Annotated in this window: 54 protein-coding genes (2 of these 54 only partly in view); 24 read left to right on the top strand and 30 right to left on the bottom strand. The window is 71.6% G+C overall.

Annotated features, from left to right (window positions below; all coding sequences use genetic code 11):
- Positions 1-774: the 5' portion of an LLM class F420-dependent oxidoreductase gene (locus BGO15_RS05110; RefSeq protein WP_056519335.1), read on the bottom strand. It extends 18 nt beyond the left edge of the window; 774 of the gene's 792 nt are visible here — the first part of the coding sequence; the start codon lies at positions 772-774; the stop codon falls past the left edge of the window.
- Positions 775-846: 72 nt separating this feature from the next.
- On the bottom strand, positions 847-1,767 hold the full coding sequence (locus BGO15_RS05105; RefSeq protein WP_056207726.1) for an undecaprenyl-diphosphate phosphatase: 921 nt from the start codon (positions 1,765-1,767) through the stop codon (positions 847-849).
- A gap of 54 nt (positions 1,768-1,821) precedes the next feature.
- On the opposite strand from BGO15_RS05105, the gene BGO15_RS05100 reads away from it, so the two are divergent.
- Complete coding sequence (locus BGO15_RS05100; protein WP_056207728.1) at positions 1,822-2,808, top strand: o-succinylbenzoate synthase; 987 nt, start codon at positions 1,822-1,824, stop codon at positions 2,806-2,808.
- 12 nt (positions 2,809-2,820) lie between these two features.
- Here the strand turns inward: BGO15_RS05100 and BGO15_RS05095 are convergent, their stop codons facing one another.
- Together BGO15_RS05095 and BGO15_RS05090 are read right to left on the bottom strand one after the other, a co-directional pair.
- The gene (locus BGO15_RS05095; RefSeq protein WP_048808996.1) at positions 2,821-3,438 is read right to left on the bottom strand and encodes a vitamin K epoxide reductase family protein; all 618 of its coding nucleotides are present in this window, start codon (positions 3,436-3,438) and stop codon (positions 2,821-2,823) included.
- A gap of 84 nt (positions 3,439-3,522) precedes the next feature.
- Complete coding sequence (locus tag BGO15_RS05090; protein WP_286747462.1) at positions 3,523-4,170, bottom strand: TetR family transcriptional regulator; 648 nt, start codon at positions 4,168-4,170, stop codon at positions 3,523-3,525.
- Positions 4,171-4,269: 99 nt separating this feature from the next.
- On the opposite strand from BGO15_RS05090, the gene BGO15_RS05085 reads away from it, so the two are divergent.
- Together BGO15_RS05085 and BGO15_RS05080 are read left to right on the top strand one after the other, a co-directional pair.
- A complete protein-coding gene (locus BGO15_RS05085; protein ID WP_056519332.1) occupies positions 4,270-7,044 on the top strand; it encodes an MMPL family transporter in 2,775 nt (924 codons plus the stop codon).
- On the top strand, positions 7,041-8,957 hold the full coding sequence (locus BGO15_RS05080; protein WP_056207734.1) for a YhgE/Pip domain-containing protein: 1,917 nt from the start codon (positions 7,041-7,043) through the stop codon (positions 8,955-8,957). Before BGO15_RS05085 ends, BGO15_RS05080 begins: the two co-directional genes overlap by 4 nt.
- Positions 8,958-9,027: 70 nt before the next feature.
- Here BGO15_RS05080 and ccsB read toward each other — a convergent pair whose 3' ends face one another.
- The 7 genes from ccsB to BGO15_RS05045 form a co-directional block, all read right to left on the bottom strand.
- Positions 9,028-10,116: a c-type cytochrome biogenesis protein CcsB gene (gene ccsB, locus BGO15_RS05075; RefSeq protein ID WP_056207820.1), complete on the bottom strand. Its 1,089-nt coding sequence runs from the start codon at positions 10,114-10,116 to the stop codon at positions 9,028-9,030.
- 10 nt (positions 10,117-10,126) lie between these two features.
- Positions 10,127-11,995, bottom strand: coding sequence for a cytochrome c biogenesis protein ResB (gene resB / locus BGO15_RS05070; protein ID WP_056519329.1), 1,869 nt, complete (start codon positions 11,993-11,995; stop codon positions 10,127-10,129).
- Entirely contained in the window at positions 11,976-12,716 is a 741-nt protein-coding gene (locus tag BGO15_RS05065; protein WP_056207738.1) for a cytochrome c biogenesis CcdA family protein, read from the bottom strand. The genes resB and BGO15_RS05065 overlap by 20 nt, the downstream gene beginning before the upstream one ends.
- Before the next feature lie 28 nt (positions 12,717-12,744).
- Complete coding sequence (locus BGO15_RS05060) at positions 12,745-13,353, bottom strand: TlpA family protein disulfide reductase (protein ID WP_045247745.1); 609 nt, start codon at positions 13,351-13,353, stop codon at positions 12,745-12,747.
- 2 nt (positions 13,354-13,355) lie between these two features.
- The gene (locus BGO15_RS05055; RefSeq protein WP_056207741.1) at positions 13,356-13,985 is read right to left on the bottom strand and encodes a histidine phosphatase family protein; all 630 of its coding nucleotides are present in this window, start codon (positions 13,983-13,985) and stop codon (positions 13,356-13,358) included.
- 50 nt (positions 13,986-14,035) lie between these two features.
- The gene (locus tag BGO15_RS05050) at positions 14,036-14,755 is read right to left on the bottom strand and encodes a DedA family protein (RefSeq protein WP_056207743.1); all 720 of its coding nucleotides are present in this window, start codon (positions 14,753-14,755) and stop codon (positions 14,036-14,038) included.
- A gap of 120 nt (positions 14,756-14,875) precedes the next feature.
- Positions 14,876-15,298, bottom strand: coding sequence for a DUF6264 family protein (locus BGO15_RS05045; RefSeq protein ID WP_156454786.1), 423 nt, complete (start codon positions 15,296-15,298; stop codon positions 14,876-14,878).
- 41 nt (positions 15,299-15,339) lie between these two features.
- On the opposite strand from BGO15_RS05045, the gene aspS reads away from it, so the two are divergent.
- The 5 genes from aspS (at position 15,340) to BGO15_RS05020 (ending at position 20,792) form a co-directional block, all read left to right on the top strand.
- On the top strand, positions 15,340-16,683 hold the full coding sequence (aspS, locus tag BGO15_RS05040; protein WP_056519327.1) for an aspartate--tRNA(Asn) ligase: 1,344 nt from the start codon (positions 15,340-15,342) through the stop codon (positions 16,681-16,683).
- Positions 16,684-16,850: 167 nt separating this feature from the next.
- A complete protein-coding gene (locus tag BGO15_RS05035; RefSeq protein ID WP_056207748.1) occupies positions 16,851-17,990 on the top strand; it encodes an ABC transporter substrate-binding protein in 1,140 nt (379 codons plus the stop codon).
- Complete coding sequence (locus tag BGO15_RS05030; protein WP_082486344.1) at positions 17,987-18,898, top strand: ABC transporter permease; 912 nt, start codon at positions 17,987-17,989, stop codon at positions 18,896-18,898. The genes BGO15_RS05035 and BGO15_RS05030 overlap by 4 nt, the downstream gene beginning before the upstream one ends.
- A complete protein-coding gene (locus tag BGO15_RS05025) occupies positions 18,895-19,689 on the top strand; it encodes an ABC transporter permease (RefSeq protein WP_045247739.1) in 795 nt (264 codons plus the stop codon). The genes BGO15_RS05030 and BGO15_RS05025 overlap by 4 nt, the downstream gene beginning before the upstream one ends.
- Entirely contained in the window at positions 19,686-20,792 is a 1,107-nt protein-coding gene (locus BGO15_RS05020) for an ABC transporter ATP-binding protein (RefSeq protein WP_045247738.1), read from the top strand. The genes BGO15_RS05025 and BGO15_RS05020 overlap by 4 nt, the downstream gene beginning before the upstream one ends.
- Before the next feature lie 58 nt (positions 20,793-20,850).
- On the opposite strand, the gene BGO15_RS05015 is transcribed toward BGO15_RS05020, so the two are convergent.
- The 5 genes from BGO15_RS05015 to BGO15_RS04995 form a co-directional block, all read right to left on the bottom strand.
- Positions 20,851-21,153: a Dabb family protein gene (locus tag BGO15_RS05015; protein WP_045247737.1), complete on the bottom strand. Its 303-nt coding sequence runs from the start codon at positions 21,151-21,153 to the stop codon at positions 20,851-20,853.
- Positions 21,150-21,428, bottom strand: coding sequence for a glutaredoxin family protein (locus BGO15_RS05010; RefSeq protein WP_045247736.1), 279 nt, complete (start codon positions 21,426-21,428; stop codon positions 21,150-21,152). Before BGO15_RS05010 ends, BGO15_RS05015 begins: the two co-directional genes overlap by 4 nt.
- A 36-nt stretch (positions 21,429-21,464) precedes the next feature.
- Entirely contained in the window at positions 21,465-21,758 is a 294-nt protein-coding gene (locus BGO15_RS05005) for a rhodanese-like domain-containing protein (RefSeq protein ID WP_045247735.1), read from the bottom strand.
- Positions 21,759-21,868: 110 nt separating this feature from the next.
- The gene (locus tag BGO15_RS05000) at positions 21,869-21,967 is read right to left on the bottom strand and encodes a 30S ribosomal protein bS22 (RefSeq protein ID WP_003792170.1); all 99 of its coding nucleotides are present in this window, start codon (positions 21,965-21,967) and stop codon (positions 21,869-21,871) included.
- Positions 21,968-22,048: 81 nt separating this feature from the next.
- Positions 22,049-22,240 carry a helix-turn-helix domain-containing protein gene (locus BGO15_RS04995; RefSeq protein WP_056519320.1) on the bottom strand — a complete coding sequence of 64 codons (192 nt, stop codon included), beginning with the start codon at positions 22,238-22,240 and terminating at the stop codon, positions 22,049-22,051.
- A 153-nt stretch (positions 22,241-22,393) separates the two neighbouring features.
- On the opposite strand from BGO15_RS04995, the gene BGO15_RS04990 reads away from it, so the two are divergent.
- A complete protein-coding gene (locus BGO15_RS04990; RefSeq protein WP_056207754.1) occupies positions 22,394-22,855 on the top strand; it encodes a hypothetical protein in 462 nt (153 codons plus the stop codon).
- Positions 22,856-22,865: 10 nt separating this feature from the next.
- Here the strand turns inward: BGO15_RS04990 and BGO15_RS04985 are convergent, their stop codons facing one another.
- Complete coding sequence (locus BGO15_RS04985; RefSeq protein WP_056519317.1) at positions 22,866-23,267, bottom strand: ArsR/SmtB family transcription factor; 402 nt, start codon at positions 23,265-23,267, stop codon at positions 22,866-22,868.
- A gap of 115 nt (positions 23,268-23,382) precedes the next feature.
- Between BGO15_RS04985 and BGO15_RS04980 the strand changes: the two genes are divergently transcribed.
- Positions 23,383-24,774 carry a TrkH family potassium uptake protein gene (locus tag BGO15_RS04980; protein ID WP_045247841.1) on the top strand — a complete coding sequence of 464 codons (1,392 nt, stop codon included), beginning with the start codon at positions 23,383-23,385 and terminating at the stop codon, positions 24,772-24,774.
- Positions 24,767-25,438, top strand: coding sequence for a potassium channel family protein (locus tag BGO15_RS04975; RefSeq protein WP_045247731.1), 672 nt, complete (start codon positions 24,767-24,769; stop codon positions 25,436-25,438). The genes BGO15_RS04980 and BGO15_RS04975 overlap by 8 nt, the downstream gene beginning before the upstream one ends.
- Before the next feature lie 23 nt (positions 25,439-25,461).
- Here the strand turns inward: BGO15_RS04975 and proC are convergent, their stop codons facing one another.
- A complete protein-coding gene (gene proC, locus BGO15_RS04970; protein WP_056519314.1) occupies positions 25,462-26,298 on the bottom strand; it encodes a pyrroline-5-carboxylate reductase in 837 nt (278 codons plus the stop codon).
- A gap of 131 nt (positions 26,299-26,429) precedes the next feature.
- Between proC and BGO15_RS04965 the strand changes: the two genes are divergently transcribed.
- The 3 genes from BGO15_RS04965 (at position 26,430) to BGO15_RS04955 (ending at position 29,585) form a co-directional block, all read left to right on the top strand.
- A complete protein-coding gene (locus BGO15_RS04965) occupies positions 26,430-27,554 on the top strand; it encodes an alpha/beta hydrolase (protein ID WP_045247729.1) in 1,125 nt (374 codons plus the stop codon).
- 70 nt (positions 27,555-27,624) lie between these two features.
- Complete coding sequence (locus BGO15_RS04960; RefSeq protein ID WP_056207762.1) at positions 27,625-28,620, top strand: cation diffusion facilitator family transporter; 996 nt, start codon at positions 27,625-27,627, stop codon at positions 28,618-28,620.
- A 41-nt stretch (positions 28,621-28,661) separates the two neighbouring features.
- The gene (locus BGO15_RS04955) at positions 28,662-29,585 is read left to right on the top strand and encodes an LLM class F420-dependent oxidoreductase (RefSeq protein ID WP_056519312.1); all 924 of its coding nucleotides are present in this window, start codon (positions 28,662-28,664) and stop codon (positions 29,583-29,585) included.
- Positions 29,586-29,690: 105 nt separating this feature from the next.
- Here BGO15_RS04955 and tadA read toward each other — a convergent pair whose 3' ends face one another.
- Positions 29,691-30,134 (bottom strand): tRNA adenosine(34) deaminase TadA, encoded by a 444-nt coding sequence (tadA, locus tag BGO15_RS04950; protein ID WP_056207830.1) that lies wholly within the window; start codon positions 30,132-30,134, stop codon positions 29,691-29,693.
- Between the two features lie 61 nt (positions 30,135-30,195).
- Here tadA and upp point away from each other — a divergent pair, with 61 nt between their 5' ends.
- Positions 30,196-30,828 (top strand): uracil phosphoribosyltransferase, encoded by a 633-nt coding sequence (gene upp / locus BGO15_RS04945; RefSeq protein ID WP_045247839.1) that lies wholly within the window; start codon positions 30,196-30,198, stop codon positions 30,826-30,828.
- A gap of 88 nt (positions 30,829-30,916) precedes the next feature.
- Here the strand turns inward: upp and corA are convergent, their stop codons facing one another.
- Complete coding sequence (gene corA / locus BGO15_RS04940; protein WP_045247726.1) at positions 30,917-31,918, bottom strand: magnesium/cobalt transporter CorA; 1,002 nt, start codon at positions 31,916-31,918, stop codon at positions 30,917-30,919.
- A gap of 222 nt (positions 31,919-32,140) precedes the next feature.
- Positions 32,141-35,674, bottom strand: a complete 3,534-nt coding sequence (locus BGO15_RS04935; RefSeq protein WP_056207765.1) for a TM0106 family RecB-like putative nuclease — start codon at positions 35,672-35,674, stop codon at positions 32,141-32,143.
- Positions 35,675-35,793: 119 nt separating this feature from the next.
- On the opposite strand from BGO15_RS04935, the gene BGO15_RS04930 reads away from it, so the two are divergent.
- Positions 35,794-37,866, top strand: coding sequence for an NAD(+) synthase (locus BGO15_RS04930; protein WP_056207768.1), 2,073 nt, complete (start codon positions 35,794-35,796; stop codon positions 37,864-37,866).
- A gap of 1 nt (position 37,867) precedes the next feature.
- Positions 37,868-38,425, top strand: a complete 558-nt coding sequence (locus tag BGO15_RS04925) for a phosphorylase family protein (RefSeq protein ID WP_045247723.1) — start codon at positions 37,868-37,870, stop codon at positions 38,423-38,425.
- Positions 38,426-38,908: 483 nt separating this feature from the next.
- Here BGO15_RS04925 and BGO15_RS04920 read toward each other — a convergent pair whose 3' ends face one another.
- Both BGO15_RS04920 and BGO15_RS04915 read right to left on the bottom strand, forming a co-directional pair.
- A complete protein-coding gene (locus BGO15_RS04920; protein WP_056208159.1) occupies positions 38,909-41,887 on the bottom strand; it encodes an AAA family ATPase in 2,979 nt (992 codons plus the stop codon).
- Positions 41,884-43,038 carry an exonuclease SbcCD subunit D gene (locus tag BGO15_RS04915; RefSeq protein WP_273189409.1) on the bottom strand — a complete coding sequence of 385 codons (1,155 nt, stop codon included), beginning with the start codon at positions 43,036-43,038 and terminating at the stop codon, positions 41,884-41,886. The genes BGO15_RS04920 and BGO15_RS04915 overlap by 4 nt, the downstream gene beginning before the upstream one ends.
- A gap of 383 nt (positions 43,039-43,421) precedes the next feature.
- On the opposite strand from BGO15_RS04915, the gene BGO15_RS04910 reads away from it, so the two are divergent.
- The 3 genes from BGO15_RS04910 to BGO15_RS04900 all read left to right on the top strand — a co-directional run bounded on the left by BGO15_RS04910 (position 43,422) and on the right by BGO15_RS04900 (position 46,508).
- Positions 43,422-45,092 carry a helix-turn-helix transcriptional regulator gene (locus BGO15_RS04910; RefSeq protein WP_056208157.1) on the top strand — a complete coding sequence of 557 codons (1,671 nt, stop codon included), beginning with the start codon at positions 43,422-43,424 and terminating at the stop codon, positions 45,090-45,092.
- A gap of 88 nt (positions 45,093-45,180) precedes the next feature.
- Positions 45,181-45,669 (top strand): 8-oxo-dGTP diphosphatase, encoded by a 489-nt coding sequence (locus tag BGO15_RS04905; RefSeq protein WP_056208154.1) that lies wholly within the window; start codon positions 45,181-45,183, stop codon positions 45,667-45,669.
- A gap of 59 nt (positions 45,670-45,728) precedes the next feature.
- Positions 45,729-46,508 carry an alpha/beta fold hydrolase gene (locus BGO15_RS04900; protein ID WP_056208150.1) on the top strand — a complete coding sequence of 260 codons (780 nt, stop codon included), beginning with the start codon at positions 45,729-45,731 and terminating at the stop codon, positions 46,506-46,508.
- Positions 46,509-46,559: 51 nt separating this feature from the next.
- On the opposite strand, the gene BGO15_RS04895 is transcribed toward BGO15_RS04900, so the two are convergent.
- Together BGO15_RS04895 and BGO15_RS04890 are read right to left on the bottom strand one after the other, a co-directional pair.
- A complete protein-coding gene (locus BGO15_RS04895) occupies positions 46,560-47,957 on the bottom strand; it encodes a sensor histidine kinase (RefSeq protein WP_056518997.1) in 1,398 nt (465 codons plus the stop codon).
- Positions 47,954-48,643 carry a response regulator transcription factor gene (locus BGO15_RS04890; protein ID WP_045245816.1) on the bottom strand — a complete coding sequence of 230 codons (690 nt, stop codon included), beginning with the start codon at positions 48,641-48,643 and terminating at the stop codon, positions 47,954-47,956. The genes BGO15_RS04895 and BGO15_RS04890 overlap by 4 nt, the downstream gene beginning before the upstream one ends.
- Before the next feature lie 154 nt (positions 48,644-48,797).
- Between BGO15_RS04890 and BGO15_RS04885 the strand changes: the two genes are divergently transcribed.
- A complete protein-coding gene (locus tag BGO15_RS04885) occupies positions 48,798-49,343 on the top strand; it encodes a hypothetical protein (protein WP_056518999.1) in 546 nt (181 codons plus the stop codon).
- A gap of 75 nt (positions 49,344-49,418) precedes the next feature.
- Here the strand turns inward: BGO15_RS04885 and BGO15_RS04880 are convergent, their stop codons facing one another.
- From BGO15_RS04880 to BGO15_RS04870, 3 genes are read right to left on the bottom strand one after another with little or no spacing between them, the layout of a single operon-like run.
- Positions 49,419-49,733, bottom strand: coding sequence for a GNAT family N-acetyltransferase (locus BGO15_RS04880; RefSeq protein ID WP_327037319.1), 315 nt, complete (start codon positions 49,731-49,733; stop codon positions 49,419-49,421).
- Positions 49,734-49,759: 26 nt separating this feature from the next.
- Positions 49,760-50,185: an organic hydroperoxide resistance protein gene (locus tag BGO15_RS04875; RefSeq protein WP_056208141.1), complete on the bottom strand. Its 426-nt coding sequence runs from the start codon at positions 50,183-50,185 to the stop codon at positions 49,760-49,762.
- A gap of 58 nt (positions 50,186-50,243) precedes the next feature.
- Positions 50,244-50,693: a MarR family winged helix-turn-helix transcriptional regulator gene (locus BGO15_RS04870; protein ID WP_235557396.1), complete on the bottom strand. Its 450-nt coding sequence runs from the start codon at positions 50,691-50,693 to the stop codon at positions 50,244-50,246.
- A gap of 451 nt (positions 50,694-51,144) precedes the next feature.
- Here BGO15_RS04870 and BGO15_RS04865 point away from each other — a divergent pair, with 451 nt between their 5' ends.
- From BGO15_RS04865 to BGO15_RS04855, 3 genes are all read left to right on the top strand, one after another.
- The gene (locus BGO15_RS04865; protein WP_056208138.1) at positions 51,145-51,870 is read left to right on the top strand and encodes a winged helix-turn-helix domain-containing protein; all 726 of its coding nucleotides are present in this window, start codon (positions 51,145-51,147) and stop codon (positions 51,868-51,870) included.
- A gap of 74 nt (positions 51,871-51,944) precedes the next feature.
- Positions 51,945-52,910 (top strand): DNA-3-methyladenine glycosylase family protein, encoded by a 966-nt coding sequence (locus BGO15_RS04860; protein ID WP_056208134.1) that lies wholly within the window; start codon positions 51,945-51,947, stop codon positions 52,908-52,910.
- Between the two features lie 65 nt (positions 52,911-52,975).
- The gene (locus tag BGO15_RS04855; protein ID WP_045245826.1) at positions 52,976-53,881 is read left to right on the top strand and encodes a DMT family transporter; all 906 of its coding nucleotides are present in this window, start codon (positions 52,976-52,978) and stop codon (positions 53,879-53,881) included.
- A gap of 36 nt (positions 53,882-53,917) precedes the next feature.
- Here the strand turns inward: BGO15_RS04855 and BGO15_RS04850 are convergent, their stop codons facing one another.
- A complete protein-coding gene (locus BGO15_RS04850; protein ID WP_056208131.1) occupies positions 53,918-54,778 on the bottom strand; it encodes a Cof-type HAD-IIB family hydrolase in 861 nt (286 codons plus the stop codon).
- An 18-nt stretch (positions 54,779-54,796) separates the two neighbouring features.
- Positions 54,797-56,013 carry the 3' portion of an MFS transporter gene (locus BGO15_RS04845; RefSeq protein ID WP_082483141.1) on the bottom strand. The gene runs 199 nt beyond the window's last position, so only the last 1,217 of its 1,416 coding nucleotides appear in the window; its start codon lies off the right edge, out of view; its stop codon occupies positions 54,797-54,799.

Here is a 56,013-nt window from a genome sequence, read left to right as displayed (position 1 = left end):
CCACTGCAGCCAGCAGCGCACGACGTCGAAGTCCCAGTCGGGTCCGTCGAAGCCGAGCGTGAACAGGCGCACGCCGGCGTCATAGAGCGCGTCGGCGTCGTCGGTCGTGCGGCGCTGCAGCTCGTTCGAGACGACCAGGTTCGACACGTCCGTGCCGTCCTTCGCCGCCCACTCGTCGATGACCGAGATCTTGTGCGCGAGCTCCTCGGGGGTGACGAAGCTGTGCCAGATGTCGGCGTGACGGGCGACGATGCGCAGTGTCTTCTGCTCGCCCTTGCCGCCGATGAGCACCGGGATCTTTCGGGTCGGCACCGGCACCAGCTTCTCCCAGCGCGCCTCGATGCGCGGCAGAGCCTCGGCGAGCGCGGTGAGGCGGGTGCCGGGGGTGCCGAACTCGTAGCCGTACTCGTCGTAGTCGCGCTCGAACCAGCCCGAGCCCGTGCCGAAGATGAATCGCCCCTCGCCGCCCTTGGCCGAGATGTGGTCGACCGTGCGGGCCATGTCGGCCTGCAGGTCGGCGTTGCGGTAGCTGTTGCAGTTCACGAGGGCGCCGAATTCGACCTTCTCCGTCTGCTCGGCCCACGCCGCGAGCATCGTCCACGACTCGAAGTGGCGGCCCTCGGGGTCGCCCGAGAGCGGGTAGAAGTGGTCCCAGTTGAAGAGGATGTCGACGCCGAGGTCTTCAAGGGTGAGGACCGCACGACGGATGTCTTCGTACGAGACGTGCTGGGGACGGATCTGGATGCCGAGACGGACCGGGGTGTCGAGGAGCATGGCATCCAGCCTATTCCTGCCCCGCCCGACGCCGCCGCCCTCGCGGCCGGCCTGGGCGGCGGCGGGCGGTGCTCAGCCGAAGAAGCCGAAGCGGATGATGCTGGCGACCCCGACCACGACGCAGTAGATCACGAACGGGTACAGCGTGCGCGTGTGGAAGTAGCGCGACAGGAACGCCACCGCGGCGAAGGCCGCGACGAATGCGCAGATCGAGCCGACTATGACCTGGCCCATGATGCCGCGGGCGTCGGGCTGCAGCAGGTCGGGGACCTTCAGAACCCCGGCGGCGAGGATGACGGGCGTGGCGAGCATGAACGCGAACCGTGCGGCGCTCTCGTGGTCGAGGCGGCGCAGGAGTCCGGCCGAGATCGTCACACCCGAGCGGGAGATGCCGGGCAGCAGGGCGAGCGCCTGGGTGGTGCCGATCAGGGCTCCCTCGCCGAGGGACAGGTCGTCGATGCGGCGGGCGGCGACGCCGCGGGCCTCCGCACGCGACCCGGCGGCACGGGCGGCCCGCCCGGCGAGGATCGTCTGACGGCGACGCAGCAGCTCGGCCGTCAGCAGCACGAGGCCGTTCAGGGTCAGGAAGACGGCGGCCACGAGCGGGGTCGAGAAGAGCACACGCAGCGGCTTCTCGAGCAGCAGGCCGATGACGCCCACCGGGATCGTTCCGATGATGAGCAGCCACGCCAGACGCGCCTCGCTGCGGCCGAGACTGCGGTGGCGCAGCGACCAGAAGAACCCGCGGATCACCGCGACCCAGTCCCGCCAGTAGAAGACGATGAGCGCGAGCGCCGTCGCAACGTGCAACGCCACGACGAACGCGAGGAACGGGGTGTGCCCCGACGAGTCGCCCTGGGTGACGAGGGACTGCCACTCGCCGCCGATCCACGCGGGGACGAGAATGGAATGCCCGAGGCTGGAGATCGGGAAGAGTTCGGTCACTCCCTGGAGGAGTCCGATGACGACGGCCTGCAAATAGGTCAGATCCACGCGGGCATGATCGCACACCCGCTCATGGATGACGCTAAGGAAACGGAACGCCCGATGCCAGACACCCCGTCGCTCGCCGACATCGCCGCCACCGCGCGGGTCGTCGCACTGCCGATGGCGACCCGCTTCCGGGGCGTGACCGTGCGCGAGGCGCTGCTGTTCGAGGGGCCGCAGGGCTGGTCGGAGTTCGCCCCCTTCGCCGAGTACGACGACGACGAGGCATCCGTCTGGCTGCGTGCGGCGATCGATTTCGCGTGGATGCCGCAGCCCGCCGCCCGCCGCGACGAGATCCCGGTGAACGCGACCGTGCCGGCGGTCGCGGCGGACGAGGTGCCCGTGGTGCTGGCCCGCTTCGACGGCTGCCGCACCGCGAAGGTGAAGGTCGCCGAGCGCGGGAAGTCTCTCGCCGACGACGTCGCCCGCGTCGCGGCGGTGCGACGGGCGCTCGGCCCGGAGGGACGCGTGCGCCTCGACGCGAACGGCGGATGGAACGTCGACGAGGCAGAGCACGCCATCCGCGCGCTGGAGCCGTACGACCTCGAATACGTCGAGCAGCCGTGCGCGCGGGTCGACGAGCTCGCCGACATCCGCGCCCGCATGCACGACCTCGACGTGCCGATCGCCGCCGACGAGAGCGTGCGCAAGGCCGAGGATCCCCTCGCCGTGGCCCGCGCGGGGGCGGCCGACATCCTCGTCGTCAAGGCGGCGCCGCTCGGCGGTCTCTCCCGGGCACTGGAGGTCGTGGCCGCGGCGGGGCTGCCGGCGGTGGTCTCGAGCGCGCTCGACACCTCGGTCGGGCTCGGCATGGGACTCGCCCTCGCTGCCGCGCTCCCCGAGCTCGACTACGACTGCGGGCTCGGCACCTCGTCGCTCTTCCTCGCCGACGTCACAGCGCAGCCGCTGCGCCCCGAAGGCGGTGTCATCGCCGTGCGCCGCGTGCAGCCCGACGCGGCGCTGCTGGCGCGGCACGAGGCATCCGACGACCGACGCGACTGGTGGATGTCACGCCTCGCCCGCTGCCACGCGCTGATCGCCGGCTGAGCGAGGCGCGGCTCAGAGCAGCGACTGCAGCAGACCGAGCTGCAGCTGGGCGGTGCCGAAGATGGCGAGGTACACGAGGATCGTGAGAAGCGGGATCCACGGGGTCAGCACGCGGCCGACCTTCGCGAGCGCCGTGCCCGCATAGCCCTCGCGGAACACATGCAGCACGGTGGCGAACCACATGGGAGTCACCGCGAGGTAGACCAGGGCGCACCACGGGCACAGCGTGTGCAGCGAGAAGATGCTCTCGGACGCGAGCCAGAGCACGAAGCCCATCGCGAAGGTCATGCCGGCCAGGAACAGCCACCAGAACCAGGCGGCGAAGCGCGCCCGGGCCAGAAGCCCCACCCCGACCGCGATCGGTGCGGGGAACATCATGAGACCGAGGATCGGGTTCGGGAACCCGAACACGTTGCCCTGCGGCGACTGGATGTTCTTGCCGCACTGGATGAACGCGTTGACCGAGCACGAGAGCGCCGCGTCGGGGTTCTTCAGCAGCGCCAGATCGTCGAGCGTCAGGTTGAACGCCGCGATGAGACCCGCCAGGCCCCCGACGATCAACAGGATCGGGAGGGCGAGCGGGATGCGGGATGCGGGGGCTGCGGCGGCGGTCGGCGTCGGCGAGGTCACCTCGCGAGGCTATCGCGACCGGCGCACGACGGGGTCGCACCGGCGCGGATCCACAGGGATCCGACGGCTCGACACGGCGGCGGCTCAGCCTGCGGGCGACTCGACCAGCAACGACGCCAGAGCCGCGATGCGCTCGGCGCACTGCTGCTCGGCCCGCTTCGGCGACAGGCGCGCGATCGCCGCGTGCACCGCGGCATCCTCCCACGTGTTCACGAGCATCCGGGCGGCCTCGTCGTCGGGGACGCGTAGCGCGAGACGCGACGTGCGCCGGATCTCGGCGATGATCTGCGCGACCCGGGCGGCCATCGCGCCGTCCCAGGCGAGATAGGCACGGGCCAGGCGCTCGTCGCGCATCGCGTTCGTGCGGATCTCACTCATGAGCAGCACGCCGAGACGGTCGTCGGTGGCGATGTCGAGCACGAAGCGCACGATCTCCGCAGTGCTGCGGGGCACCTCGGCGGCGGCCATCTCGGACACGCGGTCCGCGACGCGGGCGAGCTTGGTGTCGGAGACCTGCCGGGCGAGTTCGAAGAAGAGATCCTCCTTCGACTCGAAGTTGGAGTAGAAGGCTCCGCGGGTGAAACCCGCGCGCTCGCAGATCGCCTCGACGGATGCCCCGTCGAAGCCGACTTCTGCGAACACCTCGGAGGCCGCCTCGACCAGGCGGGCTCGGGTGTTCTCGCGACTGCGCGTCGTCGGCATCAGCGACGCACCACCTCTCCGTGCGCTCATCCGCCGTTCAGGTTGCGGGGGATGGCGGACTCTACGATACACACCTGTATCGGATACAGTCATGTATCGAACCCCGAACCTCGATTTCGCGGAGGCGTCGTGTCCACACTGCTCTACTCGCTCGGCCGTTGGTCGTTCCGCCACCCGTGGCGGGTGCTGCTGACCTGGGTGCTGCTGCTGGTCATCGCCGGCGGCGCCGCCGCGGTGTTCGGCAAGGGCACCGACAACGCGTTCTCGATCCCCGGCACGGAGTCCCAGGCCGGCCTCGAGCAGCTCAGCCGCACCTTCCCGCAGGCGGCCGGCACGAGCGCGCAGATCATCGTGGTCGCCGCCCCCGGGCAGACGGTCGACGAGAGCGCCTACACGAGCGAGATCGCGAACACCGTCACCGAGATCGGAGCGCTCGACGGCGTGCTGGGAGCGACCGATCCGTTCGGGAAGACCGTCAACGGCCTCGTCTCCGACGACAAGAGCGCCGCCATCATCAGCATGCAGTTCAACGGCCAGGTCACCGACGTTCCGGCGAGCACGAAGACCGACCTGCAGTCGATCACGACCTCGCTGCAGCACGCCCTCCCCCAGGGCGCCACCGCCCAGCTCGGCGGCGACCTGTTCGCCGTCTCGGTGCCGGGCATCAGCATCACCGAAGCGGTCGGGCTCGTGATCGCCCTGCTGGTGCTGCTCGTCACCTTCCGGTCGTTCCTCATGGCCGGCATGCCCCTCGGGAGCGCCCTCATCGGCGTCGCGATCTCCATGTCGCTCATCCTCGGGGCGACGGCGTTCGCCTCGGTGTCCTCCACGACCCCTCTGCTCGCGCTGATGCTCGGGCTCGCCGTCGGCATCGACTACGCGCTGTTCATCGCCGCGCGACATCAGGACCAGGTGCGCGCCGGCGTCCCTCCGGAAGAGTCCGCCGCCCGCGCGACCGGCACCGCCGGCTCCGCCGTCGTCTTCGCGGGCATCACCGTGCTCATCGCGCTCATCGGCCTCGGCTTCGCGAACATCCCGTTCCTGACGACGATGGGCATCGCGGCCGCGCTCGCCGTCGCGATCGCGGTGATCGTCGCGATCACCCTCACCCCCGCCTTCCTCGGCTTCGCGAAGGGCCGGGTCGTCGGCTGGTCGCGCCGTCCGAAGGCCGCCGCGAAGAAATCGGATGCTGCACCCCGCCGGTCGTTCTCCACCCGCTGGGCGGGCGTGGTGACGAGGCATCCGCTCGTCACGACCATCGCGGTCATCGTGACGCTCGGCGTGCTGGCCATCCCGGCGGCGAGCCTGCAACTGGCCCTTCCGAACGCGGGCGTACTGCCGAAGGACAGCGAGGCGCGCAAGACCTACGACCTGATCTCCGAGCACTTCGGACCCGGCTTCAACGGCCCGCTCATCATGACCGGCACGATCGTCACCTCGACCGATCCGCTGAACCTCATGAAGAACATCGGCGACGACGTCGCCACCCTGCCGGGGGTCAAGACCGTCGCCCTCGCGACCCCGAACGAGACCGCCGACACGGGCATCGTGCAGATCATCCCCACGACGGCGCCCGACTCACCCGAGACGGCCGCACTCGTGCGGGAGCTGCGCGCGCAGCACGACCACATCCTCGACACCTACGGCGTCGACATGAAGGTCACCGGCTTCACCGCGGTCGGCATCGACATCTCCGATCGCCTCGGCGGCGCGCTGCTGCCGTTCGGCATCTTCGTCGTCGGGCTCTCGCTCGTGCTGCTCATGGTCGTGTTCCGCTCGATCTGGGTGCCGATCAAGGCTGCGCTGGGCTACCTGCTGTCGGTGGGCGCCGCGTTCGGCGTCGTGTCGGCCGTGTTCGTGTGGGGCTGGGGCGCCGACCTCATCCACGTCGCGAAGGTCGGCCCCATCATCAGCTTCATGCCGATCGTGCTCATGGGCGTGCTGTTCGGCCTGGCGATGGACTACCAGGTCTTCCTCGTCTCGCGCATGCGCGAGGACTTCGTGCACGCGAAGGCCGACGGCCGCACCCGCCGCGAGGTCGCGATCGACGCCGTGCGCAGCGGCTACACCGGCTCCGCCCGCGTCGTCACGGCGGCGGCGACCATCATGTTCGCCGTGTTCGCCGCGTTCATCCCCGAGGGGGACTCGAGCCTCAAGCCCATCGCACTGGGGCTCGCCAGCGGCATCCTGTTCGACGCGTTCCTGGTGCGCATGACGCTCGTGCCGGCCGTGATGGCACTGCTCGGCGCGCACGCCTGGTGGATGCCGCGCTGGCTCGGCAAGCGCCTGCCCCACTTCGACATCGAGGGCGAGGCCGTCGAGCGCGAGATCGCGCTGGCCGACTGGCCCGACGACGCCGACCGCTACGCCGTGGCCGCCGACGCGCTCGAGCTCGACGACGAACGGCGTCGCGTCTACACCGGCGTCGACGTGAGGCTCGCGACCGGCGACGGCCTGCTCGTCACCGCGGAGGACCCGCGGGCGACCCGCGCCCTGCTGCTCACGATCGCCGGACGCCTCGAGTCGACCGGCGGGCGCCTGCGTGTGGCGGGCCACCTTCTCCCCGGACGCAACGCCTGGGCCCGTCGACACAGCGCGTTCGTCTCGCTCGGCACCAGCGAGGCGCCGCTCACCGACCTGCGCCGCGGCCTGCGCCGCGCCAGCATCGTCGTGATCGACGGCATCGACCGGCTCGAACGCCTCACCCCCGCCGACCGCGACCAGGCGCTCGCCCTGCTGCGCGAGGGCGCCGGCGACGGCCGCGTGACGCTCGTCGCGTCGGCGCCACCGACCTCCGTCGACGATCTCGGCGCCCTGCTGCGGGGCGCTCGCATCTCCATCGCGCCCGCACTGCGCATCCGCACGACGCTCTCCGCGTCCGACGTCGCCGAGGTGACCGCATGACTCTGCTCGAACGCTCCCGCACCCTGCGCCCGGTGACCTGGCTCGCCGTCATCGGCGTGATCCTGCTGCCCGTGCTCGTCGGCGCCGTGCTGGTCGTGTCGCTGTACAACCCGACCGACCGGCTCGGCAACATGACCGCGGCCATCGTCAACAACGACAAGCCGGTCACCCTCAACGGCCAGACGGTGCCGCTCGGACGTCAGTTGACCGCCGGCCTCGTCGAGGGTTCGAAGGACCTGCCCTCGAACCTCGACTGGGTGATCTCCAACACGGATGACGCGGCCTCCGGTCTCGCCGACGGCACGTACGCCGCGGTCATCACCATCCCCGACAACTTCTCCGCCGCCGCCACCTCCACCGCCCCGGGCGGCACACCTGAGAAGGCGACGATCTCGATCGCGACGGCCAACGACGCGAAGGTCGTCGACTCGGCGATCACCGCGCAGATCGCGCAGACCGCGACATCCGTCATGGGACAGCAGCTGTCGCAGAACTACGTCAAGAACGTGCTGCTCGGCTTCACGACGCTCAACACGCAGCTCGGACAGGCCTCGAGCGGTGCCGAGCAGCTCGCCACGGGCGCCGCCACCGCCGCGAGCGGTGCGGCCGCCCTCCCCTCCGGCATCGGCCAACTCGCCTCCGGGGCGAACCAGCTAACCTCCGGCGCGAACCAGCTGTCATCGGGCGCCGGCCAGCTCGCGAGCGGACTGGAGACCGCTGCCGCGCAAGTCGCGAGCCCGTCGTTGAACTCGGCCGCCGCCACCACGTCCCAGTACGCGGCCAGCGCGGCCAGCCAGACGACAGCGGTCGCGACGACGCTCGGCGCCCTCGCCCAGGAGTGCGCGCAGCTACTGCCGCCGCACGCGCTGCCGAACACGAACACGGCCGCCATCGCGACGCTGTGCGAGAAGCTCGGCACACTCGTCGGCTCCCCGACCGACCCCGCGAACGACACGGCGATCGGGGCGGCGACGGCCGCCGGCTACGCGGCGGGCTACGCGTCCGGCACCCAGACCGGCGTGTCCCAGCTGACGTCGCAGACCTCGGCCGGTCTCACGCAGTCGGCCGCCGCGGCGCACCAGCTGCAGTCCGGAGCATCCGGCATCGCCGCCGGCTCGGCCGCGCTCGCGTCGGGCGCCACCCAGGCGTCGTCCGGGGCGACCCAGCTCGTCGCCGGCGTGGACCAGCTCGCCACCGGCGCCTCGTCGCTCTCCGACGGCCTGAAGACGGCCGTCTCATCGATCCCCACCTACAGCGACACGCAGGCGGCGACCCTCGCCGACGTCGTCGCGAACCCGGTGACCGCCAGCGGGGTCTCCACGAACCTGTTCGGCGGCTCCGCCATCCCGCTGCTGTCGACCCTCGTGCTCTGGTTCGGATCGCTGGCGACCTTCGTGGTGCTGCAGGCGGTCTCGCGTCGTGCGCTCGCGAGCCGTCTGCCCTCGGTCGTGCTGGCGCTGCGCTCCTTCGCCCCCGCCGCCGTCATCGGTGCCCTGCAGGGCGTGCTCGTCGCCATCGTCGTGCAGATCGCGGCGAACTACGACACCGGATCGTGGCTCGCGTACGCCGGGCTGAGCGTCGTCGCCGGCATCGCGTTCGCCGCGGTCAACCAGGCGCTCGTCGCGCTCTTCCGCGGCACCGGCCGCCTCATCGCCGCGATCGCCGGAACACTCGCCATCGCCACGTCGGTCGTCTCGACGACGCCGTCGGGGCTGACCTGGCTCGCCGGTCTCATGCCGACCGCGCCGGCCTACAACGCCGCCCTCGGGGTGCTCGCGAGTGCCGGTGGCGTCGGATCCGCCGTCGTCGGCATGGTCGTATGGACGGTGCTGGGTCTGCTCGCCACCACCTTCGCGGTGTGGCGCCACCGCACGTCCTCGGTGCGGGCGGTGGTCGCCGGCACGACGGCCTGACCCGCGTCCGCGCGACATGACGAGGGGGTGGATGCCGCGGCATCCACCCCCTCGTCGTGTGCCGGTCGGCTCAGCTGCCGCCGGTGGTGAGCCCGCTGTAGGCGTGCAGACCCTTGAAGAACATGTTGACGATCGTGAAGTTGAACATCACCGCGGCGAAGCCGACGATCGACAGCCACGCCGACCGCGTGCCGCGCCAACCGCGCGTCGCACGCGCGTGGATGTAGCCCGCGTACAGGACCCAGATGACGAAGGTCCAGACTTCCTTCGTGTCGAAGCCCCAGTAGCGTCCCCAGGCGTCGTTCGCCCAGATGGAGCCTGCGATGAGGGTGAACGTCCAGAAGATGAAGCCGATGATCGCGAATCGGTAGGCGAGGGACTCGAGGTTCTCGGCCGACGGCAGCAGCCGCAGGAATCCGGGACCGGTCTTCGCACCGGCGGTGCCCGCCTCGGCGGCGGCGAGCGCGCGGCGCTCGCGGCGGATCTGCATGAGCTGCAGCACCGAGAGCGCGAACGCGAGGGCGAACAGCGCCGTTGCGAGAGAGGCGACGAACACGTGCACCACGAGCCACACGCTCTTCAGCGGATCGGCGAGGGGCGTGATCTCGCGGTAGAACGCGACTGCAGAGCCACCCATGAGCAGCACGATGAGGCCCGTGATGAAGGAGCCGAGGAAGCGAAGGTCGTAACGGAACAGCACCGCGAGGTACACCGCGACGATCAGCAGGGTTCCGGTGAGGGCGAACTCGTACATGTTCGACCAGGGCACCCGGCCCGAGGCGATTCCGCGCGTGACGTCGGCCGCGAGGTGGAAGAGGAAGCCGAGCCAGGTCAGCGTCGTGCCGATGCGCGCCCACACGGGGCGGTCGCGACGCGATCCGCGGGCCGTCAGTGCCTCGGCGGCGCGCTCCTGTCGCGCACGCACCTGATCGATGGTCTCGACCGAGCCGCGGGAAGAGGCCGACGACGAGGCCGTCGCCGCCCCTACGCCGACGAGCTCGCGCACATCCTCGGTGGCGGCATCCTTCGCGTCGATGGCGGCCACCGAGCGTCGGGAGAGGTCGATCGTGTAGGCGATGAACGCGAGCGCGTAGATGGCGATCGCCGTCCACACGAGCATGACCGAGGCGGAGTCGAGCGAGAAACCGGTGGAGGGCATGGCGGTGATTCTACGCGCGGCCGTTGTGGGCTTCGCCGGGAGTCGCGTCGTCGCCCGCGGGGGCATCGGAGGCGTCCGTCGACGCCTGCGGCGCCGTCTTCGCCGCCTTTGCGACCGACTTCGCGTGGCGCTCGGCGAGCTGGGTCACCGCGACGGCGATCGCCGGGTCCTCGCCGCGCGCGAGCCCCGCGTACTCCAGGCGCAGCGCGCCGTCCTTCGGAGTGACCCGCACCCACATGCGGCGGCGCGGAACGAACAGCGCGGCCAGAAGCCCGGCCACGGCGAGCCCGGCGAACACCAGCACCCACACCGACGAGGCGTCGTGGTGGATCGACAGCGACACGAAGCGCTTCACCGACGCGGAGTAGTCGGTGCCGACCGCCTGCATCGTCTTCGAGGCGTCCAGGCTCCCGGTCACCAGGGTGGATGCCGACGGGTCGGCCTCGTTCACGAAGGTCACCGTGCCCCAGTCGTTCGGGAGCTTCGCGGTCTGCCCCGGCATGAGCTCGAGCGAGTTCACCCCGGTGGTGCCGCCGGTGAGCTGGGTCATGCCGGTCGGGTCGAGGGTGTACACCGAACGCGGGGTTCCGTCGTTGATGCCGAGGTCGCCGGCGTAGACGTTGAGGGTCAGCACCGGGTAGATCAGGTCGGGGTAGACCGAGCTGAACGCTCCCGTGGTCAGCGGCTGCATCGTCGGGTAGAAGAATCCGACGAGACCGAGCTGCTGCGGCAGCCCGTCGGGGATCTTCACGACGCCCAGCGAGGTCATGTTGTTGTCCTGCGGCAGGAACGGCACCGACTCGTTGTAGATCACCTTGCCGGCGGAGTCGCGCACGATGATCGTCGGCGCGTACCCGTTGCCCATCAGATAGACCCGGTCCCCGGCGACCTCGAGCGGATGGTTCACCCGCACCTCGTCCTGCTGGGCGGACCCGCCCTCGGTCTTGGTGGTCAGGTGGGCGACGAAGTCGCCGGCCTGGCCCGCGCCCGTGTCGCTGGCGGGCGTATAGGTCACGTCGAACTTGTCGAGGGTGAGCGAGAACGGGTCGAGCGCGTTGCCGTCGACGAAGCGTCCCGGATTGAACGACGAGTAGTCCTGCAGCTGGTTGACGAAGGTCGTGCCCTGCACGATGACCCGCTGCCCGGTGTAGGTGAACGCCCCGCCGACGCCGACCGCGATCAGCACTCCCACCAACGCGATGTGGAAGAGGAGGTTGCCCGTCTCGCGCAGATAGCCGCGCTCGGCCGACACGGAGTACGAGCCGCGGCCGTCGTAGCGGTGCACCCGGTAGCGGGCGCCACGCAGCATCCGCTCTGCGGCGTCGATCGCGTCCGCCGCGGCGGTCGTCGCATCGACGCCGTCGGCGAGCGTGAGGGTGGCGGCGCGGTGGTCGTCGAGGCGGGAGAGCCGAGCCGGCGTGCGCGGGGGGAGCGCCCGCATGGCCTTCCAGTGGTGCTTCAGACGCGGGATCACGCAGCCGATCAGCGAGATGAACAGCAGCAGGTAGATCGCCGAGAACCACGCCGACGAGTAGACGTCGAACAGCTGCAGCTTGTCGAGGATCGGGAACAGATCGGGGTGGTCGGTCTGGTACTGCGTGACGCCGTTCGGGTCCGCCGTGCGCTGCGGCACGATCGATCCGGGCACCGCGGCGATCGCCAGCAGCAGCAGCAGGATCAGGGCCGTGCGCATGCTCGTGAGCTGACGCCACGCCCACCGCGCCCAGCCGAGCGGACCGAGTCGCGGCGAAGTGACGGCGGATGCGGCATCCTTCTCGTCGACGGAGCCGACGGCATCGGCCTCGTCGGCGCCGTCGATGTGGTCGGACGGACGCAACGGGTCGGCGTCGCGACCGGACTCAGAGCGGGAGCGGGACACTCGAGAACACCCCCTGGAGGTGGGACATGAGGTCGGTCCACAGACCCGTGACCATGGCGAGGCCGACGAGGATGAGGAGCACGCCTCCGATGATGTTGACGACGCGGATGTGGCGGCGGATGAACGCGACGGCGCCGGCCGCCCAGCCGAAGCCGAGGGCGATGAGCAGGAACGGGATGCCGAGCCCGAGCGAGTAGGCGAGGCCGAGCACGGCCCCCCGCCCCGCGGAGGCCTGCGTGAACGACATGCCGAGGATGATCGCGAGGGTCGGGCCGATGCAGGGCGCCCAGCCGATGCCGAGGGCCAGCCCCAGCAGCGGCGCCCCGATGAGGCCGAGGTTGCCGCGCACCACCGGCTTCAACGTGCGCTGCGCGAACCCGAACATCCCGATGAACACGAGGCCGAGCAGGATGATCGCGACTCCCAGCACCCGCGTGATGATCGCGTTGTACGAGATGAGGAACGCGCCGAACGTGCCGCCGAGGACGTTCATCGCCATGAAGATCACGGTGAACCCGGCGATGAAGAGCACGACACCCAGCACGAGGCGTCCGCGCGTGGCCTGCCCGCCACCGCGGCGCGGAGCGACGGCGCCGCCGATGAATCCGAGATAGCCCGGCACCAGCGGCAGCACGCACGGCGAGAGGAAGGAGACGAGCCCTGCCAGCATCGCGATCGGGATCGCGAGCCAGAGGGCGCCGCCGGCGACGATGTCGCTCATGCGTGCCCCCGGGTCCGGCGGGCGCGGGTCACGACGTCTGCCCCGCCGTGGTGATCAACGAGGTGAGGATCGAGGCGTCCGAGAGCTGACTCACGATGCGCGAGGACACGCGACCCTGCTTGTCGAGAACGACCGTGACCGGCACGGCACTCAGCGGCACGTACTTCGCGAACGACATCTTGATGTCGCCGTTGTTGATCGCGATCACGCTCGGGTAACTCACCCCGTAGGTCTGCGCGAACGAGCGCGACGTCTCGGCCTGGTCGTAGATGTTGACGCCGAGGAACTCGACGTCCTGCCCCTTCACGTCGGTGAACGCCTTCTCGAGCACGGGCGCCTCGGCGCGGCACGGGCCGCACGCGGCGTACCAGAAGTTCACGACGACGACCTTGCCGAGGTACTGGCTGCTCGTGACGTCGGTGCCCTGATCGGTCGTTCCCGAGAAGGTCACCGCGTCGCCGCGCTGGTCGGCGGGGATCTCCTGCACCTGGAAGTCGCCCGAGATGAAGCCCTTGTTGTCGCCGGCGCGGTACTGCGCAGCGAGCGAATCGTTGCTGCAGCCGGCCAGCACGAGGGCTGCGGCCGCGACGACGGCGGCGGCGATGACGCGGATGCCGCGGCGGTTGGGTCTGGTCATCGTCACACTGCTCCCACATCCACGGCGCCCGACAGCGACGCCGGCTCGACGTAATCGATCTCGACCCAGCGCTCGCCCCGTCGCTCGAAGCTGGTCACGCTGGAGAGCCCGCAGCGGCGCGACCGGGGGTCGTGCCGGAACGGGAGGCCCGCGACGGCGAGGTGCGTCACCCAGATCGGAAGCTGGTGCGAGACGACGACCACGTCGCCGGCGGCGGTCAGGTTCCACGCCTCGGTCATCGCGTCATCCATGCGCGCGGCGACCTGGGCGTAGGGCTCGCCCCAGCTCGGCACCGAGGGTCGCAGGAGATGGCGCCAGTTCAGCGGGTTGCGCAGGGCGCGCGACATCCGCCGGCCCTCGAACACGTTCGTCGGCTCGATCACGCGCTCATCGACGCGCGGCTCGATGCCGAACAGCTCGGTGAACGGCTCGGCCGACTCCCGGGTGCGCTGCAGCGGCGAGCACACGAGCGCCCCGACCGGGCGCCCCAGCCCGTGCACGTATTCGGCGGCGCGGCGGGCCATGACCCGACCGTCGACGCTCAGCCGGAAATTCGGCAGACGTCCGTACAGGACGTGATCGGGGTTATGGACCTCACCGTGGCGCACGAGATGCAGTCGGTCGGCGGACACCCGCACAGTTTACGGGCGCTGCTTCTGTGTCTGGCCTGAGCGGCGGGCGCTCAGGCCTCGTCGACCGACCCGCGTCGGGTGCGCAGCAGCTGGCGCACCCGCACCCACCCGAACCAGGCGACCCCGATCACGACGGCGGCGATCACGACGTACTGCAGGATGTCGGCGTACTGCTCGATGACCGGCCACGACTCGCCGAGGAAGAATCCGGCGAGAACGAACGCGGTGTTCCAGATCGCGCTGCCCGCGGTCGTGAGCAGCGTGAACCGCCACAACGGCATGCGGGTGACACCGGCCGGGATGGAGATGAGGCTGCGGAAGATCGGGATCATCCGCCCGAAGAACACCGCCTTCGCCCCGTGGCGGCCGAACCACTCCACGGTGCGGTCGACGTCCTCGACGTGCAGCAGCGGCACCTTCGCCGCGACGCGGCGGAGCCGATCCAGCCCGAGCCATGCTCCGATGCCGTAGAGGATGAGCGCACCGACGACCGAACCGAGCGTCGTCCAGACGAGCGCCTCGACGAGCGTGAACATGCCGCGGTTGGCGGCGAACCCCGCGAGCGGAAGGATCGCCTCGCTCGGCAGCGGCGGGAAGAGGTTCTCGAGCGCGATCGCGATGCCCGCACCGACCGGGCCGATGACGTCCATGAGTGAGACGACCCACTCGACGAGGGCGCCGAGCCACGAGTCATCCGGTTCATCGGATGCCGCGGCCCGCAGTGTCGCGGCGGGACGGAAGGGGGGAGCGGCCAGGGCGGCGTCGGTCATCGGACATCCTCGGGGTCGGCAGTGTCGGCCATGCGGAACGGTGATCGGCGCGCCGCGAGGCGCACTCGTCCGACCCTATGAAGCCGACATCCCAAAGGGCTGGGAGCCCCTGCGGCGCGGTCAGCGCAGGTTCGCCGACCCGAACACGATCGCCGCGCCGCCACACCACGCGAGCGCCATCAGCACGAGCGCGACGAGCGGAACCCAGAACGCCAGCCGCCGCCGCACGAGCAGCACGATCGCGACCACGCCCGCCACGACCAGCACGGCCCACGGTGCGATCATCGCGACGAAGAAACCGACGGTGCCGAGGCCGTCATTGCAGGTGTCGCTCGAGCACGCGTCGAACGCGAACACGAGGAACACCGCCATGTATGAGGCGATGAGCGCCGGCACGATCAGCAAGACCAGCAGCACGATCGTCAGCACCAGGTCCCAGGTGCGGCGCACCCCCGGCGCGGTCACCGCGACCGGGGCGGGCGGCAGCGGCGACCCGACGGGCGGTTGCGGAGGCCCCGCGGGCGGCACCGGCGGCTGGCTCATGCCGTCATGCTAGAGGCGGGCCGCACGTAGACTGAAGGTTTGTGAGCGAACGCGTCCTCGTCAAGCAGCTGAAGTCCCTCCCCGAAGGACCGGTCCGGGTGTCCGGCTGGGTCGAGACGGTGCGCGATCAGAAGAAGGTGCAGTTCGTCATCCTGCGCGATGAGACCGGCGCCGTGCAGCTGGTGAACCCCGCAACCCGCGAGGTGACCGACGATGCGGATGCCGCGGCATCCGTCGCCCTCGCCCTCACCGAGGAGATCTCGGCGCTCGCGAGCGGCACGTTCCTCACGGTCACGGGAGAGCTGAAGCACGACGAGCGGGTGAAGCTCGGCGGCGTCGAGATCAAGATCGCGACGCTCGAGGTCGCGGCGGCGGCCAACCCCGAGACCCCGATCGCCGCCGACAGCGGCCTCGACAAGCGCATGGACTGGCGCTTCCTCGACCTGCGCCAGGCCCGCAACAACCTCATCTTCCGCGTGCAGACGACCTTCGAGCATGCACTGCGCACCTACTGGGTGGAGCGCGACTACATCGAGATCCACTCCCCCAAGCTCATGGCGAGCCCGTCGGAGTCGAACGCGGAGCTCTTCTCCCTCGACTACTTCGAGGACAAGACCGCCTACCTCGCCCAGAGCCCGCAGTTCTTCAAGCAGATGGCGCAGTCGGCCGGCTTCGGCAAGATCTTCGAGATCGCGCCGGCATTCCGCGCCGACCCCAGCTTCACCAGCCGCCACGCCACCGAGTTCACCTCGGTCGACGCGGAGATCAGCTGGATCGACTCCCACGAGGACGTCGCCCACATGCAGGAGGAGCTGCTGCAGACCGCGTTCCAGGCGGTCAAGGACACGCACGGCGCCGAGATCGAAGAGCTGTTCGGCATCGAGGTGCAGGTGCCCGCGGTGCCGTTCCCGCGCATCCCCCTCGCCGAGGCCCGCCAGATCGTCGCCGACCGGGGCTACGAGATCCCCCGCACCGACGGCGACCTCGACCCCGAGGGCGAGCGCCAGATCTCCGCCTACGTGCAGGAGACCTACGGCCACCAGTTCGTCTTCATCACCGACTACCACCCCGAGATCCGTGCGTTCTACCACATGCGCGACGCCGAAACGGGACTCACCAAGTCGTACGACCTGCTGTTCAAGGGCGTCGAGATCACGACCGGCGCGCAGCGCGAGCACCGCGTCGACGTGCTCATCGAGCAGGCGAAGGAGAAGGGGCTCGACCCCGCCCACCTCGACTTCTACCTCGACTTCTTCCGCTACGGCGCCCCGCCGCACGGCGGCTTCGGCATGGGCCTCGCCCGCGTGCTCATGCTGCTGCTGGGCGAGGCGTCGATCCGCGAGGTCACCTACCTCTTCCGCGGTCCCACGCGCCTCGCGCCGTGATCACGGCGCGGTGAGCGCCGACACCGGATGCCGCGGCATCCGGTGTCACCGACCCGTCACCTGACGGACACCTGACGCTCTCACCGGCGCCACTCGCCGCACGTACGTTCCTCTCGTCCCGGTGCGGGGTTCCCGAACCCCCGCCACACCATCCGAGAGGAACTGACATGACCCACACGCGCGCACTCCTGCGCCGTGCCGGCGCCGGCATCGCCGTCGCCGCAGCCGCTTCCGTCGTGCTCGCCGGCTGCGCCGGCGGCAGCTCGTCGACGAGCTCTTCGGGCGGCGTCGACGCGAAGACGGCGACCAGCATCTCCGACTTCGGTTCGCTCGCCGCCCTCGAGGCCGCAGCCAAGGCCGAGGGCCAGCTCAACGTCATCGCACTCCCCCACGACTGGGCCAACTACGGCGCCGTCATCGACGCGTTCAAGAAGAAGTACCCCGAGATCACCGTCAACGAGGCCTCGCCCGACGCGTCGAGCGCCGAGGAGATCCAGGCCGCGACCTCGAACCAGGGCCTGGACACCGCGCCCGACGTGTTCGACCTCGGCCTCACTGTCACGCTGCAGAACACGGACAAGTTCGCCCCCTACAAGGTGCAGACCTGGGCGGACATCCCCGACACCCTCAAGGAGTCGTCGGGTCTCTACTACGGCGACTACGGCGGGTACATGGCCATCGGCTACGACTCGTCGAAGTACCCCGCCCCGACCTCGCTGAACGACCTGCTCGGCTCGGCGTACAAGGGCGCGGTCGCCCTCAACGGCGACCCGACCCAGGCGGGCGCGGCCTTCGCCGCGGTGGGTCTTGCCACCGTGCAGTCGGGCGGCACGCTGGATGACTACCAGGCGGGCATCGACTTCTTCCAGAAGCTCAACAAGGCCGGCAACCTGCTCAAGGTCGACGTGACCAGCTCCACGGTCGCCAGCGGCGAGACCCCCGTCGTCTTCGACTGGGACTACCTGAACCTCGCCCACAAGAAGGACAACGCGAACTGGAAGGTCGCGATCCTTCCCGGCACCGGCTACGCCGGCTACTACAACCAGGCGATCAACAAGGATGCCCCGCACCCGGCGGCTGCGCGCCTGTGGGAGGAGTTCCTCTACAGCGACGAGGCGCAGAACCTGTGGCTCGCCGGCGGCGCCCGCCCGGCCCGCATGGCGGCCATGACCACGGCCGGCACGATCGACGCGACCCTCGCGGCGGAGCTGCCGACCGCGCCCACCCAGAGCGTCGTGCCGACCGCGGCCCAGAGCACGGCTGCGGGCACCCTGCTCGGCGCCAAGTGGGCGGCGGCCGTTCAGTGACGTCAGTCGCTTCGGCGACACGGACCGCCGGGCCTGGCGCACTCGCGCTGGCCCGGCGGCCCCGTCGGGACTGGGCCTGGATCGGCCTGGTCCCGTTCGCCGCATATGTGCTGATCTTCCTCGCGCTGCCGACGGTGCTCGCCATCGGCTCCGGCTTCTTCACGAAGAAGGGCGCGTTCACCCTCGACAACATCGCCGCACTCGGCGACCCGGTCATCCTCGCGACGTTCTGGAACTCCACGTGGGTCTCGGTGCTCACCGCGCTGGTCGGAGCGATCGTCGGCGCACTCGCCTGCTACGCGATGCTCGGCCTGTCGGAGTCGGGTGTGGTCCGCACCTCCGTGAACGCGGTGTCGGGCACGTTCGCACAGTTCGGCGGCGTCACGCTCGCGTTCGCGATGATCGCGACGATCGGTCTGCAGGGAGTCGTCACGAAGTTCCTCGCGACGACCTTCGGCATCGATCTCTACGCCGGCGGCGCCTGGATCTACGGCCTGCCCGGCCTCATCCCCGCCTACCTCTACTTCCAGATCCCGCTCATGGTCATCACGTTTATGCCCGCCCTGTCGGCACTGCGGCCGCAGTGGGTCGAGGCGAACCTCACCCTCGGGGGCACCCGTGCCGGTTTCTGGCTGCACGTGGGCTTCCCGGTGCTGGCCCCGAGCTTCCTCGCCAGCCTCCTGCTCCTGTTCGCGAACGCGTTCTCGTCGTATGCGACGGCCGCGGCCCTCGCCAGCCAGGGCTCGCAGATCGTGCCGCTGCAGATCCGCGCGGCGCTCACGAGCGAGACCGTGCTCGGCCGCGAGAACCTCGCGGGTGCGCTCGCGCTCGGCATGATCGTCGTCGTGGGCGTCGCGATGGCCGTCTACAACGCGGTGCAGCGGCGGGCAGCGAGGTGGCAGCGATGAAGGGCCTCGCTCCGCACCCCGTCACCCGCTGGGTCATCGGCATCCTCGTGGGGCTGTTCTTCGCCATCCCCATGGTCGCGACTCTGCTCTACACGCTGCGCGACGGCGACGGCTATTCACTCGTGCACTGGGCGACCCTCTTCGATCCCGCGAGCGCATACCTGCTGCGCCCGTTGTGGCTCGCGATCGGCAACTCGCTCATCATCGCGGTCGTCACGGTGGTGATCGTGCTCGTGTTGCTCGCACCCACGATCGTGCTCGTGAACCTGAAGTTCCCCCGCCTGCGCCGGGTGTTCGAGTTCGTCGCGCTGCTGCCGATCTCGATCCCCGCGATCGTGCTCGTGGTGGGGCTCGTGCCGGTCTACCTGCAGATCGGACGCACCATCGGCACGGCCCCGTGGACGCTCGCGTTCGCCTACGGCATCACGGCGCTGCCTTTCGCGTTCCGCTCGATCCAGGCGTCGGTCGACGCGATCGACCTGCGCACCCTGACCGAGGCCGCGCGCACGCTCGGGTCGGGGTGGCTCACCGTGCTCCTTCGCGTGCTCGCGCCGAACCTGCGTCCGGGGCTGCTCGCGGCATCCCTTCTCACCGTCGCCGTCGTGCTGGGCGAGTTCACGATCGCGTCGATCCTGAACCGCCAGGTGCTCCAGACCGCGCTCCTCGTGGTCGGAAAGACCGACGCCTATCTGCCGGCGATCTTCACCCTGCTCTCGCTCGCAGCCGTGTTCGTGCTGCTGCTCGTCATCGGCCGCGTCGGACGCGACCGTTCCGAAAGGACCCGCTCATGACCTCCGATCTGCGAGCACTGCCGCGCACCGGCGACAATCTGCTCCTCGCCGCTCAGGGCGATGGCACCCGCGTCGAGTTCCGCGGCGTCACGAAGGACTACGGCACGACGCGCGTACTGCACGGGGTCGACCTCGACATCGCGCCGGGCGAGTTCGTCTCCCTGCTGGGTCCCTCGGGATGCGGCAAGACGACGGCCCTGCGAGTGCTCGCCGGCCTCGAGCGTGAGACCTCGGGGGCGGTTCTGCTGGGCGAGAAGGATGTCTCGTCGGTGCCGACCAACAAGCGCGACATCGGCATGGTGTTCCAGGCCTACAGTCTCTTCCCGCACCTGCGGGTCGTCGAGAACACGGCCTTCGGCCTGCGCCGCCGCGGCGTGGGCAAGGCCGAGGCGACGCGACGCGCGACCGACGCGCTCGCGCTCGTCGGGCTCGACCACCTCGCCGATCGCTTCCCGCACCAGCTGTCGGGCGGTCAGCAGCAGCGCGTCGCGCTCGCCCGCGCGCTGGTCACCGAGCCGCGCGTGCTCCTGCTTGACGAGCCGCTGTCGGCGCTCGATGCGAAGGTGCGCGTGCAACTGCGCGACGAGATCCGCCGCATCCAGTTGCGCCTGGGCATCACGACGCTGTTCGTGACGCACGATCAGGAGGAGGCGCTCGCCGTCTCCGATCGCATCGCCGTGATGAACGCGGGTCGCATCGAGCAGGTGGGCACGCCTGAGGAGCTCTATCTGCGCCCGGCGAGCGCGTATGTCGCCGGCTTCGTCGGCCTGTCGAGCGCCGTTCCGGGCCGCGCGACCGGCACGAGCGTCGATGTGTGGGGCATCCAGCTTCCGGTACAGGGCGAGCCCGTCGTCGGCGAGGTCGACGTGTTCGTGCGCCCCGAGAACGTGCGGCTCGTCGCCCCCGGCGACCATGCGGTGCCGGCGATCGTGCAGGAGAGCACGTTCCTCGGGAGCTTCCGCCGCACCCTCGTGCGCACCGCCGACGGCTCCCTCGTGCGCCTGCAGCATTCCGCCGGCGACCGCGTGGAGTTCGACGAAGCAGTGCATCTGACGATCGACGCCGTCCCGGTGTCGGTGCGTCCGGCGGCCCCCGACGCGTGAGACGCCGTCCGTCGCCGCGTCGGGTGCACGGCGCGGCGGCGGGCGCGGTACGCGCGGGTCAGACCTCGAAGTCGACCGAGAGCCGGGACGCCACGACGCTGCGGATGTAGCCCGCGGCCTCCTGGTGGGCGGGGTGCGTCTGATACGCCTCGAGTCCGGCGAGATCGTCGACGTCGATGACGACGGCGACATCGGCGTTCACATCGGCGTAGGCCACGTTCGGTCCGGCAGAGATCGCCCGGATCGAGGGAACCACCCCGTCGAGGGCGAGCAGGCGACGCGCGACCTCGGCGGCCTGCTCCGCACGCTCGGCGGGATCTGTCGCCGCGAGCGTCCAGGCGACGACATGCCGCAGGGTCACGAGGCGCTCACCGCGTGGAGCGACTCGGTCACCGCGTCGCGCAGCCGCTCCGGCGCGACCCGCCAATGGGCGTGCACGCGGCCGTCGATCAGCACGACCGGGATCTTCTCCCACCAGAGGTCGAACAGCTCGGGATTCTCGAGAATGGATGCCTCGGCCACCACGACACGGTCGGCGTCGGCGTCAGGCAAGTCGGCGACGACCTGCTCGATGACGCCGCGAGCGACGTCGCAGAGGTGGCATCCGTCTTTGCCGATGAGGGTGATCTCGGTCACGGGGTCATCCTAGGAAGAGGGGCGGACAGTGCCCGGTCACTGCTCCACGGCGAAGCCGGCCGAGACCCACTCGCCCGTGCCGCCCTCGACGTTGGTGGCGTCGTAGCCGCGTGCCTCGAGGGCCTGCACCGCGCGGGCGGATCGGCCGCCGAGCTGGCAGATGACGTTGAACGCACCGTCGGGCAGCGCGTCGAGGTTGTCGCCGAGCGTGGACAGGGGGATGTTCACGGCGCCGGGCACGTGGCCGGCGGTGAACTCGTCGACCTCACGCACGTCGACGAGGGGCACGTCGGACTGCTCGTGGAGCTGCTGCACGGTGATGGACTTCATGCTCTGAAGCGTACTGGGCGCGTGCGCCCGGGAAGACCGCCCGGAGCAAACACGAAGCGCCCATCCTCACGGACAGGCGCTTGTGTCAGTACCGCTGGTGCGGCGGCCGCTCACTTCTTGTTGCGGCGCTGGTGGCGAGTCTTGCGAAGCAGCTTGCGGTGCTTCTTCTTCGCCATGCGCTTGCGGCGCTTCTTGATGACAGAACCCACGGAAAACCTCACTGGTCGGCGGTTTGGGTGCGCCCGATGCGCACCCGGGAACGGGCAATCGAAAAAATGCCTCGGATCAGTCTAGCCGACGTCGGCCGCGGGACGCGTCACGACCTCGTCGACGGCGCTCGCGGGCACGCGGAAGCTGCGCCCGAAGCGCACCGCGGGAAGCTCCCCGGAGTGCACGAGGCGATAGACCGTCATCTTCGAGACCCGCATCACGTCGGCGACCTCGGCGACCGTCAAGAACTGCACTTCGGGCAGCCCCGTCATGGTTTTCCCTTCCCCCCAGCAACACGCGTCACACGCGTAACGCACATCGTAGGGGTCGCGCGACTTCCGTGTAAACACGGGAGACGGCGGATCCCCAGCGACTTCATCGACGCATGATGAGCGGCATCCACCTCCGGCGCGCATCATGCCGCCATGTCCGACTCGACGACCCCCGATCAGCCCACCGTGCCGCTGCCCGCGAACCACCACGCCGGCGGTGCCGCCGGCGAGCTCACCCCCTCGTATGCAGCGGATGCCGCGGCATCCGCACCGCCCGCACCGCCCGCGGCGACGGGCGCGGCGACGGGTTCGGCGGCCACGCCGCCACCCGCCCGCAGCCGCCGCGGGTGGATCATCGGAGGCTCGATCGCGGGCGGCCTGATCCTGCTCGCCCTGACCTTCGGCGGCGGCGTCGCGGTCGGATGGGTCGGAGCACACATCCAGGTCGCCGTGTCGAACTCGATGCACACGCGCGGCGGTCAAGGCGGGATGATGCCCGGCCACGGCAACGGCTACGGCAACGGGAGCGGCGGCCAGGGCGGCTACGGCCCGTTCGGCCACCAGCGCGGCAACGGGTCCAACTCGAGCAACGGCAACGGCTCGAGCAACGGCTGAGCCGAGCGGCTCAGCGGCCGGGGAGCTTCTTCAGCGCCGTGGTCACGACGTGACCGACGGATGCCGCGGCGCGCCCCACGACCTCCGCCGCGTGCGCGGCAGGCTCGGGCAGCACGGCGCTCAACGCCTCACCCTCGGGCAGATCGAAGAACGGCAGCAGCCAGTCGTCGACCTCGTCGAGGGGTGACGCCGACAGGCTGTAGTAGCGGTGCTGGCCGTCTTCACGCACCGAGACGAGCTCGGCCTCGCGCAGCACCTTCAGGTGCTTGGACACCGTCGGCTGGCTCACCCCGAGCTCCTGCACGATCAGCGAGACACTCGTTCCGGCCTCGGCGGTGCGCGACCGCTCGAGCAGGAACGAGAGGATGTCGCGCCGGGTCGCGTCCGCGATCACGCCGAAGATGTCCGCCATGTGCCTAGGTTAGCCGGGGCTCGTGGCCGCTACCATGACAGGCGCGGCGACGAGAGGGGCAGCGGTGGCAGGCGAGGTGTCCACACCCGGCCCCGCACGCGCCCTCGGCACCTGGATCGCCCGGTTCGCCCGCGACATCCGCGATCTGTCGACCGCCTCTCCCGCCCGTTTCGCGGTGCTGGTGTTCACCGCCCTGATCCTCGTGTTCACGGGTCTGCTGTCGCTCCCGGCCGCAGCGGCCGACGGACGCGCGACCCCGTTCGTCGACGCGCTGTTCACCGCCGTCTCGACAGTGTGCGTCACGGGGCTCGCCACCGTCGACATGGCCGCGCACTGGTCGGCGTTCGGCCACGTCATCATCTACGTCGGCGTCAACGTCGGCGGGATGGGTGTGCTGACTCTCGCCTCGATCATGGGGCTCGTGATCTCGAAGCGCCTGGGGCTGCGAGCCAAGCTCATCGCCGCGAGCGACACCAATCCGCTCCGGGCTCACGCCGGCCCCGTCAACGAGGGCCAGACCGTGCGGCTGGGCGAGGTGGGCCAGCTGCTGCGCACCGTCGCACTGTCGACGCTGGTGATCGAGGCGGTCATCTCGGTGCTGCTCTATCCGTCGATCCTGCTCGCGGGCATCGACCCGCTCACCGCGTTGTGGCAGGCGCCCTACTACGCGGCCATGTCGTTCACGAACACCGGCTTCACCCCGAACCCGGGCGGACTCGCCCCCTTCGCACACGACTACGTCTTCCTCACGACCCTCATGGTGAGCGTGTTCCTCGGCAGCATCGGCTTCCCCGTGATCTACACGCTCGCCCGGCACCGCTGGCACGTGCGCCGATGGTCGCTCCACGCGAAGCTCACCCTCATCACGACAGTGGTGCTCTTCCTCGCCGGCGCGGTGGTCTTCCTCACGCTCGAGTACGCCAACCCGAAGACGTTCGGCAGCATGGACGCCTTCGACACCACCTTCCAGTCGTTCTTCCTCTCCGCCATGACCCGCTCCGGCGGCTTCTCCGTGGTGAACATCGGGGATCTCAACGGGTCGTCCCTCGTGGTCGGGTCGATGCTGATGTTCGTGGGCGGCGGCTCGGCCTCGACCGCCGGCGGCATCAAGGTCACGACGCTCGCCGTGCTCGCCCTCGCGGTGTGGTCGGAGGCACGCGGACGCCCGTCAGTGAACGCGTTCGGCCGCCGTATCCCGAGCGACGTGCAGCGGGTCGCGCTCTCGGTCGTCGCCTGGGGCGCGACGATCGTCGCCGCCTCGACGATCACGATCGCGCAGATCACGCAGGCCCCGATCGCCGATGTGCTCTTCGACGTGATCTCCGCATTCGGCACCGTGGGGCTCTCGACGGGGCTCACCGCCGAGCTCCCCGACCCGGCCGCCTACGTGATGGCGGTCACGATCTTCATGGGCCGCATTGGTACAGTCACACTGGCCGCGGCCGTGGCGGCGTCGTCGCGCTCGCAGCTCTACACGTTCCCCACCGAGAGGCCGATCGTTGGTTGAAAAGGTGCGCAGCGATGCCCCGGTGCTCGTCATCGGGCTGGGCCGGTTCGGGGCCGCGTGCGCGGGTGAGCTCGACCGTCTCGACCGCGAGGTGCTCGCGATCGACGACAGCGCGGAACTCGTGCAGAAGTGGTCGGACCGGGTCACCCACACCGTGCAGGCCGACGCCCGCAACATCGACGCCCTGCGGCAGATCGGGGCGCAGGACTTCCAGGTGGCCGTCGTCGCCGTCGGTTCTCTCATCGAGGCGTCCGTGCTCATCACCGCGAACCTGGTCGATCTGAAGGTGCCGCAGATCTGGGCGAAGGCGGTGAGCCAGTCCCACGGCAAGATCCTCGCCCGCGTCGGGGCGAACCACGTCATCTACCCCGAGCGAGAGGCCGGCGAGCGCGTCGCGCACCTCGTCAGCGGCCGCATGCTCGACTTCATCCGCTTCGACGACGACTTCGTGCTCGCCAAGCTCTACCCGCCGAAGTTCCTGCGGGGAGTCGCCCTGAGCGCCTCGGGCGTGCGCACGAAGTTCAACGTCACCGTCGTGGGCGTGAAGTCGCCCGGCAAGCCGTTCCGCTACGCCGAGGCCGACACCGTCGTCACCGCGCACGACCTGGTGATCGTGTCGGGCACGAACGGCGACGTCGAGAGGTTCGCGGCGCTCGAGCGTTGACGGATGCCGCGGCATCCGCTCTCTCAGGCGCCGGCGGCGAGCTCCCGGGCACGGGCGAGGGCGGCATCGGTCGCGCGACCGAGCAGCTCGTCGAGATGGGCGTCCTGCAGCACCGCGATCGCCCGCTCGGTCGTGCCCTTCGGGCTCGTCACCTGGCGGCGCAGCTCGGCCGGATCCTCGCCGGTCGCCGCGAGGAGCGCCGCAGCACCGATCACCGTCTGCTCGGCCATGAGCCGCGCATCCGCGGGCGAGAATCCCTTGGCGAGCGCGGCCCTGGTGAGCTCCTCGATGAAGAGGAAGAGGTAGGCGGGCCCTGAGCCCGAGATCGTCGACAGGGCGTCGATCTTGTCCTCGGGCACCTCGACGACGGCCCCGACGGTCTCGAAGAGCCGTCGCACGAGCGCGACGTGCGCGGCATCCGCCGTCGTGCCCGCGGCGAGTCCGGTCACCGCCCGTCCGACGGTCGCCGGGGTGTTCGGCATCGAGCGCAGCACCACGACGCCGTCACCGAGGATGCGCTCGAACGTGGCCACAGTCACGCCCGCCGCGAGGCTCACGACGATCGTGCCGGGGCGCAGCACGGGGGCGACGGCCTCGAGCAGGTCGGGCACCATCGCGGGCTTCACGCCGATCAGCACGATGTCGGCGCCGGCGGCCGCGGTGAGGTTGGCGTCGGGATGCGCCTCGAGGGCGATCGATGCGAGACCCGCGATGCCGTCGAGCGTCGCGGCCTTCGCCGCCGAGCGGTTCGTGACGACGATGCCACGGGAGGATCCGGATGCCGCGACTCCGCGGGCGATCGCACCCCCCATCGAGCCTGCTCCGAGGATGGCGATGGGGGGAAGCTGCGCGTCGACCATGTCGCCATCCTAAAGTTCACGCGGCAGGACCGATGATCGACCTGAAAGTTCATTCACATGGCGGCACGGCGCGACTATCATCGGCAGTGCCGGGGCGGTGCCGCCTCGGCTGAGCCGCGGAGGGACGCCCGATGACCACCCAGCCCGATCTGTTCGACGGAATCGTCGCCCGCACCGTCGCGACCGACCGCCTCGCGGTCAACGTGCTCCTGCGCGAGGACGACGACCCGACCACTCCCGCCGATCGCACCGTCGTGCTGGTGCACGGCAACGTGTCGTCCGCGCTGTTCTGGCAGGAGATCATGCAGGACCTCCCCGGGGACGTGCGGGTGATCGCCGTCGACCTGCGCGGGTTCGGCGGGAGCGAGAGCCTGCCCATCGACGCGACCCGCGGGGTGCGCGATTTCAGCGACGACGTGCATGCGACGCTCGAGGCCCTCGGGGTCGCCGCGCCCCACCTCGTCGGCTGGTCGATGGGAGGCGGCGTCGTGATGCAGTACGCGATCGACCACCCCGTGGCATCCCTCACTCTGCAGGCACCGGTCTCTCCCTACGGCTTCGGCGGCACCCGCCGCGACGGCAGCCGCCTGACCGACGACGACGCCGGCACCGGCGGCGGCGGAGCGAACCCGGACTTCGTGCAGCGCCTCACCGACCACGACACCAGCGCCGACGCCCAGACGTCGCCGCGCAGCGTCTTCCGATCCGGATACGTCGCCCCGGGCTTCGAGAGCGAGCACGAGGACGCCTGGGTCGCCTCGATGCTCACGACCTCCACCGCCACGGGCAACTACCCCGGCGATGCCGTGGCGAGCGAGAACTGGCCCGGATTCGGGGCCGGCCGCATCGGCGTGCTGAACACCATGGCGCCGGGCTACTTCAACACGTCCGGCATCGTCGGTCTCGCCGTCAAGCCCCCGGTGCTGTGGGTGCACGGCGACGCCGACGCCATCGTGTCCGACGCGTCGTTCTTCGACCTCAACCACCTCGGGGCGCTCGGCATCATCCCCGGCTGGCCCGGGGCGGACGCCGCGCCCGCCCAGGAGATGGTCTCCCAGACCCGTGACGTGCTCGAGGCCTACGCCGCCGGCGGCGGCGAGGTCACCGAGCTGCTGCTGCCCGGCGTCGGCCACTCGCCGCACCTCGAGCGCCCCGCCGAGGTGCGGCGCGCACTCCTCAGTCACATCGGCTACGTGGGCCGACCCGTCGACCCGGCGCCGCCCACCGAGACGATCGTGCTGCGCTCGGCCGACTGACCGGGCCCGGGGCGCCCGGAACGGCGAGGGATGCCTCCGGCCCGGGACGGGGCATCCCTAGACTGACGCCATGAGCGCATCCGGCGGCAACAGGGCGGTCATCGCGGCACTTCTCGCGAACCTCGGCATCGCCCTCACCAAGTTCCTCGCGTGGGCCTTCTCGGGGTCGGCGTCGATGCTCGCCGAGGCGATCCACTCGCTCGCCGACTCGGGAAATCAGCTGCTGCTGCTCTTCGGCGGCCGTCAGGCCCGGCGCCGCGCCGACGCTGAGCATCCGTTCGGCTACGGCCGTGAACGGTACGTCTACGCGTTCGTCGTCGCGATCATCCTGTTCTCGATCGGTGGGTTGTTCTCGGTCATCGAGGGCATCGACAAGTTGCAGCATCCGCACGAGCTCGAGAACCTGTGGCTGCCGCTCGTCGTGCTGCTGCTCGCCATCGGTCTGGAGTCCTTCTCGCTGCGCACCGCCATCCGCGAGTCGAACCACCACCGCGCCGCCGGGGAATCGTGGTTCGGGTTCATCCGGCACGCGAAGGCGCCCGAGCTGCCCGTCGTGCTGCTCGAGGATGTCGCAGCCCTCACCGGTCTCGTGTTCGCACTGTTCGGCGTCGGGCTGTCGGGACTCACCGGCAACCCGGTGTTCGACGCCCTCGGCACCCTGTTGATCGGCCTGCTGCTGATCGCGGTCGCGATCGTGCTCGGCATCGAGACGAAGAGCTTGCTGGTCGGCGAGGGCGCGCGCCCCGCCGACCAGCGGGCGATCGAAGCGGCGATCACCGGCGGCGGCGAGATCTCGCACCTCATCCACATCAAGACCCTCTATCTCGGACCCGACGAGCTGCTGGTTGCGGCGAAACTCGGCTTCGCCGCCGACCTGCCGCTCGCCCGCGTCGCCAGCGACATCGACGCGATCGAGGCGCGCATCCGCGCCGCCGTGCCGATCGCGCGGGTCATCTACCTCGAGCCCGACCTCTACCGGGCGCACGGCGAGCCCGAGGCATCCGCTCGACGGCAGATCACCCCGCCACCGCCGACCGCCGAGGTCATCGTCGCCTCGTCCGACTGACCGCTCTCGCCCACCGCGGGCCGGAGCGGCAGACTGGGGACATGGAGTACTGCCTGTTCACCGAGCCCCAGCAGGGGGCGTCGTACGCCGACCAGCTCGAATTCGCCCAGGCCGGTGAGCGGCTCGGGTTCGACGGGTTCTTCCGCTCGGACCACTACCTGCGCATGGGCGAGGGCGACCCGCTGCCCGGTCCGACCGACGCGTGGACGACCCTCGCCGGCCTCGCCCGCGAGACCTCGCGCATCCGGCTCGGCACCCTGGTCTCCTCGGTGACCTACCGGGTTCCCGCGATCCTCGCCATGCAGGTCGCGCAGGTCGACGCGATGAGCGGCGGCCGGGTCGAGCTCGGGCTCGGCACGGGCTGGTTCGAGGCCGAGCACACCGCCTACGGCATCCCGTTCCCGCCCCGCCGCTTCGACCTGCTCGAGGAGCAGCTCGCCGTGATCACCGGGCTGTGGGAGGCATCCGGATCATTCTCGTTCGACGGCGCCCACTACCGCCTCGAGGACGCGCCCGCCCTGCCGAAGCCCGTGCAAGGCCGAGTGCCGGTGATCGTCGGCGGCGGCGGACCTCAGCGCACCCCCGCGATCGCGGCGCGGTTCGCGACCGAGTTCAACATCGGGTTCCAGCCCGAGCACGTCATCGCCGAGAAGTTCGCGGGCGTGCGCGGCGCGTGCGCCGAGATCGGCCGCGACCCGAGCACGCTCAAGCTGTCGGTGGCACTCCCGACACTCGCCGCCCCCACCGAGGCGCAGCTCGAGCGCCGTGCGGCGGCCATCGGCCGCGACCTCGACAGCGTGCGCGGCGACACCAACATCGTCGGCGGGCTGGATGAGATCGTGGCGAAGGTCGAGCGCCTGCAGGCCCTCGGCGCCACGCGCGTGTATTTCCAGCTCATGGACCTGCGCGACATCGAGCAGGTCGAGTACCTCGGCTCGACGGTGCTCCCCCGCCTGCCCCGCTGAGGCTCTCGTCGCGGCGGCGGGCGCTGCGGCCCGGCGTCCGGGCGGCGCGCCCGCCGCCCGGACGCCGGGCCGCGCAACGTCGGAGCCCTTTCCCGACACGCCGTGTCAGAGGGCGTCGGGTCGGCGCGCCTCGAAGAAGCTCCGAAGCTGCGCCTGCGCCTCGGCGGCGAGCACCCCGCCCACGACCTCTGCGCGGTAGGGCAGACGGCGGTCGCGCACCACGTCGTACATCGACCCCGCTGCACCCGCCTTGTCGTCCCACGCGCCGAACACGACCCGCGACACACGCGCTTGCAGCAGCGCCCCCGCGCACATCAGGCAGGGCTCCAGGGTGACGACGAGCGTGCACCCCTCGAGGTTCCACGACCCGATGGATGCCGCGGCCTGCCGCAGGGCGACGACCTCGGCGTGCGCCGTGGGATCCCCCGTCGCCTCGCGCAGATTGCGCCCTTCGCCGATCGGGGTGCCCGCGGCATCCACCACGACCGCACCCACGGGAACATCGCCCTCCGTGCCCGCCACCTCGGCGAGCGCAAGCGCCCGGCGCATGGCTGCGAGGTCGGCGGGGGTCGTCACGGTGACAGCGTAGGCGGTGCTCTAGCCTGTGATCATGCGCTTGCACGTCGCCGACCACCCGCTCGTCACCCACAAGCTCACGGTTCTGCGCGACCAGCGCACGCCGTCGCCGATCTTCCGCCAGCTCACCTCCGAGCTCGTGACGCTGCTCGCCTACGAGGCGACCCGCAACGTGCGGGTGAAGGACATCGAGATCTCCACGCCCGTGACCACCACGACCGGCGTCGCGATCAGCGACCCGCGGCCGCTCGTGGTGCCGATCCTGCGCGCCGGTCTCGGCATGCTCGAGGGCATGGTGACGCTGCTGCCGACCGCCGAGGTGGGATTCCTCGGAATGGTGCGCAACGAGGAGACGCTGGAGCCATCGACGTACGCCGAGCGCCTCCCCGACGATCTGAGCGACCGTCAGTGCTTCGTGCTCGACCCGATGCTCGCCACCGGCGGGTCACTGGGCGCCGCGATCGAGTTCCTCTTCACGCGGGGCGCACAGGATGTCACGGCGATCTGCCTGCTCGGCGCCCCGGAAGGCGTCGCGGCGATCGAGAAGCAGGTCGCGGGACGCGACGTGACCCTGGTGCTGGGCGCGCTCGATGAGCGGCTCAACGAGCACGGCTACATCGTGCCCGGGCTCGGAGACGCGGGCGACCGCCTCTACGGCACCGTCTGACCGCGGTCGCTCGGGCCGGCGGCGACCCCCATGTGTGGGCCCGGCACGCGCGGCCTCCGTCGCCCCGCGATGCGTCGACGGACCGCGCTCACAGCCAGTGCTTGCGCTTGAAGATGAAGTAGAGCGTCGTGGGGAATGCGAGCATCACGCCGATCGCCAGCGGGTAGCCGTACTGCCAGTGCAGCTCGGGCATGTCCTCGAAGTTCATGCCGTAGATCGTTCCGATGAGTGTCGGCGCGAAGATGATCGCCGCCCAGGATGAGATCTTCTTGATCTCGTCGTTCTGAGCCAGATTCGCCTCGGTCTGTCGCCGCGCGACGAGCGCGGAGTGCACCGTGAGCGCCTTGTCGAGCAGCGTACGGTAGCCGTCGACCTGGGCGTCGATCTTCTCGACGTGGTCGAGCACGTCGCGCAGGCTGCGGCGCAGCTCGAGGTCGACGTCGTACTTCTCGAAACCGCGCTGGAGCTTGTCGATCATGGCGGCGAGGGGGTGCACGGCCCGACCGATGCTGAGCACCTCGCCGTACAGCTCGTAGATACGTCGCGACAGGGCGTCGTCGTCGCTGTCACCGAAGAGCTGATCCTCGATCTCGTCGAGATCGTTCTCGATTCCGGCGACGACGGGCTCGTACTCGTCGACCACCCGGTCGAGGATCGCGTAGAGGATCGCCTCCGGACCCAGCGCGAGCAGGTCGGGCTGGTGCTCGAGTCGCGAGCGCACCGCCGCGAGGTTCGGTGATTCCGCGTGACGGATCGTGATGACGAAGTCGGGGCCGACGAACACGTGCACCTCGCCGAGCTCGACCTCCTCGCGCTCGTCGTCGTAACGGGCGGGTCGCAGCACGACGAACAGGACGTCGCCGTAGCGTTCGATCTTCGAGCGCTGGTGCCCGGTGAGTGCGTCCTCAACGGCGAGCGGGTGCAGGTCGAACTCGGCGGCGACCGAGGCGACCTCTTCGGCGCTCGGACGGTAGAGCCCGATCCAGGCGAGCCCTCCGCGATCGTCGTGCAGCCGGTAGGTCTCATCGAGCGTGCCGGGTGTCTCGGCGCGGCGACCGTCGACGTAGATGGCGTTGTCGACCAAGGGCATGGGCGGGCTCCTCTCTCGGGGCGGTCGCGCCGCTCCGACTCGGGACAGCGGGTGGAGCGCGGCGAAGCCGCTCGATGGTAGCCGACCGACATGACCTGTTCGGGGCATCCTGACGAGATCCTCACGGCGGCACGTCGCTCGGCGTCGCGGCACCTGCCGGTGGGCGTGCGCGAGGGGTGCCGCGACGCGGCCGGCGTCGTCGAGCGCGCCGCGGGCCTGGGGTCAGGCGACGCCGACGAGCCGAGCGAACGCGCTCAGGCGCGCGACGCCGGCCGGGGTGTACGGCAGGTCGTCGAGCAGAGCGGGCGAATAGATCACGTAGGCGGCGACCTTCGCCCGCGAGACCGCGACGTTGAGCCGGTTCTGCAGCAGCAGGAACTCGAGTCCGCGCGGCGCCGCCCGCCCGGACGACGCGGCGAGGCTCACGATCGCGACCGCCGCCTCCTGCCCCTGAAAGCGGTCCACCGTGCCCACCCGCACGTCGGCGAGACCGGCGCCGGCGAGCGCCTCCTCGACGAGCACCTGCTGCGCGTTGTACGGGGTGACCACGATCAGATCGGATGCCGCGAGCGCCCGTCCGCCCGCGGCATCGGGATCGCCCGGGTCGGTGTACGTGCGACCCACCAGGTCGCGGGCGAGTCGCACGACCTCGGCGGCCTCTTCGGGCGACTGCACGGCATTGCCCTCGTGGGCGAGGGGCAGCGGATGCAGGCCCGGCTCGATGCCGGCGAGCGAGCGGAGCCCGGCGTCGGGGGCGGAGGCGAGCGCACCGTCGTAGGACAGGGTCGAGACCGGGGCGGCGACACGCGGATGCATGCGCCAGGTGCGCGAGAGGAAGTAGCCGTGGGTCGGCGGGAGCACCGCGGCATCCGCCATCACCCACCCGAGCGCGGACGTGTCGACCGGCTCGGGATGCGTTCCCTGACTGACCTGCGGCAGCTGCTGCGGGTCGCCGAGCAGCAGCAGGCGCGGGGCGGCGAGCGAGACGGCGATGGTCGAGGCGAGGGAGAACTGCCCCGCCTCGTCGATCACGAGCAGGTCGAGCCCGCCGCGCGCAACGCGGTTGGTGTTCGCGAAGTCCCAGGCGGTGCCGCCGACGACGAACCCGCCCGGCTGGTCGGCGATGAACCCGGCCATCCCGTTCTTGCGGATCGCCGTGAACGCGTGACCGGTCGATGCCGGATCCTTCGGCGCCTTCGCCACCTGCACGGCGGGCACCCCGGCGGCGATGACCCCTTCGAGCATGTGCTCGACGACGGCATGGGACTGCGCGACCACACCGACCCGGAACCCGCGGTCGCGCACGAGGCTCGCGATCACCCGGGCACCGACGTAGGTCTTGCCGGTGCCCGGAGGACCCTGCACGGCCAGGTAGCTGCGGTCGAGGTCGGCGACGGATGCCGCGATCGTCGCCGCCAGCTCGCCCGCCGCGCGCCCGTGCGGGCTCGAGGTGAGCTGACGCCCGCGCAGACGCGGCGGACGGCGGCGCAGCAGATCGGTCGCGGGGTCGTCGGGGAACCCGGGGGCGGCGTCGAGCAGCCCCTCGGCCCATGCGTCGATCGCGGTCTGCTGCCCGGCGGCCTGCGGGGGCCGCGGCGGAGTCAGTGCGATCGGCAGCGTGTCCCACGTCTCGCCGTCGACGGCGAACTCGGCGATCACCGCGCCGTCGTCGAGCACCTCGAGCACCTGAACGGTGCGGCCGGCGTGGATCCACCGCGGCGACGGCTGGGCGATCGGGTAGGGCGCAGGCATGGGGTAGAGCGCGAACGGATCGGAGCCCTCGCTCAGCCGGGTGCCGGGCGCGACGTCGCCGTGCAGCTCGATGATGCGACGGTCGACCCGCTGCCCGTCGCCGCGGTGCCAGTCGGTCACGACCCGACTGCGGGCCGCGTCGACGACCACCACGTCACGGGTCTGCTCCCAGAGCGACACCGGCTCGCGCAGCCGCAGGAAGTGACCCGCCCAGAACGTCTTCGCCTCGCGCGGGTAGTAGTCGATGGCGGCCGCGGCGAGCGCCAGCGCACGCACGTCGGGGTCGTCGGGCGACGTGAGGGCCGTGGCATCCGTCGCCCGTCGGCTGAGGGCGACCGATGTCGGCGACGGCTCGTAGGGCGTCTCCTCGGGGGTGACATCGCGGGCGGGATAGAGCCCGGCGTCGCGCGCGCGGGCGACCAGCCAGTCGCGCAGCCGCAGAGTGGAGACGCAGTCGTCGCGGTTGTACTCGGCCAGGTCGTCGAGGATCGCCGCCGCGGCCGCGTCGTCGCCGTCGTCTGCGGCCGCCCGCGCCTCGACGTAGCGCACGATCGAGTCGTCGCCGCGCTGCACGTCGCTCGTGCGCAGGTCGTCGCCCATGTAGAGCGGCTCGAGCTTCTTGATCGAGTAGGAGCGGGACCCCACCCGCAGCGCCCGCCGCACGATCGGGTAGAGATCGACGAACACACCCTCGCGCAGCAGCCGATCGACCTCGGCCTCGCGGGTGCCGTGCCGCGCGGCCATCTGCAGCAGATGCGTCGGCTCGTACGGCGCGTAGTGGTAGATGTGCAGGCCCGAATGGGTGCGCCGGCGCAGCTCGATCAGATCGACGAACTGCTCGAGCGCGCGCTTCTCGTCGGCGAAGGTGTGCGCCCACAGGGCGCTGTACTGCTCGCGGGTGTCGACCCACCCGAACAGGTAGTCGATGCCCCACACGTTCGCGCCGCCGGTGTGCTCGGTGTAGAGCGGGTCGCCCTCGAAGTCGAAGAACAGGTCGCCGTGATCGGGCCGCGGCAGCGCACCGAGCGCGGCCGCCGACACCACCTCGTACGCAGGCGCGGGCGGGCGGGACGCGGCATCCGTCTGCTGCCGCTCGCTCGCCAGCTGCAGCCGCGCCTGCGTGCGCAGCGATTCCCACACCTCGGCGCCGAGCCCCTCAGGCGGGGCGGATGCCGCGGCCAGCGCGTCGATCGTGTCGACACCCCCCGCGCGCATCCGCTCGCGCTGCACCGGGCGCATGCCGGCGACGAGCAGCAGGTCGCGTTGGCCGACCACCTCAAGGTCGCACGTCGCGCACCGGCCGCACGCCACGACGTGCAGGGCGCCGCGGTCGTCTCCCCAGGCGATCGGCGTGCCGGACGCCCCGGCGGCGAGGTCACGGTCGGCGATCAGGGCGCGCAGGCGCTCCCGCCGCAGCGTGAACACGGGCATCAGGTCGGCGACCCGGTGCACACTCGTCGTGCCGTCGCCGAGCAGCAGCTCGACCTCGTCGGCGCGGGCGATACCCAGCCGGTCGAGCTGGTCGACGTAGGCGGCGAGCTGCATGAGCGCGGTGACACGGGCGTGGCGGGCGAGCTTGGTGTCCTGCACGATCCAGCGTCCGTCGTCGCCGCGCAGCAGGAAGTCGGCGAACCCGACGAACTCGCCGGTCGCGAACGCGGCTTGGTAGACGACGGACGCCGCCGGGTCGCCGAGCGCCCGCACGGTCGCGGTGACCGCGGCATCCATCGCCGTCGCATCGGCCGAGCGCGTCTCGGGGATCTCGACGACGGTTCCCGGATGCGTCTCGCGGTAGCGCTCGAGCACGCGCAGCTCGTGCTGCGTGCCGAGGCGGCCGGCGCGCTCGAGGGTGGGGTCGTCGGGCTCGTCGACCGCGGGCACGCGGCCGAGCTTCGCGTCGATGGCGCGCAGCCAGGCGAATTCGCACTCGGCGGCGGCCTTGAAGTCGCTCGCGCTCCACACGATGCGGGCGGGCTGTGGGCCTGCGGCCTCGATGTAGCGCATGGGACGTCCTCTCCCGCTCGACCCTAACGGCCGCCGCCGACACCGCCGCTGCGCCGCCGTGGCCGCCGTGCCCCGTCGCCGGCGCGCGGGCCGACGGCCCGCAGTGCCAGACTGGACGCGTGACCACCGCCCTGCCGTTCGCGAGCGCCTATCGCCACGGGTTCGCCCGTGTCGCCGCGGTGACCCTTCCGCTCGCGATCGCCGACCCCGCGCGCAACGCCGCGGCGACGATCGCGGAGGCCCGCCGGCTGCACGACGACGCCGTCGCCGTCGCCGTCTTCCCCGAGCTCGGTCTCAGCGGATACGCGATCGACGACCTCGTGCTGCAGGACCCGCTGCTCGACGCCGTGATCGACGCGATCGGCGCGGTGGCCGCGGCATCCGCCGATCTGCTGCCGCTGCTGTTCGTCGGCGCGCCGCTGCGGATCGGGAGCCGCCTCTACAACTGCGCGGTCGCCATCCACCGCGGGCGTGTGCTCGGCGTCGTGCCGAAGACCTCGCTGCCGACCTACCGCGAGTTCTACGAGCGGCGCTGGTACGCCTCCGGAGCCGACGCCGACACGGATGTCGCCGACCTCGGGCCGCTCGGAACGGTGCCGTTCGGCACGCAGCTGCACTTCGCGGCATCCGATGTGCCCGGCCTCGTCGTCCACGCCGAGATCTGCGAGGACCTGTGGGTGCCCGTGCCCCCGTCGTCGACCGCCGCCCTGCAGGGCGCGACCGTGCTGCTGAACCTGTCGGGCAGCCCCATCACCATCGCGCGCGCAGACGACCGCGAGCTGCTCGTGCGCTCGCAGTCGCTCCGCGGCCTGGCGGCGTACGCATATGCCGCCGCCGGCATGGGCGAATCGACCAACGACGTCGCGTGGGACGGGCAGACCCTCATCGCCGAGCTCGGCACCGTGCTGGCGCGCACCGAGCGCTTCCCCGAGGGGGCGCGCGCGAGCATCGTCGACGTCGACCTCGACCGCATCCGCCAGGACCGCCAGCGACAGGGAACGTTCGACGACAACCGCGCCGCACTCGTGCCCGGCGCCCCGGTGGTCGTGCCGTGGCGGCTCGACCCGCCCCTGAGCGATGTGGGCCTGCGACGGGATGTCGCGCGGTTCCCGTTCGTGCCCGCGGATCCGGCCCGTCTCGCGCAGGACTGCTACGAAGCCTTCCACATCCAGGTCGCCGGTCTCGAGCAGCGCCTCGCCGCCATCGGCCACCCGAAGCCGGTGATCGGTGTCTCCGGCGGCCTCGACTCGACGCATGCACTGCTCGTCGTCGCACGGGCCATGGACCGCGCCGGGCGGCCGCGCAGCGACATCCTCGCCTACACGCTGCCGGGGTTCGCGACCAGCGACCACACCCGCTCGAACGCCGTCGCGCTCGCCGAGGCGATCGGTGCGACGGTCGAGACGATCGACATCACCCCGGTCGCCCACGACCTCCTCGGCGCGATCGGGCACCCCTACGCGAGCGGCGAGCCCGTCTACGACGTGACGTTCGAGAACGTGCAGGCGGGCGCCCGCACCGACGTGCTCTTCCGCCTCGCGAACCGTCACGGCGGCATCGTCATCGGCACCTCCGACCTCTCCGAGCTCGGCCTCGGCTGGGCGACGTACGGCGTCGGCGACCAGATGAGCCACTACGCCGTCAACGCGGGCGTGCCGAAGACGCTCATCCAGCACCTCATCCGCTGGGTCATCGCCGAGGGCGAAGGGGTGGATGCCGCGACCGCCGTGGTGCTGCAGTCGGTGCTCGACACCGAGATCAGCCCCGAGCTCGTGCCGGCCGATGCCGACGGCAACGTGCAGTCCACCGAGGACACCATCGGGCCGTATTCCCTGCACGACTTCGCCCTGTTCCACGTGCTGCGCTACGGGCTGCGGCCCTCGAAGATCGCGTTCCTCGCCGAGCGCGCCTGGGCGGATGCCGCAGTCGGCTCCTGGCCCGCCGGGTTCCCCGAGGGCGAGCGGCCGAGCTACGACCGGGCCGAGATCGTCCGGTGGCTGCGCGTGTTCCTGTCGCGCTACTTCGGGTTCGCGCAGTTCAAGCGCACGGCCATCCCCAACGGCCCGAAGGTGTCGCCCGCCGGATCACTGTCGCCGCGCGGCGACTGGCGGGCGCCGAGCGACGGCAACGCCCGCGCCTGGATCGCCGAACTCGATGCCGCCCTCGACACCACCGCCCCGGGAGACAACTAACATGCGCCTGCTGGTCGCCGCCCTGAACTCCGAGCTCGTCGGGTTCCCGCTGGAGCTGCCCGGCTTCTCGCGCCTGGTCACCGGACCCGGCAAGCTCAAGGCCGCGGTCGAGTTGACCCGGGCCCTCGAGCGCGGCGAGGTCGACGAGATCGTCGTCGTCGGCACCGCGGGACAGCTCGACGCCGGCCTCGCCGCCGGTGTGCACGAGATCTCCGCCGCGCTGCAGCACGACGTGACCGACCTCGACGGCATCGTGGGGCAGCACGTCTCGCTTCCGTCGACCGTCGAGACGGGGCATCCGGGTGTCGTCATCGCCACCGGCGACCGGTTCATCGACGACGCCGACGCCGTGGTCGCGATCCGCGAGCTCGGCGCGCAGCTGGTCGACATGGAGACGTTCGCCTACATCTGGGTCGCGCACGAGTACGCGGTGCCGATCCGCGTGTTCAAGGCGATCTCCGACAGCGCGCAGGACGGCGCCACTCAGCTGTGGGACGAGACCGTCGCCCACTGCAGCGCCCAGCTCTACACCCACCTCGCCGGGCTCTACGGGGCCTGAGGGCAGGCCCGGCCGGGCCGTGTGCCGGGGCTTGCGCGGGCCGCGTACCGCCACGGGGTCGCGCGAAGCGGGCTGCGGGGTCGAGGCTCCGGTGCGGGGTCGCGCCGAGCACCGCCGCGGGGTCGCGCCAAGCAGGTGCCGAGCGCAGGAGACCTGGCGGACGCAGGAGGAATCGCGAGGATGCCGCCTGTTCTCGCGCGTTCGCCTGTGTCCACGCGGGCAGGAGCGCACGGCGGGCACCGGCACCGGGCCGTGCCGGGCAGGTACGGAAAACAGGAACACACGCGGACGCAGGACGAATCGCGAGGATGCCGCCTGTTCTCGCGCGTTCGCCTGTTTCCGCGCGATCGGCGGCAGGCCTGCACAGCCGCATGGGCGGCATCGGGCTGCGCGAGCGGCGTGGTCGGCACAGCCGCATGGCCCGCGCGCCGCGCGCCCGCGTCGGGCTGAGCGGCGCTCCGCGGACCCGGCCCCGCCGGCTGATCAGTCCGACTGCCGGATGATGCTGGGCCCCCGGCCGGTCGCCTCGACGACGAGCTGGGCGGGGATCTGCTCCTTCATCGCCTCGACGTGGCTGATGACGCCGACCGTGCGTCCGCCGCTGCGCAGCTCGTCGAGGGTGCGCATCGCGAGGTCGAGGGTCTCGGCGTCGAGCGAGCCGAACCCTTCGTCGATGAAGAGCGTGTCGAGACGGATGCCGCCGGCCCGCGCCGTCACGACCTCGGCGAGCCCGAGCGCGAGGGCGAGCGAGGCCAGAAAGGTCTCCCCACCGGACAGCGAGTGCGCGGGGCGCGCGACCGCGGTGAACGCGTCGACGATCTCGAGCCCGAGACCGCTCTGCGCCCCGCGTGAGGCACGCGCATCGGTGTGCTGCAGGCGGTACCGCCCGCTCGACATCTCGTCGAGCCGTACGTTGGCTGCAGTCACGATCTCCTCGAGCTCGGCGGCGAGTACGTAGGTCTCGAGGGGCATGCGGTAGTCGTTCGGGGCACGACCCGCGAGGGTATCGGCGAGGCGGGCGACAATCTGATGCATCCGCTCGAGCTCGGCGCGGCCCTCGTCGACGGCGGCGGCCCGGTCGCGCAGGTCACTGAGCGCGGCAGCGGCCTGATCGTGCCGGGAGAGGGCGTCGGTCGCGGACCGCACGGCGTCGCGCGCGACCCGCAGTGCCTCCTGCGCGGCCGCGACGTCGACCGGCTCCTCGGGGAGCCCGAGCGCCTCGAGTTCCGCCCGACGCGCGGTGACGGTGGCGACGGATGCCTCGTGCCCCCGCACCCGCGCATCGAGGCAGTCGCGCTGGCCCGCGTCGCGGACCGCCGCACGCACGGCGTCGGCGTCGGCGAACGGGGAGCCGCCGAGCGCGTCGGCGCAGCGCTCGGACGCCTCCCGCGCGGCCGCGTCGGACGAGGTCTGCGCGGCCACCGCTGCGACGACCGCCGCGGCGACGGCGAGCTCGGCCTCATCTGCGGCGACCCGCAGGCTGACGCTCGCGTGACGGCCGCGCGCGGCGTCGACGCGGGCGACGAGGGCGCCACGGCGGGCCGCGAGCCCCGCGAGGACGGCGTCGGCGTCGGCGAGATCCGTCGCCCGCGCGGTGCGCTCAGCCGCCAGGTCGCGTTCGGTGTCGTCGAGGCGGTCGCGTGCGGCCACACCCTCGTCACGACGGACCACTGCGGCCGTCGCCGCCGCGGCGCGGTCGGCGGCGGCGGCGAGGCGCGCACTGAGATCGTCGACCGAGCCGCCTTCGGCGCGCGCGACGGCCGCAGCGAGGGCGGCCCGGGCGTCGCTCGCCGCGGCGCTCGACCGCTGCGCAACGGCCTGCGCTGCGTCGCGCGCGGCGGCGGCGGCATCGATCTGCGACGGCGTGGCGGTCTCGGCGGGCGCGGCAGCGGGGTGGGGGTGAGAGGTCGCTCCGCACACCGCGCACGGCTCGCCGTCGACGAGTCGCTCGGCGAGCTCCCCGGCCGCCCCCGCGATGCGGGTGTCGAGCAGGTGCGACCAGTTCGCCGTCGCCGCGCTCAGCGCGCGGGCGGCCGCCGCCTCGTCCTCGTCGGCGCGCTGCGACGCCGCGGCGAACGTCACCGTCTCGCGGGCGGCATCGAGTCGCCGCTGCAGGTCGGCGACGTCGCGCTCGCGCGCATCGCGTGCGTCGGCGTCGGCCGTGGCCGCCGCGATGCCGGCGCCGAGGATCGCGCGCTCGGCCGGGATCTCACCGGCACGCACGTCGATCGCGGCGATCCGCTCGCGAGCAGCCTCGGCGCGCGCGGCGGCGGACTCGCGGGCGCCGTCGATCTCGGCGAGCTCCGTCTCGCCGGCGAGCGCATCGCGGGCGCGGGCGAGGTCGCCGGTCAGCGCCTCGACACGGGCCGGGGCGTCGGCATCGTCACGGCCCCAGGCCCCCCGCGCGCGCTCGGCGGCGGCACGGGCGAGCTCGGCCGCGCGCAGCGCGCGGGCCCGCGCCTCGACGACTTCGCGCAGCGCCTCGGCGGCGAGCGCCCGCCCCAGCTCGGTGCGCGACGCCTCGATGGCGGGCTCCGCCGCGGCGAGCTCGGCCGTTCGCCGCCGTTGCGCGGCCCGCTCGGTCTGCTGGTCGGTGATCCGGCGCGCGTCGGCGAGGGCATCGGATGCCGCGACCGCCACGGCATCCGCCGTCACCGCCGTCTGCGCGATCGCGGCACGCCGATCCGCCGCGCGGGCGAGGGCACCCTCGAGATCGGAGGCGTCGAGATCGGCTGCCTCTAGGTCGGAGTCAGCAGCGGCAGCGGCAGCGACGGGATCGCCGCCCCACCCCTCGCGCGCGATCAGCTCGGCGGCCTGCCGGCGCACGAGCGCGACGGCGTCGGCACCGCGGTCGAGCGCGTCGCGCGCCGCCTTGCGCCGCTCGTCGACGCGCCGGGTCAGGTCGTCGTAACTGCGGGAGTCGAAGAGGGTGCGCAGCAGCTCCTGCCGCTCGTCGTTGCGGGCGAGCAGGAACCGCTGGAATCGGTTCTGCGCGAGCAGGATCACCTGCAGGAACTGCGCCTGCGTGAGCCCGACCACCTCGGCGAGCATGACCCCCACGTCGCGCGGCCCTGCCGCCACGCCCCGCCATCCGGTACCGTCCCACCGGGCGAGCTCGGCCCGCGCCTTCTCGAGCGTGACGCCCTCACCGCGCTGCTTCGGCCGCTCGTAGTCGGGCGCCCGCACGATGCGCCAGCGCTCGCCCGCCGCCGAGAACTCCAGCGCGACCTCGGTGACATCGTTCGGGCCGCTGTGATCGCTGCGCAGGCGCTTGTCACCCGCCTCGTAACGAGGGACCGCACCGAACAACGCGAAGCAGACGCCGTCGAGGATGCTCGACTTGCCGGCCCCGGTGCGGCCGGTGATGAGGTACAGACCGTCGGCGTCGAACGCGTCGAAGTCGACTCGCTGGCGCTCGCGATACGGTCCGAAGCCCTCGAGCTCGAGGCTGTGGAGCTTCACCGCGCCGCCTCCGTCGCCGACCGCTCCGCCAGCGCGTCGGCGAGGACCGCTCGTTCGTCGTCGCTCAGCCCCTCCCCGACGCGCACGTGCGCGAGGAAGGAGTCGACCAGCTGCACGTCGTCACGGGCGGCACGCACGCGGGCGCCGTAGTCGGTGCGCTCGCCCGAGCGGCCGCCGGCGGGCGTGTGCGCGACGGTCGCGCACCACGGGAATCTCTCGCGCAGCCGTCGCATCGGATCGGGCTGAGGCGCGGCATCCGTGTATTCGGCGCTGACCCAGGCGTCTTCGTCGACGTCGAAGCGCGGATCGGAGAGAAGCTCGTCGAAGGTACCGCGCACGACGGCGAGGCGACGGGGCACCGGAAGATCGAGCCAGGTCACCGCGGCGAGACCCGCCGCGTCGAGGTCGACGAGCCAGGCGCCGCGCGGCTTGTCGCGCTCGCCGAAGCTGTAGTGCAGCGGGGCGCCGCTGTAGCGCACCCGCTCGCTGAGCGTCGCCCGCCCGTGGATGTGCCCCAGGGCGACGTAGTCAGGACCGTCGAAGACCGACAGCGGAACGAGGTCGATGCCGCCCTGGGTGATGTCGCGCTCGACGCCGGGAGTGGCGTCGACGCCGGCCGCGAAGCAGTGCGAGAGCAGGATGCTGCGCCCCCCGCGCTGCGCGAGATCGTCGCGCACGAGCGACATGGCGTGACCGAGCACGTCGTGCTGCGTGCGCGTCGGGATATCCGGCCACAGGTGTCGCACGAGCGAGGGCTCGAGGAACGGGATGCCGTAGACGTGGACGGGCCCCTCGGCATCGTGCACGGTGACGGGCTCGGCGAGACGCGCGGGGTCGGTGAGCACTCGCATGCCCTCGCGCAGCAGCGGCGCCTGGAACCCGAGCCGGGCGGCGGAGTCGTGGTTGCCGCTGGTCACGATCACACTCGCCCCCGCATCGCGCAGGTCGAGCAGCGTCTCGGTGAGAAGGGCGTAGGTCGCGGCGGCCGGGGTCACGGAGTCGAAGACGTCGCCGGCGACGACGACGAGGTCGACGCGATGCTCGCGCACCTGAGCGATCATCGCCCGCAGCACGGTCTCGACCGCGGCGAGAGTGCTCGTGCCGTGGAACGTACGACCGAGGTGCCAGTCGGACGTGTGCAGGATGCGCATGCCCTCCACGCTACGGCGTCGCTCCGACACCGCCGGCGATCCGCTCGCCCTGTGCCGTGCGCGAAGACGGAGACGCCCCGGGCGGTCCCACACACCGTCCGGGGCGACCTGCGACACCGTCCCGACGCCCCCAAAATGCACGCAGGGCATGATGCCTCAGGACGATCGACGACCGAGCGGCTCTTGGGGGCCGAGCCGCCCGATCGCCGACCGCGCCGAGAGACTATGCGTGCGACGGAATCCGGCGCATAGGGGATTCGGCGTATTCAGGCATACTGAAGGAAGGTCGATGGCGACCGCGCCCGACAGCCGTGAGATCCTGCCGAACGCGGCAGGTCGTACTGAGGGCAACCGTCCGCCGACGGACGGAGACGGCAGGGGATATGAGCGCCGCAGGAGACGCGCACGCGCAGATGTGGGCGGTGGTCGACGACGTGCTGCGTGCGGCATTCGCGGGCGACGCGGGGACCCTGCACGACACGCTCCGACGCCAGCGCTCGGATGCGGGATCACCGGCGGATGCCGCCCTGCTGGGCGTCGCCTGCGCCATCGCCGCGGTAGTCGCCTGCCGGTTCCCGGTGGCGATCGACGAGGCCGACGCCGCCTGGGATGCCGCCGCCGATGCTCCGGGCGACGTGCGCCGCCTCGCGGCCGCGGCCCTGCTGATGTGCGATGCGATGGTCGGCACCGATCATGCGGCGCGGCGCGGCATCCGACTGCCTGAGATCGTCGCGACGCTCGCCGCGCCCGGGCGAGGTCATCTTCTCGCCTGCTACCTGCTCGCCGAGGCCGCCATGAGTGCGGGAGCGTTCGCGGCGATCCCGCCGATCCTGCGGGCGACGGGGCTGGCGCCCGGACAGATCTCCGCCACCCCCGACGGCCCCGTCGACGGCGCCGCGCTGACGCTGCAGCTACTGCTGGCCCGCTCGTTCGCGTTCCAGGGGCACACCGACCAGGCCCGCGGCGTGCTCGATGCCATCTCGCACGCCGGCGCCCGTGTGCCCGCGCGAGCCCATGCCGTCGTGGCGGCGATCGCCGCGTTCGCCGCCGCCGGCCGGGCCGACCGGATCGGGTTCGAGCGACTCGCGGGCGGAGTGCTCCGACGTACCCGCGGCGACGTGAACTACCTCTCGGTCGGCGCCTGCTTCTATGTGGCCTGGGGCATGCGCGCCCTCGGACAGCTGCAGCGCGCCGCCGGGGTGCTCGTGGCGATCGCGGGCGCCGACCTCGAACGCTCGAAGCTGTGGGATCAAGCGTTCGGACTCGAACTGCTCATCGAGGCGAGCCTCGAACGCGGAGACCTCGCCAGCGCGAAAAGCCAGGTGGCACGGGCCGCGCACCTCGCGCGGTTCCCGGTGGCCGCGGCATCCGTCGCCCGCGCCGAGAGCATCGTGGCGGCCTCCGACGGACACCGCGACGACGCGCGCACGCTCGCGCTCGCGGCCATCCGGCTCGACGAGGGCGCGGGAGCCCACACCGAGGTCATGCGCGGCAAGCTCGTGCACGCCGCGGCGATCGCCGACGACGACCCGGCGTCGGCGGCGCGCCTGCTCGCCGAGGTGGCGGCGGAGGCCGACGCGTACGGCCTGGAATCGGTGCGCCTGGTCGCCGCACGACGGTGGCGTCGCCTGCGGGAGACGCACCCGGAGCTCGCCGGCGAGATCGTCATGCTCACCGCACGGCAGCGGCAGATCGGGGCGCTCCTGGCCGAGGGGCACAGCAACAGGGCGATCGCCGAGGCCCTGTTCCTGTCGCCGCGCACCGTCCAGGCGCACATCTCCGACATGCTCGAGATCACCGGAGCCCGCTCCCGCGTCTCGCTGGCCGCGCGGATCGGCTCCAGCCACGGCACGGATCTGAGCGCGTTGAGCCCCCGCCAGCGGGAGATCGCCGGACTCATCGCCGACGGTCGGCGCAACGCCGAGATCGCCCACGACCTCGGCCTCAGCGAGAAGACCGTGGAGAACCACATCGCCGCGATGTTCACCCGCCTGGGCGTGCGCTCACGCTCCGCGGTGGCCGCCGCCGTGCCGACCGCCGGCGTCGCGGGCTGAGGCGCGTCTCGAGCCTCGGAGATCGCCCCTCGTCCACGCCGCATAGCTGCGTCATCGGGGCGTCCCGCGGCGCCGTACGCTCGGAAGGGTGGAGCTGCCGGTCGTGTGCGTCGCGTTCCTTCTGCGCGAGGGCGTGGAAGGACCCGAGGTGCTGCTCGGATTCAAACGCACCGGTCTCGGCCTCGGCCGGCTGGTCGGCATCGGCGGGAAGGTCGAGCAAGGCGAGACGCTCGTCGAGGGCGCGGTGCGGGAGATCCACGAGGAGACCGGGCTCGTCGTCGACGGCGCCGATCTCACCGCGGTGGGCGTGCTCGACTACCTCTTCCCCGACGAACCGTCGTGGTCGCAGCGTTCGCACGTGTTCGTCGGCCGCGTCTGGCAGGGTGAGCCCGTCGAGACCGACGAGATCGTGCCGGCCTGGTTCCGCGTCGACCAGGTGCCGTTCGCGCGCATGTGGGACGACGCGAAGCGCTGGCTGCCGGGCGTGCTCGACGGGGGGCGGGTGGCGGCATCCTTCACCTTCGGACCTGATCTCGCCACGGTCGTCGCCGAAGGACCCTGGCCCGCCGCCGACTGAGGGCACCGGGTCGCCCTCCCGTCACCTGCGTGTCACACGCGCCGGATAGCGTCTGTCCCATGGTGACCGCCGAGCTGCCCGACGGAGACTCCCGCGACGCCGCGCCGTATACGTTCACGCACGACGGGTCCACCCTGGTCGTCGAGGAGCAGGGCGAGGGGCCGGTCGCCTACGTGCTGGTGCATGGCATCGGCATGGGCCGCAGTGTCTTCGCCGATCTGGTGGTGCGGCTGCGGGAGAGCGGACAGGTGATCGCGCTCGACCTCCCCGGCTACGGCGAGGCGCCCGAGCCGCCCCGCACCCCGACGATCGAGCGCATGGCCGACCTCGTCGCCGCATTCCTCCGGCACCGGGGTCTCGACCGGGCGCACGGTCGCGTCGTGCTGCTCGGGCACTCGATGGGCTCGCAGGTGGCCACCGAGGTCGCGACGCGGCATCCGATGCTCGTCTGGCGACTCGTGCTGTGTGCCCCGACGATCAACATCGCCGAGCGGTCGGCTGTGCGCCAGCTCGGCCGGCTCGCACAGGACCTCTGGGGTGAGAGCCCGATCGTGCTCGTGCGCGGCGCCCGCGAGTATCTGCGAGCGGGTCCGAACCTGCGACGCAAGATGCGGGCGATGCTCGCACACCGGCCCGAGGAGTCGTACTCGCGCATCGTGGCGCCGACCCTCGTCATCCGCGGTGAGGGCGACCCGGTGTCGCCGCACGACTGGTGCCGGTTCGTGGTCGAGGAGATCCCCGACGCGCACCTGGTCGAGCTCTCCGGACACGGGCACGAGACGATGATCAAGGATGCCGCGGCCGCCGCAGCCCGCATCGTCGCGTTCGCACGTGCGTGAGCGGCCTCCCGCGCGCGCGGGAGGTCGATCCGGACCGGGCGGGAGCGGTGCTCAGCCGCGCGGCAGGAGCACAGTGAACACGGCTCCGCCGCCGTCGCGGGCGCGGGCGGAGACCGTCCCGCCGAGCCGGGTGACCAGACGTGCGGCGATCGAGAGTCCGAGCCCGGTGCCCACGGCGCGCGTGTCGCGGTAGCGGGAGCGCAGCACCCCGCGGTCGAACGCGACATCAAGGTCGCCGGCGTCGAGGCCGGGCCCCGTGTCGCTCACCTCGAACCGCACGCCGGCGGGGTCGGCGGCGGCGACCACGACGACCTCACCGCCCGCGGGCACCGCGCGCAGCGCGTTCTCGACGAGTCCGTCCAGCACCTGCCGCATGCGGTTCGGGTCGGCGCTGAGCACGCCGGCATCGGCGCCCACCCGGGTGCGCAGCACCGCCGGCACGGTCGCGGCGCGCGCGGCCCAGGCCTCGTCGATCTGCGCAACGAGGTCGGCCGCGGCGACATCCACTCTCTCGATGCTGAAGTCGTCGGCCTCGAGGCGGGCGAGCTCGAGCAGGTCGGCGACGAAGCGGTCGAGTCGGTCGGTCTCGGTGACGAGCACACGGCCGGCGTCGGCGGTGGCGGCGGGGTCGATGACGCCGTCGGCGAGGGCCTCGCCGTAGCCGCGGATCGCCGAGAGCGGGGTGCGCAGCTCGTGCGATATCGACAGCAGGAATTCGCGCTGGCGCCCTTCGCTCGTGGCGAGCGCATGGTCGAGCGCGCGCAGGGCGAGAGCGACTTCGGATGTCTCGGCCGGCCCCGCGACCGGCACGTCGACGCCCCGCTCGCCGGCCGCGAGCCGCCGGGCGGCGCGGGCGGTCGCCGCGAGCGGGCGACTGAGCCATCGCGCGAGCAGCACGGCGGCGATCGCGGCCGCCGCGAGGGCGACGGCGAGGGCGATGAGCACGCGGAAGGTCACCTGTCCGAGGGCCGGGTCGAGGTCGCGCATCGGCAGCGCGGCGACCACATCGAAGCCCGCGCTCGTGCGCCGGGCCTCGACGAGGGCGGGGCCCGCGGCGCCGCGCACCGTGCCGGAGTAGGTGCCCGTCGATGCCAGAGCCTGACGCACGACATCGGTCGCGTAGGTGCGTCCGGGGCCGCGGGCGGCACCTGTGCCGGGGGCGTCGATGACGGCGAACAGGGTGCCGCCGGTGGCGGACTCGGTCTGTGACCCGTCGAGCCCGGCCGGCACGCGATCGAGCCCCGCGATGAGGTCTACCTGCGCGGCGAGGCGGTCCTGCGCGACGCCGACCGCCGAGCTGCGGACGACCGGCACCGTGATCACGCCCGTGACGATGACGGCGAGCCCGACGACGGCGAGCATGACGAGCGTCATGCGCGTACGCAGGGTGCCGGGCCGTCGCCGCGGCCGGGGCGGGGCGATGGGCGCGGGCGGCACGGCGGCGGTCATCGGGGCTCCTCGTCGGCGGAGTACCCCACCCCACGCACGGTCGCGATGGGGCTCGCCTCGCCGAGCTTGGCGCGCAGCTGCGCGACGTGCACGTCGACGGTGCGGCCGCCGCCGTAGTCGGCCTGCCCCCACACCGCCGACAGCAGCTGCTCACGCGTGTAGACGCGGCCCGGCGAGGCGGCGAGGTAGGCGAGCAGCTCGAACTCGGTCGCGGTCAGCGCGACATCCTCACCGTCGACCTCGACGCGGCGGCGGGTCTCGTCGATGCGCACCCGGCCGAGCGCGTGGACGCGGGAGGCGGGCGCCGCGCGCCGGCGCAGCAGCACCTTGACGCGGGCGACCAGCTCCCGGGGCGAGAACGGCTTGGTGAGGTAGTCGTCGGCGCCGAGCTCGAGTCCGACCACACGGTCGACCTCGTCGTCGCGGGCGGTCACGAAGATCACGGGGGTCCAGTCGCCGTCGGCGCGCAGCGCCCGGCACACCTCGATGCCGTCGAGACCGGGCAGGCCCACGTCGAGCACGATCGCCACCGGTCGCAGCCGCCGCACCGCGGCGAGCGCGGCATCCCCGTCGCGTTCCACGTGCACCCCGAAGCCCGCATTGCCGAGGTAGAGCCGTTCGATGTCGGCGATGGCCGGCTCGTCCTCGGCGATCAGCACGAGTCCTCGGTCGGCGGCGGGCTCCATGCGCCCATTCAATACCGATCGGGATGCCGCGGCCCGCCCGATCCGCGACGCCTTACATTCCTCGAACACAGCGCGGACACCGCGTTCACGCAGATCGGGAACCGTGGGAGACACCTCGGGCCGATGGTCGGTGCCGGGGACGAAAGGAGCACCCATGTCCGTCCGCACCTGGCTCATCGGCGGTGCCGGCGCGCTCGTCGTCGGCACGGCGGTCGCGTTCGCCGCACCCGCGCTCGCCTCGACCACCACCACGACACCCACCCCCACCGCGTCGGCGAGCGCGTCGTCGTCGCCGTCGACGCCCGACTGCAACGCCCGCGGTCGCCTCGGCGCGCTGTGGGCGAAGCTCCCCGAGCAGCTGCGCAACGACCTGAAGGCGGCGCGCGCGCTGCCGGCGGGCGCCGAACGGAAGGCCGCGTTCGAGACGATCAAGAACGAGGCGCTCGACGGCCACTACGGCACCGAGGTGCAGAGCTGGGCGAAGAACGCCGGTGCACGCCTGCACGGCTGGTTCGATCGCGCACCGGCCGCACTGAAGCAGGATGTGCGCGCGGCGCTGCAGCAGCCCGCCGGCTCGGCGCGGGAGGCGGCGCTGAAGAACGTGGCCGACAAGGCCGCCGCGGGCGACTACGGCACGGTCGTGAAGGACCGCGCCGAGAAGATCACGGACTCACCCTGGTGGAAGACCTGCGTGGCCTGATCCTCGTCTCACGGTGACAGACGACGGATGCCCCGGACCATCGAGGTCCGGGGCATCCGTCGTCTGTCAGAGGTGTCAGCGGGCGGCGACGATGCCGGCGCGGTCCGGGTTCTTCTCGAACCACTCGGCCACGTACCAGCACACCGGGCTCACCTTGCGGTCGCCACGCTGCTCGAGGTCGGCGATGGCGTGCTCGGTCAGCACGCCCGCATACCCCTTGCCGCGGAAGGTCGGGATGGTGAAGGCCCGCGTCATCGCCACTGTCGAGCCATCGTCGGCGTAGTCGATGACCGCCACGAGCGAATCGCCGTCGTAGAGCGCGTAGCGCGAGGCATCCTTCTCGTCCTGGTATCGCAGGTCAGCCATGACGTCCTCCTCGGCGCGGGTCAGTGTCAGTCTCTCGGCGCGGGTCAGTGTCAGTCTTCGACAACGCGCACGACGACGTCGATGTTCCCGCGGGTCGCGTTCGAGTAGGGGCAGACCTGGTGGGCGGCGTCGGCGAGGGCCTGCGCGGCGTCGCGGTCGAGCTCGGGGATGACCACCTCGAGTTCGACGGCGAGCTGGTAGCCGCCCTGCCCGTTCGGGCCGATGGAGACCTTGGAGCCGACCGCGGTGTCGTGGATAGAGACCTTCTGCGCACGGGCGACGGCCTGCAGTGCGCCGTGGAAGCAGGCGGCGTAGCCGGCGGCGAAGAGCAGCTCGGGGTTGGCGGCGGCACCCCCGGCTCCGCCCATCGAGGCGGGCACGGCGAGGTCGAGGTCGAGCACGCCGTCGGTCGTGCGCACGTGGCCCGAACGTCCGTCTCCGGTCGAGAGGGCTTCGGCGGTGTAGAGGGTCTCCATGGGTTCTCCTTCCGAGGGCGAGCGGATGCTCGCGGGGGCCGGGCGTGTCCCGGCGGCGTCACCCGGCGAGGGCCGGGTGAAGATCGGGGGCCGCCTGCAGGGCGGCGGTGAGGGCGTGCAGCTGAGAGCGCAGTGCGATGCCGTTCTCGGCGCCGAGCCCCATCGCGTCGAAGACGCATTCGGCCACAGGTGCGAGCTGGGCGCGCACCTCGCGGCCACGGTCGGCGAGCCCGATCTCGACGACGCGCTCGTCGCGCGCGCGGCGGCTGCGCGTCACGAACCCCGCCTGCTCCATGCGGCGAAGCAGCGGCGAGAGCGTGCCGGAGTCGAGGCTGAGCTCGTCGCCGATCTCGCTCACGGTGCGGGCGCGGTCGTCGGAGAGCAGCACGAGCACGAGGTACTGGGGATAGGTGAGCCCGAGGGGCTCGAGCAGCGACCGGTAGGCATGGGTGGTCGCGCGCGCGGCGCTGTAGAGCGCGAAGCAGAGCATGTCGACGGAGGGCTGCACGGCTCGATCCTCGCACAGAATTGAATTGTGCACAATTTATTTCGGATGCCGCATCCCGCCGATCTGCGCGGCCGATCCGGTCGTGACGGCGCGTTTCGTCACATTTGTTCATGCGGGACCGTGCGGCTTTGCGCGGTTTGACACCCCGTGAAACCGAGGGTCATAATCGGCCCCATGACTGACAACGCGAAGCTTCTGTCCGCCTGGGAGGCGAACGGGACCGCTGGCATGATGATGCCGGCTCGCGCTGTCATGTGTTGTCGAATGTGCCGCTGACACGGCCACCCCGTCGGCACCCGGACTCCTTCTGAACGGAGATCCGCGCCCCGCATCCGATCGGCCGGACATCGTCGATCAGGATGCCGCACCTCGGCCGCGACCCGCGGCCCACACGACACCACGCACCGAACCGCGAGGCACACGCCCGGTTCCCTCCCCGAGGACTCATCCCATGTCGAACTCCGCCCTTCTTGACTCTCCCGTCGCCCGCCCCGCCCTGCGCATCGTCGAGCCCGCCGCCCCGGCCGCCCCGGCCGCCCCGGCCGCCCCCGCACCGGAGCGCCGTATCCCCGAGGGCAGCGAGCCCCGCGGCTTCGCGCTCTACGTCGGCTTCGACGAGGCCACCGCGGCAGCCGCCGGCGTCTCGCTCAACACCCTCGTCACCGCCCTGCGCCGCACCCTCGCCGACATCGCCCCGGGCGCCGAGACCTACGCCACCGTCGCCCTCGCCCCCGTCGGGGCCGGCGGCCGCGACGTCGACGTCGTACGCCTCGCCCTGCGCGAGCCCGGAGCCGTCGCCCGCACCAAAGCCGAGCGCCCCGCCACCGACGAACGCGCCGAATCCGGCGTCGTCGTCGACATCTCCCGCAAGCGCGTGCTCATCGACGGCGAGTCCGCCTCGTTCACCTACAAGGAGTTCGAGCTGCTGCAGTACCTGGTGCTGCGCGAGGGCCGTACCATCGAGCGCACCGAGCTCGTCGACTCGCTGTGGAGCAGCGACGACGCGGATGCCCCGGGCGAGCGCACGATCGACGTTCACGTGCGACGCCTGCGCGCCAAGCTCGGACGCTTCGAAGACATCGTGCGCACCGTGCGCGGCGTCGGATACCGCTTCGACCGTCACGCCGACGTGTCGATCCGCTACGGCCACGGAACCCCGTCGCCCGACCGCTTCTGAGCCGCCGCGGGCGCGCACGGGACATCCCCCGTCGGCACCTCGCCGACGTCGGCGGCGTCGCCTAGGGTGAGCGCATGACGCTCGCTCCCGCCGCCGCCTCGGCGGTGGGTCGCGACCCGAGACCCGCGAACACCCGCCCGCTCGAGACGGAGTACCGTCCGCGGCAGCCGCTCGATCTGCGGCGCACCGTGCTGTTCCAGCGACGGGGTGCGGGCGATCCCACGATGCACGCCGACGGGGCCGTCATCTGGCGCGCGAGCCGCACCCCCGACGGGGTGGCCACCCTCGCACTGCGCGAGACCTCGCCGGGCGTCATCCGCGGGGCAGCCTGGGGACCGGGCGCCGCGTGGGCGCTCGCCCAGCTGCCCGACCTGTGCGGGGCGCGCGACGACGCCGCGGGCTTCGAGCCGCGGCATCCGCTTCTCGTCGATGCCCACCATCGTCACCCCGGCCTCAGACTCTCGCGCACCGACCTCGTGTTCGACGCGCTCGCGAGTGCGATCGTCGAACAGAAGGTCACCGGCGTGCAGGCATTCGCCGCCTGGCGGCGCATCGTCACCTGGTACGGCGAGCGCGCGCCGGGACCGACTCCGCGGCCGCTGTTCGCACCGCCGTCGATCGGGGGGTGGCGCCGTGTGCCGTCGTGGTCGTGGCACCGAGCGGGACTCGAGCCGCCGCAGTCGCGCGCGATCGTGCGCGCGGCCTCCCAAGGCGAGGCGATCGTGCGGGCGACGAGCACCTCCCTCGACGAGGCCGACCGCGTGCTGGTGTCGCTGGCGGGCGTCGGGCCGTGGACCTCCGCCGAGACGCGCATCCGTGCGTTCGGCGACGCCGATGCGGTCAGCGTCGGCGACTACCACCTCGCGCACGAGGTGGGCTTCGCCCTCACCGGACATCGCACCGATGACGAGGGGATGCTGCACCTGCTCGAGCCGTGGCGAGGGCACCGGCAACGGGTCATCCGTCTGCTCGCGGCGGCCGGCGTGCGCGAACCCCGGCGGGGCGCCCGCCTGCATCCCGAAGACCACCGCGCCCGATGACCGCGGCGGGCCTCGCCGCGTCGATAGGCTGAGCGCATGGCTCCCGCGCTCGTCCCGGTCGGCGCGTGAGGCGCACCTGGCTCCCGCTCGGCGCGATCGGCCTGGCGGTGGTGCTCTGGTCGGTCGCCTATGTCATCTCGGCGTGGGCCCTCGAGACCGGCTCCCCCGCGGTGCTGTCGGTCGGCCGGTTCGCGATCGCCCTGGTCGTGCTCGTGCCGCTCGCGATGCGCCGCCGCCACTTCTGGCGCACCCTGGCGGACCCCCGCAGCATCCTGCTCGGACTCACCGGCGTGACCATCTACTACTCGCTCGCCAACATCGGCCTGCTGTTCACGACCCCCGGCACCGAGGCGCTCGTCTCGGCTTTGCTGCCCGTGCTCACCGCGATCGCCGCGGTCATCATGCTGCGCGAGCGCCTGACGGTCGCGACGGTCATCGGCCTCACGCTCGCCACCGGCGGCGTGGCGCTCGTCGCGGCGTCGGGATTCCGGGTCGACCTCGGCGCCGTGCTCTACGTCATCGGCATCAGCGCGTACGCGATCTACACCGTGCTGCTGCGTCGCTACGCCGCGCGCGAGGAAGCACCCGACCCGGTCGTGCTCGCCACGGCGACCGGTATCTGGGGCACCGTGCTCATGCTGCCCTGGCTCGGCTGGGAGGGCGTCACCGGCACGTTCGCGATCCCGACGGACCTGCGCGGGGTCGTCAGCATCTTCATCCTCGCGCTCGTGGTGACCGCTCCGACACTCGTGCTGTTCAACTACGGCGCCGAGCGCCTCCCGGCCGTCATCTCCGGTGCCGCGACCGCCGCGATCCCTGCGCTGGGCTACGCGTTCGCGATCGCGCTGGGCGAGACTCCCGACCCGATCAAGGTGTTCGGCGGCGTACTGGCCCTCGTCGGCGTGATCGTCGCGACGCTCTCGCAGCCCGACGTCGAGCCGACCGAGCCGGGACTCAGCCCGCGCGCGTGAGTCACGATTCGAGCGAGCTCACGCTGATCCGCGGCCTCAGGCGCCCAGACGATCGAGGATGCTCCGCAGCACCGTGATGACGCCGTGATCACGGTTCGACGGCGCGACGTAGCGGGCTCGCGCCACGATGTCGGGGTGGGCGTTGGCCATCGCGAAGGAGTGGGCCGCGGCATCCATCAGCTCGAGGTCGTTGAGGTAGTCGCCGAACGCGACCGTCTGCTCAGCCGTGACCCCGAGCGCCTGCTGCAGGCGGGTGAGCGCGTGCCCCTTGTTGACATCGACGTTGAGCACGTCGACCCAGCACTCCCCCGAGACGACCACCTGATGGGTGGCCCGCAGGTGCGCGAGCGCCGGAAACGCGGATGCGTCGGCCCCCGCGAAGTCGAACACCGCGAGCTTCACGATCTCATCGTCGACGGCAAGCAGGTCGTCGACGACCTCGAGCGCCGCGTAGTACCGGTGTGCCTCGGTGCGGAACGCGGCATCCGATCGTTCGATGTAGGCGCCGCGCTTGCCGCACAGCACAAGCCCCGCGTCGGCGTCGATCGTCCGCACGAGTCTCACGACCTCGGCGACGATGTCGCGCTCGAGCAGGTCGGCGCTGAGCTCGACGCCGTCACGCATGACCAGGGCGCCGTTCTCGGCGATGAAGACCATGCCGTCGGCGTGGCTGTCGAAGTCGCGGCGAAGCGTCGCATACTGGCGGCCACTCGCCGGAGCGAACGCGATGCCCCGATCGTGGAGGTCGTCGAGCAGCGGCCACAGGTCGTCGGGCACGGCTCCGTTCGCGTCGAGCAGCGTGCCGTCCATGTCGACCGCGATCAGGCGAAGGTCGATCGACGGGAGCGCGTCGGCGGGAGTGAGTGCGGTCGGCGGGGCGGCGGCGTCGGGGGTCACACGGCTATTCTCCCGCGCTCACGCTGCCGTTCGGCTCCGGACGGAGTGCCCCGGACGATCCCCCTCCTCCGTGGCGTCCGCGGCGGCCGGCGGAGGCGGCGTCTCGGCGTAGGCGCGGGACAGCCGTCGATAGGGGCGCGAGACGAAGGCGATGAGCACGATGACGAGCATCGCGATGCTCGCCCCGACGAACGCCAGCGCGATGCCGCGCGCGCTGCCGTCACCGAGGAGCCACCCGAACGTGTCGCGGCCCGCGTCAGATCCCATGTACGGGATCAGCGCGTACTGCGCGACGGGTCCGATGAGAAAGGCTGTCACCGGTGCGGCAGCGGTCTCGATGCTCGTCGCGAACCCGAAGACACGCCCCTGGGCGCGATAGGGCACGACCCGCTGGATGACCGTCTGCTCGGCTGCCTCGACCATCGGCATGAGCATCATGAAGGCGAACATGCCGACGACGTAGAGCCACCACCACTCGCGCAGCGTGAAGGTGAGTCCGACGCCCGCGACCGCGAGATTGGCGAGCAGCATCGTGCGGATCGGATTGCGCCCCAGCCCGAACCGTGCCACCACAGCGCCGCCGGCGATGAAGCCGACACTCGTGACGCCGAGGACGATGCCCCAGATCTGCACGCTGAACAGCTCCAGCCCGTACGGGTCCATGAGGGACATGAAGACGCCGCCGACGAGATTGTTGAAGGTCGAGAAGAGCAGCAGGGCGAACAGCCCCGGCACCGCGCGGATCGCCGGGATGACCCCACGCATCGTGAAGCCCGACCCGCCGCCCTCGACCTTCGCGATCTCGCGTTCGGGGATGCGCACGGCCATCAGATGCGCGAACGAGACGGCGGTGAGCCCGATGCCGACGAACGTCGTGCCGCCCATTCCGAGGAAGCCGACGGACAGCCCCGAGAAGACGCTCGTCACCAGGAAGGTGACCCCCTGCACGGTGCCGACGAGTCCATTGGCGCGGTCTCGGCGATCGGGCGGCACGAGTAAGGTGACCGTCGTCGAGAGCGCGATGTTGCGCAGGTTCTCGACGACCCCGCCGATGAGGATGACGCCGGCGAACACCCAGAACCACGGCCCGCCCCAGTCGATGAGCGCGCGTTCGGGCACCGCGAGGTAGACCGCGCCGGCGCAGAGGTAGGCGATCAGGGTCACGAGGCTCGAGAGCACCATGACCGCCTTCTTCCTCATGTGATCGACGAGCGCGCCGAACACGACACCGAGCA

This window comes from Microbacterium sp. 71-23, from assembly GCF_001897265.1.
GTDB lineage: Bacteria > Actinomycetota > Actinomycetes > Actinomycetales > Microbacteriaceae > Microbacterium > Microbacterium ginsengisoli.
This window is presented reverse-complemented; position numbering and strand designations above follow the sequence as displayed.

Excerpts from the sequence above, each read along its gene's own strand:
- BGO15_RS05100 (WP_056207728.1), top strand. The coding sequence starts at position 1,822 with ATGCCAGACACCCCGTCGCTCGCCGACATCGCCGCCACCGCGCGGGTC.
- BGO15_RS04900 (WP_056208150.1), top strand. The coding sequence starts at position 45,729 with ATGGTGACCGCCGAGCTGCCCGACGGAGACTCCCGCGACGCCGCGCCG.
- BGO15_RS05090 (WP_286747462.1), bottom strand. The coding sequence starts at position 4,170 with ATGAGCGCACGGAGAGGTGGTGCGTCGCTGATGCCGACGACGCGCAGT.
- BGO15_RS04860 (WP_056208134.1), top strand. The coding sequence starts at position 51,945 with ATGACGCTCGCTCCCGCCGCCGCCTCGGCGGTGGGTCGCGACCCGAGA.
- BGO15_RS04965 (WP_045247729.1), top strand. The coding sequence starts at position 26,430 with ATGACCACCCAGCCCGATCTGTTCGACGGAATCGTCGCCCGCACCGTC.
- BGO15_RS05065 (WP_056207738.1), bottom strand. The coding sequence starts at position 12,716 with ATGAGCGACATCGTCGCCGGCGGCGCCCTCTGGCTCGCGATCCCGATC.
- proC (WP_056519314.1), bottom strand. The coding sequence starts at position 26,298 with ATGGTCGACGCGCAGCTTCCCCCCATCGCCATCCTCGGAGCAGGCTCG.
- upp (WP_045247839.1), top strand. The coding sequence starts at position 30,196 with ATGCGCTTGCACGTCGCCGACCACCCGCTCGTCACCCACAAGCTCACG.
- BGO15_RS04935 (WP_056207765.1), bottom strand. The coding sequence starts at position 35,674 with ATGCGCTACATCGAGGCCGCAGGCCCACAGCCCGCCCGCATCGTGTGG.
- BGO15_RS04990 (WP_056207754.1), top strand. The coding sequence starts at position 22,394 with ATGTCCGACTCGACGACCCCCGATCAGCCCACCGTGCCGCTGCCCGCG.
- BGO15_RS04955 (WP_056519312.1), top strand. The coding sequence starts at position 28,662 with ATGGAGTACTGCCTGTTCACCGAGCCCCAGCAGGGGGCGTCGTACGCC.
- BGO15_RS04885 (WP_056518999.1), top strand. The coding sequence starts at position 48,798 with ATGTCCGTCCGCACCTGGCTCATCGGCGGTGCCGGCGCGCTCGTCGTC.
- ccsB (WP_056207820.1), bottom strand. The coding sequence starts at position 10,116 with ATGCCCTCCACCGGTTTCTCGCTCGACTCCGCCTCGGTCATGCTCGTG.
- BGO15_RS05005 (WP_045247735.1), bottom strand. The coding sequence starts at position 21,758 with ATGAAGTCCATCACCGTGCAGCAGCTCCACGAGCAGTCCGACGTGCCC.
- BGO15_RS04995 (WP_056519320.1), bottom strand. The coding sequence starts at position 22,240 with ATGACGGGGCTGCCCGAAGTGCAGTTCTTGACGGTCGCCGAGGTCGCC.
- BGO15_RS04960 (WP_056207762.1), top strand. The coding sequence starts at position 27,625 with ATGAGCGCATCCGGCGGCAACAGGGCGGTCATCGCGGCACTTCTCGCG.
- BGO15_RS05060 (WP_045247745.1), bottom strand. The coding sequence starts at position 13,353 with ATGACCAGACCCAACCGCCGCGGCATCCGCGTCATCGCCGCCGCCGTC.
- tadA (WP_056207830.1), bottom strand. The coding sequence starts at position 30,134 with ATGCGCCGGGCGCTTGCGCTCGCCGAGGTGGCGGGCACGGAGGGCGAT.
- BGO15_RS05045 (WP_156454786.1), bottom strand. The coding sequence starts at position 15,298 with ATGAGCCAGCCGCCGGTGCCGCCCGCGGGGCCTCCGCAACCGCCCGTC.
- BGO15_RS04985 (WP_056519317.1), bottom strand. The coding sequence starts at position 23,267 with ATGGCGGACATCTTCGGCGTGATCGCGGACGCGACCCGGCGCGACATC.
- corA (WP_045247726.1), bottom strand. The coding sequence starts at position 31,918 with ATGCCCTTGGTCGACAACGCCATCTACGTCGACGGTCGCCGCGCCGAG.
- BGO15_RS05025 (WP_045247739.1), top strand. The coding sequence starts at position 18,895 with ATGAAGGGCCTCGCTCCGCACCCCGTCACCCGCTGGGTCATCGGCATC.
- BGO15_RS05050 (WP_056207743.1), bottom strand. The coding sequence starts at position 14,755 with ATGACCGACGCCGCCCTGGCCGCTCCCCCCTTCCGTCCCGCCGCGACA.
- BGO15_RS05020 (WP_045247738.1), top strand. The coding sequence starts at position 19,686 with ATGACCTCCGATCTGCGAGCACTGCCGCGCACCGGCGACAATCTGCTC.
- BGO15_RS05080 (WP_056207734.1), top strand. The coding sequence starts at position 7,041 with ATGACTCTGCTCGAACGCTCCCGCACCCTGCGCCCGGTGACCTGGCTC.
- BGO15_RS04890 (WP_045245816.1), bottom strand. The coding sequence starts at position 48,643 with ATGGAGCCCGCCGCCGACCGAGGACTCGTGCTGATCGCCGAGGACGAG.
- BGO15_RS04925 (WP_045247723.1), top strand. The coding sequence starts at position 37,868 with ATGCGCCTGCTGGTCGCCGCCCTGAACTCCGAGCTCGTCGGGTTCCCG.
- BGO15_RS04865 (WP_056208138.1), top strand. The coding sequence starts at position 51,145 with ATGTCGAACTCCGCCCTTCTTGACTCTCCCGTCGCCCGCCCCGCCCTG.
- BGO15_RS05035 (WP_056207748.1), top strand. The coding sequence starts at position 16,851 with ATGACCCACACGCGCGCACTCCTGCGCCGTGCCGGCGCCGGCATCGCC.
- BGO15_RS04875 (WP_056208141.1), bottom strand. The coding sequence starts at position 50,185 with ATGGAGACCCTCTACACCGCCGAAGCCCTCTCGACCGGAGACGGACGT.
- BGO15_RS04915 (WP_273189409.1), bottom strand. The coding sequence starts at position 43,038 with ATGCGCATCCTGCACACGTCCGACTGGCACCTCGGTCGTACGTTCCAC.
- BGO15_RS04895 (WP_056518997.1), bottom strand. The coding sequence starts at position 47,957 with ATGACCGCCGCCGTGCCGCCCGCGCCCATCGCCCCGCCCCGGCCGCGG.
- BGO15_RS04910 (WP_056208157.1), top strand. The coding sequence starts at position 43,422 with ATGAGCGCCGCAGGAGACGCGCACGCGCAGATGTGGGCGGTGGTCGAC.